This window comes from Leifsonia sp. Root4 (assembly GCF_001425085.1).
Lineage (GTDB): Bacteria > Actinomycetota > Actinomycetes > Actinomycetales > Microbacteriaceae > Microterricola.
Map to the genome: position 1 here is coordinate 281,985 of NZ_LMDN01000004.1, position 55,243 is coordinate 337,227.

A 55,243-nucleotide genomic window follows, 5' to 3' on the forward strand; every position below is an offset into this window, starting at 1 on the left:
ACCTGCTCGAGGCCGGACTGATCGAGCAGCTCGCGGATCCGCTCGGCTGGCAGCTCGTACGGCGAGGCGAACTCCACGCCGGTGAACCCGGACGCGGCAGCCGCGTCGAAGCGCTCCTCGAACGGCACCTCGGTGTACATCCACTTGAGGTTCGCCGCGAGCCGGACCGGACCGGCCGTCGTTTCGATGATCACGCGAGCACCGCGTCGTAGCCGGGGTTCACGACGAACTGGGGCCCGGCAACGCCGCTGAGAACGTCGATGACGTTGGCGGCGGCCATGAGTCCGGACGCGCCGCGCGCCTCGCGGGTCGCTCCGGCGACATGCGTCGTCGCGAGGATCCCGGGGGTGTGCAGCAGCGGGCTGTCCTGGGGCAGCGGCTCGGTTGCGAAGACGTCGAGCGCCGCCCCGCCGATCACGCCGGCGCGCACCGCGTCAACCAGCGCGTCCTCGTCGACGATGCCGCCGCGCGCCGTGTTGATCAGGACCGAGTCGCTCTTCATCGTCCGCAGGCGGTCGGCGTTGATCAGATTGCGCGTCGACTCATCGAGGAACAGGTGCAGCGTCACGAAGTCCGACTGCGCCAGGACTTCGTCGAGCTCTGCGCGCCGGATCCCGTGGGCCGCGGCGAACTCCTCGTCGAAGTAGGGGTCGTATGCGACGATCTCCATGCCGAACCCGGCGGCGATACCAGCGACGGCCTTGCCGATGGAACCGAGGCCGAGGATGCCGAGGGTCGAACCACGCAGCTCACGGCCGGTCAGCTGCTGCCAGCTGCCGCCCGCCAGGTTCTGGATGTTCTCCTGCACACGCCGAGCCGTGGCCAGCATGAGCGTGAACACGTGTTCCGCGACGGCCTGACGGTTGGCGCCGGCGGTGATGCAGACGGGGATGTTGCGGGCCGTCGCCGTGGCGACATCGACACTGTCGTAGCCGACGCCGGTGCGCACGATGATCTCGAGGCGCTCGGCGATGTTCAGCTCCTCGGAGGTGAGCGGCATGGTCCCCGCGATGATCGCGCGCGACTCGGCCAGCAGCCGGGCCCGTTCCGCCTCCGGCAGAGCAGAGAGGTCGGGCACGTGGCGGGTGGTCAGCCCGGCGGCGCGCAGCATCCGGTCGGCCTCGTCGCCGGGGTGCAGGAAGGCTGTGGTGATCAGGACATCGGTGAAATCGGCGGCGGTGCTCACCAGATCCCTCCCTCGTAGTTAGAAGCGGTGAATGCTCCGCCGTGGTATTTCGGCAGAGCGGCGGAGAAGTCGACGGTATCGCTGTGGTCGGCGGCGTCATCCTTCGGAACGAAGCCGATCGCGGCCCAGCCGGCGTCGGCGTTCCACCATCGATCGGTGTTCGCCGAGCAGCCGTAGACGACCTGGCAGCCGACGGGGCCGCTCTCGATCGCGCAACGCAGCAGCTCGACGCCGTCCGGCCAGCTCAGCCAGAGCCCGAGCTGTCGTCGGTCTTCTGGGGCGGGGCGGAACGTGCCGATGCGCAGGAGCACCGATTCGATCCCCCACTTGTCGTTGTAGAGGCTGGCGAGCGCCTCACCGAACGCCTTGGACACCCCGTAGTAGGTGTCCGGCCGCAGCGCTGCGGTCTCGTCCAGCAGCTCGCTGGACGGGTGGAAACCGACAATGTGGTTCGAGCTCGCGTAGACGACCCTGCGCACTCCAGCTCGGCGTGCCGCCTCGTAGACGTTGTATGTGCCATCGATGTTGGAGGTGCGGATCTCCTCGTACGACGCCTCATCGGCGACCCCGCCGAGGTGCACGATGACGTCGACGCCCGCGGCCGCCTCGGTGAGCCGATCCAGCTCGGCGAGGTCGCCGATGACGATCTCCTCATTGGGGTGCAGCGGCGCATCACTCGCGCTCCGCGCGTAAAGCACGACGCGGTCGTAACGCCCGGCCAGACCCTCGCGGATCACGGCGCCCATTCGCCCGGTGCCACCGGTGTACAGCACTGTTGTCATCATCGTCCTTTCGTGAGCAGCGGCGTCAGCCGATGCTGCGGTCCTGCTCGCCGCTGTCGGCGTCGGCGAAGTAGCCGATGGCCGCGTGCTGTGGGCGCACTCGTTTCACGTCGCCGTCGACGATGGCCAGTCCGACGTCGTGGCCGGGGAGGAGCACTCCGGCGGTGTCTGTGAGGAGCGAGCGCAGGCGGTCGATCGTCGCAACGCTCTGCTCGTCGTCCATGCTCGAGTCGGCGCGCAGCGACGCAAGCTCGTGGACGTTCTTGACCGAGTCACCGGCGAAGATCATGCTCTCTGCCGTGCGCTCCGTGAAGAATGCAAGGTGGTGGGGCGTGTGGCCGGGGCTCGCGATGGCGTGGATTCCCGGCAGGAACTCCTGACCGGCGGAGATCCGCTCGACGCCCTCTGTGCGCCGCAGCAACTCCTGCACGTGCAGATCGGGGATGAACTTCGTTCCGGCCGGCTGTTCGGCGGCCCAGGCGAGTTCCTTCTCCCCCACCCAGGTCGTCGCATTGGCGAACATCGTGAAGTTCGCGACGTGGTCCCAGTGCATGTGGGTGAGCAGGACGTCGGTGACATCGTCAGGTGTGAGGCCGAGCTTCGCCAGGCCCTCGTGAATGAGTGGGATGTATGCCGGCTGGCCCGCATCGACGAGGACGCGGCGTTCGCCGTCATCCAGGAGCCACATGCTGCTCCATCCGAATGCGCCGTGCGACGACGACTTTCCGGGGAAACCCTCTACGAGTGGGTGGGCGGTGTACGAGTTCATGACTGCCTCACCGCCGTCGACGCGCTCCTGTGCATCATCGCCTCCAAGTTGTTCACGGCTATACTATAGCCGCAACTGAAGAATACAGCACCCACTCGACCGAGTCGAATTCGGCTGGGCCGCTCACAGGAGCAGCCCAGAAAAGAGGTGCGGAATCTTCGCCGATCTCTGAGCTGCACGACCGATCAATGCCGAGGTGGAACCGTGAGTACCGATGTGAATGTCCGCCGTGAGCGGTCGCCCGCCGTGAGCGAGCAGGCCGGCCGATTCCGGATGTCACTCCCGCCCGAGATCGCCGCGACGGTGCTTGCCCTCTCAACGGTTGTGCTCGGAGCCGTTCTCGGTCTGCCGAGCTACGGGATCTTCCTCGGGTGGGCCGCGGCCGGGCTGAGCGGAGCGGGCAAGGCCGCCCGCCTGCCGATCCTCGGAAGCTGCCTCGTCGTCGGGGCGGCATTCGGCGCAGGGACCCTCGCGGCCCAGTCCGCGCTCGGCACCATCCTCGGGCCCGATGTGCCGCAGTGGATCTGCGCGGTCGCTGCGCTCGCCATTGCCAACCCGCTGCTGATTCTGCTCGGGCGGCTGCCCCGGTTCAGCTCGGTGCCGGGGATGTTCATCGGATTCTCGACTCTGTTCGCCGTGTTCCTCAGCGCTTCGGCTCAGGTTTCCGGCAACATCGTCATGGCGCTGCTCGTCACCGTGGCGATGAACCTGACGGGCCTCGGCTTCCACTGGCTCTACAACCGCATGACCGCGCCGCGCGAGGCCCGCGGATGACGCCGTTGACGTGCTCGATTTTCCGCTCCGCCACCGCCCACAAGCGCATCGGGGTTGAGGCTAAGCTGTGAGGATGATCGAGCAGCCAGGGACCAAACGGCCGATTGCCGATCAAATGTACGACGTCCTGCTGCAGCAGTTCATGTCCGGTGATCGCGGCGCGGGCCAGAGCCTGAACATCGGTGCGCTCTCCCGTGAACTCGATGTCAGCCAGACCCCTCTGCGCGAAGCGCTGGCCAGGCTCGAACACACCGGCCTCGTCGAGCGCGAGGCGCTGCGCGGATACCGCGTCGCCCCGATGATGACGCGGCTCGAGGTGCAGCAGCTGATGGAGGCTCGCCTGGTGCTGGAGCCGACGCTCGCCGAGCAGGCGGCACTGCGCAAGACCGACGAGTTCATCGGCAAGCTTCGCGAGACGGTCGACGAGTTCCACCAGTCCGCGACCCTCGCCGATGTCGAGGCCACGGGCTTCAATCAGTACTGGCGTTCAGACGATCGCTTCCACATGCTGATCGCCGCGCAGGCGGGCAACCCGTTCCTGGCGATGGCCTACACGGCGCTCGGCGGGCAGATCCAGCGCTTCCGCCTCTTCTCCAAGCTGGGACGGACCGGCGCGAAGTTCGCGGCGCCGGAGCACAGCTCGATCCTCGACGCGATCGAGGCCGGCGACGGGGCTGCCGCGGCGGCGGCCATGCGTGAGCACGTGATCGGCGCGACCGAGCGCCTGCTCGAGCTCGACGCTCAGTAGCGACGTGCGGCGCCGACGCGCCCACCCCTGACTACGCGCGCCGCAGCGATTGGGCACGGTTGTGCAACAGGGCCCGCTCCCGCTCATTGCCGGTGAGCGCCGCCGCGCGCTCGAACTCGGCCCTGGCCTCATCGCTGCGCCCGAGCTTCTGCAGGAGATCCGCGCGCACACTGGGCAGCAGGTGATAGCTCGCCAGCCTGCCCTCCGCGACGAGGGCGTCCACCAGCACGAGCGCGACGGCCGGTCCACGTGCCATCGAGAGCGCGACGGCCCGGTTCAGCTCGACCACCGGCGACGGCACGCGTCGGGCCAGCTGGTCGTAGAGTTCGGCGATGCGCGCCCAATCGGTGGCATTCGGGGTCACCGCCCGTGCATGGCAGGCGGCGATCGCCGCCTGCAGTTGGTAGCTGCCTGCCCCGGCGCCACGCGCCTGCTCGCAGCGCTCTGCCCTGGCCAAGGCCGCGAGGCCGCGTCGGATCAGCAGCTGGTTCCAGCGGCTACGGTCCTGCTCGAGCAACAAGATCGGCTCCCCCGTCGCGGTGGTGCGCGCGCCGAGCCGTGATGACTGGATCTCCATCAGCGCGACGAGGCCGTGCACCTCGGGCTCGCGTGGCAGCAGCTCGGCGAGCACACGCCCGAGGCGCAGCGCCTCGCGGCAGAGCTCCGGACGCATCCAGTCGTCGCCAGAGCTCGCCGAGTAGCCCTCGTTGAATACGAGGTAGATCACGGCGAGCACCGAGTCGAGCCTGGCCGCGAACTCCGCGCGCTCCGGCACCTCGAACGGCACGCCGGCCGCCGCGAGCGACTTCTTCGCGCGCACGATGCGTTGCTGCATCGTCGCCGTCGGCACGACGAAGGCCCGCGCGATCTGTTCGGCGCTCAGCCCGCCGAGCAGGCGCAGGGTCAGCGCGACGCGGGCATCCTGGCTGAGCACGGGGTGGCACGCGACGAAGATCAGCCGCAGCAGCTCGTCGTCAATCGGCTGCAGCACCGCAAGATCCGGCCGGGTCTGCACCGCGAGCGGCGCCCCGGCCATGGCACGGGAGGCTGCGGCCGACGGCGCGGTTCCGGATGCCGCCGCCGCAACGTCGGCCGCGGCATCCGCCGTGCGCAACTCCTCGGCGAGCGCGGCGGCGCGCTGCCCGAACGCGGCCTGCCGCCGCCACTGGTCGACGGCGCGGCGCTTGGCGACCGTCGTGAGCCACGCCCCGGGATTGCGTGGGACCCCGGATTCCGGCCACTGCTCGAGGGCGGCAACGAGTGCATCCTGCGCGAGCTCCTCCGCCATGCCGACGTCACCGGTGACGCGGGCCAGGGCGGCGATGAGCCGGCCGGACTCGATCCGCCACACCGCCTCGACGGCACGACGCGCGGCGCCCGCTGCATCTGTCGCAGCGGGCGCCGTCGTCATGGCCGGGTCGGTCACGCGGTGCGCGACGTTCCGGTCTCCTCGCGCCAGACCTTCTCCTTCTGCACGTACTCGTTGCTCTGGTCGAACTCCTCGAGCTCGAACACCTGGCGCACCTCGACCTGGCCTTCGGGGATCGGGATCCGCTTGGCCCACTCGATCGCCTCCTCCTTCGAGGCGACGTCGATGATCCAGAACCCGGCGAGAAGCTCCTTCGACTCGGTGAACGGGCCGTCAACGACGGTGCGGTCCTCGCCGTCGAACGTCAGGCGCACGCCCTCGGAGGTGGGGTGCAGGCCCTCGCCCGCCAGCATCGCGCCGGCCTTGATGAGCTCCTCGTTGTAGCGGCCCATCGCGTTCAGGGCTTCTTCCTCCGGTCCGTTGGTCACGGAGTTGCTCTCGTCGGACTGCAGCAGCATCATGAACTTCATGGTCGTTCCCTTTCACTTGGTGAGAGGCAGAACCGCCTCATACCCAGGCGTCGAACGAGCGGGGCCCAGATCGACACGGCATCCGAGATTTCTCAGAAATACTTTCTGAGACCTCCACCCTAGATTTCCGGATGCCGCAGCAACAGCCCCGATGCGCGTCTGCGTCTCGATTCACTCCGGCGGGGTCTCCGCAGCGGCCTTGATCCCCGCGAGACGTGCATCCCAGCCGCCGGCCAGCTGTTCCAGACTGCGCGCGGCATCGCTCACACGGGCACCGAGGGCGCGGTAACGGAGCTCGCGGCCATGCCGCTCGGCCTCGACCAACCCGGCCGCCCGCAGCACCTCGATGTGCCGTGCGACGGCCTGGCGGCTGATCGGCAACTCTCGGGTGAGCGCCGATGCCGACGCCGGCGCGGAGCCGAGCCGCACGAGGATGCTCCAGCGGGTGTCGTCACCGAGCGCCGCGAACACGGTCGGCAAGGAGGCGGCTGCCGCCACAGCGCTTTCCGCACTCACTCGGTGTCCGTGCCGCTCAGGTAGCTGCGAGCAGCGGCCAGCTCGATCTCCCAGCCCTCGGTGTTCTCGTCGACGGCAATGCGGCGCTTCTCTGCAGTGATCGCCAGCGAGGCGAATCCGCTCTCCAGCACGCGCAGAGTGACCCCGCCGTCGCGCTCGGTGATCCAGAATTCCACCAGCGTCGACGCCGTCGAGTCGTCCCGCGATGCGTCAGCGCCCGGGATGGTGAACCAGCGGAAGGCGGCGTACCGGGGTGGGTCGAGTCGGAGCGTGCGCAGCGGGAACTCGCCGTGCACGGGGTCGATCACCACGACGTAGCCGTCTTCCTGGCGGATCTCGTGGTCGATCACGGTGCCGTCGTTGATGTACCAGCCGGGCACCGAGATCAGCTGCCAGACGCGCTCGGCACTGGCATCGATGTCGATGCTGCGCTCGATGCTGTCGATCTCGTCGCGTTCAATCGTTTCGGTCATGACCTGCCCTCTCGTTCGTACTGCGCTGCCTGAGTCCTACTGCAACGCCATCGTTGCACTTCGGATGCCGACATGCAACCGTTTCGTTGCAGTTTGCATCGCTGGCAACCGAGCGCCGACCCTCGCGGCTCGGGAAAGGTGCACGGGCCCGGCATATTCCCCGGGCCCGTGCAGTGTTCGTGGGCCCCGAGGGAGCTGGGGCGGGAGCGGGCGGACGCCGGCTAGCTCCAGACGGAGGGCGCCTCCGCGCGGGTGGGCGGCAGCGCGACATCCGTGGCCCAGCTGAGCAGCCACTCCGGCACCTCGATGCCGTCCGGAACCTCACCGACGGCCGCCAACAGTTCGTCCATCGGCACGACGCCGCCGCTGCGCTTGAGGAAGCGGCCGCGGATGAAGCCCTGGGCGTAGACCTCCGGCTGGCCGTCGGCACCCGGACGCACGAAACGCTGCTCGACGTAGACGGCCTTGTCATCGAAGCCGAGAATGCGCGATTCGATCGTGAAACGCTGCCAGAGCTCGAGCGACTTGCGGAAGCTGATCGTCTCCGACACCACGACCGGGTACCAGCCGCGCTCCTTGAATGTCGCCCAGACGCCGTTGCGCACGAGCATGTCAAAGCGCGCGACGTCCATGATCGACAGGTACACGCCGTTGTTCATGTGGTTCAGGATGTCTTGGTCGGTCGGCAACACGATGAAGTTCGTGTGGGCGACGTCGTAGTGCCCGAGCCGGGGCTTGCGGCGCGAGAAGACCAGCATGTGCAGCAGCGTGCGGAAGAACATGTGCATGCGGCAACGCTAGCGCCGGGGTGCGGATGCCGTGGCATCCGTTGTGCGAATCCTCAAACAGTCACGGGCTCCCGCTGATTGAGTAGGCCGTCTACGGCCGTATCGAAATCATGGCCGTGCGAAAACTAGACCAGCATCGCTTGCGGTTCCTGAAATTGCCTTGGTTTGGGCTGCCACCTTTCGCGACGCTCCGCGTCGCGCTAGGCGGGGAGCTCCCGCTGGTCGACCCCGTTGTACACCGACAGCGGGCGGATCAGCGCGTTGGATGCGAGCTGCTCCATGACGTGCGCCGTCCAGCCGACGACGCGCGCGGCGACGAAGATCGGCGTGAACGTCTCGGTGTCGAATCCCATCAGGTGATACGTCGGTCCGGCGGGGTAGTCGAGGTTCGGCTTGATGTTCTTCCGCTCCCCCATCGCCGTCTCCAGCGCGTCGTAGAGCTCGAGCATGTCCGGGCGGTCGTAGTGCTCCACCATCGACTCGAGCGCGGTGCGCATGGTTGGCACGCGGGAGTCACCGTTCTTGTAGACGCGGTGCCCGAAGCCCATGATCTTCGCCTTACGGGCGAGCGCCTCGTCCAGCCAGGCCGCGGCCTTGTCGGCGGAGCCGATCTCGGCGAAGGTGTGCATGACGGCCTCGTTGGCCCCACCGTGCAGCGGGCCCTTGAGCGCGCCTATGGCGCCGGTCACGGCCGAGTAGATGTCGGAGAGCGTCGAGGCGATCACCCGCGCCGTGAAGGTGGACGCGTTGAAGGAGTGCTCCGCGTAGAGCACGAGCGAGGTGCGGAAGGCATCGACGACCACCGGCTCTGCCTCCTCGCCGAAGGTCATCCAGAGGAAGTTCTCGGAGTAGTCGAGGTCGTCCCGCGGTTCGATCATCGGGAGCCCATGCCTGCGTCGCTGGTCGTAGGCGACGATCGCCGGCAGCTGCGCGAAGAGTTCCTTCGACTTGCGGAGGTTCTGCTCGGGCGCGTTGTCCTCGGCATCCGGGTCATTCGCTCCGATGATGCTGACGGCGGTGCGGCAGACATCCATGGGGTGGGTCGTCAGGGGCAGATCGTCGATGGCCCGTAGTACATTCGGCGCGATCGCCCGCGATGCCCGCTCGAGCGCCGTGAACTCGTCGAGCTGCTCGCGGGTGGGCAGCTCGCCGTACCAGAGCAACCAGGCGACCTCTTCGTAGCTGCACAGCGCGGCCAGCTCCTGCACGGGGTACCCGCGATAGAGCAGCGAATTGGTCTCCGGGTTCACCTTGGAGATCGCGGTGTAGTCCACCGGCACCCCGGCGAGGCCCTTGTAGATCTCTGGAACTGCACTTTCGGGCTTGGCGTCAGTCATCGTCGTCTGCTTCCTGTGCGCTGGTGGTTCGGATACCGCGGGCTAACGCTGCACGGTGAAGTTGAACACTCCGGAATCGAAGTGGTTGTAGCCCTCGTAGTCGATGAGCTCGTAGAGGTCGGCCCGGTGCTGCATCTCGCCGAGCAGAGGCTCGAGCGTGCCGGCATCCGTCAGCGAGTCCAGCCCGCGGGCGGTCGCCCCCATCGCCAGGCGTAGCATCGACACCGGCCAGATGACCATGTTCATGCCGATGTCGGCGAGCTGCTGTGTGGTGAACAGCTCGCTCTTGCCGAACTCGGTCATGTTGGCCAGCAGTGGGACGTCGACGGCCGCGCGCATCGCCTCAAACTCCGCGAGCGAGCGCATCGCCTCGGGGAAGATGGCGTCGGCCCCGGCGTCGACCAGCCTCTTGGCCCGGTCGAGTGCCGCGTTCAGGCCGTCGACGGCGGCGATGTCGGTGCGCGCCATCACCAGGAAGTTGGGGTCGCGGCGGGCGTCGACGGCGGCCCGGATGCGCTTCAGCGCAGTCGACTCGTCAACGACCTGCTTGCCGTCGAGGTGGCCGCAGCGCTTCGGGTTGATCTGGTCTTCGATGTGCATGCCGGCGAGGCCGGCATCCTCCATCTCCTGCACGGTGCGGGCCACGTTCATCGGCTCGCCGAAGCCGGTGTCGGCATCGACGATCGCGGGCAGCTCGGTCATCCGGGCGATCTGCTTGGCGCGGCCGGCGACCTCCGTGAGCGTCGTCAGGCCGATGTCGGGCAGGCCGAGGTCGGCGCTGAGCACGGCGCCGGAGATGTAGACGCCGTCGAAGCCCTTCCGTTCGATCAGCCGCGCGGAGAGCGGATTGAACGCGCCGGGGAAGCGCAGCAGCTCGCCGCTGGCGAGGCCGGCGCGGAAGGCGACGCGCTTCTCGGCGGGGGTAGCCCGGGAGTACAGCATCAGAAGATCCCCTCGGGGTTCGCCACGGATGCCAGCACGCCCGGTGCCGCATGGATCGTGAGCCCGCCGAGCTCCTCAGCGGTCAGCTCCGGCAGGCGCTCGGCGAGGGCGATGAAGCGGTCGATCTCGGCCTCATCGAGCACGTGCTCCGCCAGCATCCGGAACTTCGCGATGTAGTCCGCGCGTTCGAACGGCTTGGCGCCCAGCGGGTGGGCGTCGGCGACGGCGATCTCGTCGGAGATGACGCTCCCGTCCTTCATCGTGATGACGACACGGCCACCGAAGGCCTTCTCGGCCACATCGAGCGAGTGGTAGCGACGCGTCCACTCCGGGTCCTCGACCGTGGTGACCTTGTTCCACAGTTCGACGGTGTCCGGGCGCTGGGCGCGCTCGGGCTTGTACGAGTCGACGTGGTGCCAGGCGCCGTCCTGCAGGGCGACCGTGAAGATGTAGGGAACCGAGTGGTCAAGCGTCTCGCGGCTGGCCGTCGGGTCGTACTTCTGCGGGTCGTTCGCCCCGGAGCCGATGACGTAGTGCGTGTGGTGCGAGGTGTGCAGCACGACGCTCTCGATACCGTCGACGTCGTCGAAGATCAGCGGGTACTCGTTGTGCAGGCGGCGGGCGAGGTCGATGATCGCCTGCGCCTGATACTCGGCGGAGTGCTCCTTGGTGTAGCTGTCGAGGATGGCGCGCTTGGCCTCGCCCGGCTCGGGCAGCGACACCTCGTATACGGCATCCGGCCCGTCGAGGAGCCAGGCGATGACGCCGTCCTCGCCCTCGTAGATCGGGGTGGGGCTGGTCTCCCCGCGCATGGCGCGGTCGACGGCCTCGACGGCCATCTTGCCCGCGAAGGCCGGGGCGTGTGCCTTCCAGCTGGAGATCTCGCCCTTCCGCGACTGCCGCGTGGCGGTGGTGGTGTGCAGCGCCTGGCCGATGGCCTGGAAGATGGTGTCGGCGTCGAGTCCGAGCAGCGTTCCGATACCGGCGGCGGCGCTCGGGCCGAGGTGGGCGACGTGGTCGATCTTGTGCTTGTGCAGGCTGATCGCCTTGGCGAGGTCGACCTGGATCTCGTAACCGGTGGCGATGGCGCGCACGACGTCGCGCCCGGTGAGCTCCCGCTTCTCGGCGAGGTGCTGCGCGACCGCGATGATCGGCGGGATGTTGTCGGCCGGGTGCGAGTACTCGGCGGCCAGGAAGGTGTCGTGGTAGTCGAGCTCGCGCACGGCGACCCCGTTGGCCCATGCCGCCCACTCCGGGCTGGTGCGACGGGCCTGGTCGAGGCCGAACACGGTGGCGCCGACGCCGTGCACCGAGACGGGGTGCGAGGTGGCCTGCGAGCGCGCGGAGACGACGGGGGCCCTGGTGAGGGACGCCGCGGCGACGGCCGCGTTGTCGATGACGCGGTTGATCACCATCTCGGTGACCTCCTCGCTCACCTCAACCGGGTCGGCGGCGAGGACGGCAAGCTTGTAGGCGAGCTGGTCTTCGCGGGCGAGGTTCTCGTCGCTACGGTGCACTCGGAGGTGATGCTGCTGCACGGGGTTCCTTTCGTCGTGCTGCGGGCTCAGGCGATGCCTGCGCTGCTCGTTGCTTCACTCTCCGCGCTGGAGAGTGCATTGGTCAAGCTTTTGTGCAGGTGCACATGGGTGGCGTGGCTGGCCAGCGACGCATCGCCGGCGACGATGGCCTCGATGATGAGCAGGTGCTCGGATGCCGCCTGGCGCAGCCGCTCATGGTCGTGACTGGCGAGCCGGCGGATCCTGCTCGAGTGCAGACGCACATTCTGCAGGGCCGCGACGAGGTATTCGTTGTCGACGGCGTCGTCGATGGCGAGGTCGATGTCGTCGACGATGCTGAAGTACTCGTGCAACCCTTCGTCGCCCTGTTCGAGCAGGGCGGGGGCCTTGGCGAGGCGATCGCGCAGCCGGCGGAATGGCACGTCGTCGCGGCGGCGGGCGGCGAGCATGGCCGCCTGGCCTTCGAGGGCCTGGCGCAGCTCGTACAGGCCGACGATGTTCTCGCCGGAGATCTCGCTCACGACGAGGCCGCGGCCGGAGAGCGAGGTGACGAGGCGGTCGGCGGTCAGCCGGGCGAGGGCCTCACGCAGAGGTGTGCGGGAGACGCCGAGACGGTTGGCCTGCTCGACCTCGGCCAGCACGGTGCCGGGGCGGAGGACGCCGTCGAGGATCTCGCCGCGCAGGGTCTCATAGGCTTTTTCACCGGCCCGCATGCTTCCCCCTCACTGCGACAGCGCGTGTTGTACGTCGCTATGTATACATAGTAGGCGGCAATCGGGGTCGGATGCCACTTCGATGCCGACAATGGGGGTCAAATGTATACACCACTCGAGATTCTGAGAACCGCTAGCCTTTTGATCAGGCCAAAGCGGTCAGCCCTGAGAGATTGAGTAACATGCCAGATTTTGCGTCGATGTCACCGTGGAAGCGATTCTGGGAGAAGGGCGGATGGTGGAAGGCCGTCATCCTCGCCGCCGTCTACTACGGGCTCTACCAGCTCCTCGGGTTCATCGTTGTGCCGCTTTTCCCGCCGGTGGAGGCGAACAGCGCCGCATACATTCTCATCTTCTACGCGCTCCCCATCTTCCTGGGCGGAGTCCTGCTCGTAATCTTCGGCTTCTCGCTGGGATGGCTGCGCGAGCTCTTCGGCCGCCAGCCGATCCGGGGCTCGTGGTGGATGTGGATCGCCGTCGCGGTGGTGCTCCTTTTCAATATTCTGCATTTCGCGACGATCGACTATGGCGCGGCAGGCTTCGACGTGGTTGCGGCGTGGCTGCTCGCGGGCCTGTTCATCGGCTTCGCCGAGGAGGTGCTGACCCGCGGCTATGTTGTGAACCTCATGCGCAAGGCCGGGCACTCCGAGATCGCCGTCGCGACTGTCTCAGCCGCGGTTTTCGCGGGTCTGCACGCCGGCAACCTCTTCGGCGGCCAGCCGCTCTTAGCCACGGCGATCCAGTTGCTCTACACCTTCGGGTTCGGCATCTGCATGTATCTCGCGCTGCGGGTCACCGGCAACATCATCTGGCCGATCCTCCTGCACGCCACCACCGACCCGAGCATCTTCCTGCATACCGCCTACCCGACTGAGGGAGCACTCGCGAGCTTGGCGGGTCTCGGCAACCCCGTCGTGATCCTGACGGGTCTCGTGCTCCTCATCTTCATCAGGGGGCGCGTTGCCGCCCGCGAAAGCGACCCCGCGCTGGTCGCTCAGGCACCGCTCGCGTAGCGGACACCACCCACTCGCGCAGCGGGGCCCTGCCGAATGGCAGGGCCCCGCTCGCTGTTTAACGCACCCCCCACCCCCACCCCGCTGATTGAGCTTGTCGAAATCAAGCCACGTGGTTTCGACAAGCTCAACCAGCGGAGTCGGGCTCACCCAGCACGGGTTTCGACAAGCTCAACCAACGTGGTTTCGACAAGCTCAACCAGCGGGAGCGTCTCACTCCCAGAGCGGCTCCGCCGGCCGGTGCGCGAGCGCGCGCTCCGCGGTGCCGGCCGGCACCTCGGCGAGGCTCGCCGGGTTCCAGCGCGGCCGGCGGTCCTTGTCGATCACCTGCGCGCGGATCCCCTCTGCAAGGTCGGGCTGCTCGATCATCCAGGCACACACCGCGTACTCCTGCTCGAGCACCGCGCGGAGACCGGGCGCCGTGGACGCCGCCCGCACCGAGGCGAGCGTGACCGTGAGCCCGAGCGGCGAGAGCGTCTCCAGCTCCTCGGCAGCCGCGTGCGCCGCCGCCTCCGGCCGCGCCCGCAGTCGCTCGATGATCTCGGGCACCGTGTCGGCCGAGTAACAGGCGTCGATCCAGGCGCGGTGCTCGATGAGGGGCGCCGGGGCGTCCTCTGCCGGTTCCGGCGTCTCATCGAAGAGCATCACGATCTCCGCGGGCGATCCGGGGTCCGCACGCTCGGCGAGCGCCTGCAGCAGGTGCGGCAGCGTGGCGCTCTCGACGTAGAAGTCGGCGAAGCCGGTGTCGATGGCGTCGGCCGCGCCCATGCTGGCCGAGTTGAGGGCGAGGTAGGTGCCGAGCTCGCCGGGCGCGCGGGAGAGCAGCCAGGTTCCTCCGACGTCCGGGCAGAAGCCGATGCGGGTCTCCGGCATGGCCAGCCGCGAGCGCTCTGTGACGATGCGAATGCCGGCGTGCCCGGCCAGCCCGATGCCGCCGCCCATCGTGACGCCGTCCATGACCGCGACGAACGGTTTCGGGTACTCGGCGATGAGGGCGTTGAGCCGGTACTCCGCGCGGAAGAAACCGCGAGAGAGCTCATGCCTGCCTGCGACGGTGTGCTCGTAGAGTTCGCGGATGTCGCCGCCGGCGCAGAGCCCCCGCTCGCCGGCGCCGTCGAGCAGCACCACCGAGACCTCGCTGTCGTGCTGCCAGGCCAGCAGCGTCTCGGTCAGCACGGTGATCATCGCCGCGTTCAAGGCGTTGAGGGCGCGTGGCCGGTTGAGCGTGAGCCTCCCGACCCCGTCGGCGACGCTGACAAGTACCTGCGGTTCTTCGCTCATGCCCTCACGCTATCGCCCGGCATCCGCACGCCCGCTCCACACGGCGCGGGACCGACGTCCACACGCGATCTCGCTGGCCTCCGACGCTCGGCCGGGAGTAGCATTCCCAGATGGTTCCCTGGCCCAACCTCCTCGGCTTCGCGCTCGCCTCGATCGCGCTCATCGCCCTGCCAGGGCCGAGCGTGCTGTTCGTGATCGGCCGCACCCTCACACTCGGACGCACGGGCGGCCTGCTGAGCGTCCTCGGCAACTCGCTCGGTGCATTGCCCGCACTGCTGCTGGTCTCACTCGGCGTCGGAACGATCGTGGCCCAATCGGCGACGCTGTTCACCGTGATCAAGTTCGCCGGGGCCGGCTACCTTGTGTACCTCGGCATCCAGGCGATCCGACACCGCAAGGATGCCGGGGCACCGGCGACGGCCGCGAGCGCCCCAACAGGTAACACCCCGGCCGAGACGCCGCAGAACCGCTTCTCGAAGCTGACGCGCCCGTTCTCGCATCCGACCACCCGTATTCTCGGCGAGGCGTTCCTCGTCGGGCTGACCAACCCCAAGACGATCGTGTTCTTCGTCGCGGTGCTGCCGCAGTTCGTCGATTACAGCGCGGGCGCCATCCCGTTGCAACTGGCCGAACTCGGCATCGTCTTCATCCTGCTCGCCCTGATCGGCGACAGCCTCTGGGCGTTCACGGCCGGCGCCGCACGCACCTGGTTCGCCAAGTCGCCCAAGCGCATCGAGCACCTGGCCGGAGCCGGCGGCGCGATGATGGTCGGCCTCGGCGGCGTTCTCGCCTTCACCGGTTCCAAGAGCTGAGCCACGAGGCTGTCGACGGGGGCTAGTTCCGGCGGCAGGTTTCGACAAGCTCAACCAGCGGAAAGGGCTCAACCAGCGGTAGGGGCTCAACCAGCGCGGTCGGGGCTCGACCGGCGGCAGGTTTCGACAAGCTCAACCAGCGGTCGGGGCTCAACCAGCGGTGGGGGCTCAACCAGCGGTGGGGGCTCAACCGGGCCAGCGTCCGTTCAGCCGGGCGCGCGTAAACTTGGCCGGTGGCCACAGCCAAAATCCTTCTCTTCTACGCATTCACGCCGCTCGCCGACCCCGAGGCCGTGCGCCTCTGGCAGCGCGATCTCGCCGAGTCACTCGGCCTGCGCGGGCGCATCCTGCTCTCGGAGCACGGCATCAACGGCACCCTCGGCGGCGAACTCGCCGCGATGAAGCGCTACGTGCGCAAGACGAAACAGTACGCGGCATTCAAGGGCATCGACTTCAAGTGGAGCGAGGGCACCGGGCTCGACGAGAGCGGAGCCAGCCTCGACTTCCCTCGGCTCAGCGTCAAGGTGCGCGACGAGATCGTCTCCTTCGGCGCCCCTGGCGAGCTGAGCGTCGACGGCGATGGCGTCATCGGCGGCGGAACGAAGCTGGCGCCGCGCGAGCTGAACGCCCTCGTCGCCGAGCGCGCGGCATCCGGCACCGAGGTCGTCTTCTTCGATGGCCGCAATGCCTTCGAGGCCGAGATCGGGCGATTCAAGAACGCGATCGTTCCGGATGTCGCAACCACCCGCGATTTCGTGAGCGAGCTCGACAGCGGCAAGTACGACCACCTCAAGGGCACGCCGATCGTCACGTACTGCACCGGCGGGATCCGCTGCGAGGTGCTCTCCGGACTGATGAAGAGCCGCGGATTCGACGAGGTCTACCAGCTCGATGGCGGCATCGTGCGCTACGGCGAGGCTTTCGGCGACGACGGCCTCTGGGACGGCTCGCTGTACGTCTTCGACAAGCGCGGGTCGATCGACTTCAGCGACCACACCGCCGTCATCGGCGGATGCGTGCGTTGCGGCGACGCCACCAAGCGCATGCAGAACTGCACCGACCTGTCGTGTCGCGAGCAGCTCGTCGTCTGCGAGGGCTGCGCGAGCGCTGCGCCGACGTTCTGCGGCGAGCACGCGTTGGCTGGCTAAGAGCCGAGCCTGCCACTGTCGCTGATTGAGCCTGGCCCGCCCTGCTCTACCAACGCCGCTTTCGCCTCATTCCGCCGGGCGTATGACCGCGCCGACCGGCTGGAGAGCGCCAGCAGGATCAGGATGTCGAGCGCGAGGCTCAGCAGAGTTGTGCGCAACGAGATGTCGAGGCCGGAGCGCCACCAGTCGATGAACGGCACCAGGATGCTGATCGTCGCCAGCGACATGGCGGCGATGCGCGCCCAGTTCACGCCGCGCACCACCAGCCAGGCGAGCACGAGGTAGAAGGCGAGCCAGACGCCGTAGCCGAGCGCACCGACGCGGACGACGCCCTCGGCGAAGAGTTGCTCGTCGGGCGTCAGCGTCTCGCCGCTCAGCATCTCGGTGCGCACGAAGCCGGGAACATCGCCCAGGGCGAAGGCGATGAGGGTGAAGCCGGAGAGCACCCGCCCGACCATCAGGATCGCGCCGACGGTGATGGGGACCGGCCGCTTCACGAGATGCCCCGTACTTCGACGGTCGCCGGCTCGGTGCCGTCCTCCGGGCTGCCGGGGGCGAGCGCGGAGTCGCGAACGGCGCCGGGAACAACCCTGCGCAGATCGATCACCGGCATGTCGCCGTCGGTCTGGATCGAGTCACCGCCGCCGTTGCGGGAGTGGTAGCCGGTGGAGAAGTCTCGGATGACGAGCAGGCGCGCGGCCGGCTCCGCCCCGCGCACGGTGGCGATGATGTGGTCCCGCTCGACGTCGGTGTTCGCGTCGATCTTGTGCGTGATCTGCAGCGTGAACAGCGAGAAGCCGACGGCGCGGTCGAAGGTTCCGGCGGCGAGCCACTCCACCCGGTGGCCGCCCGGCAGCATCCATCCCTCCGGGCAACGCCAGAACCGCACGTGATGGCGCTTGGCCGGGTTGCCGGCCACCTCCTGCTGGTAGGCGAAGTCCTGTTGGCGCTCGAACAGGAACAGCGGGCTGACCGGCGCCTCGTCGTAGCTGCGGCGCGAGAGCGTCGACGTGACGATGCGCCAGCTCGAGGCCAGCGTCAGCTCGTCGGCGCGGGTCCAACCGGCCGCCTCCATGGTCTGCTCCAGCTGCTGCGCGCTGCCGAGAAGTGCGAGGTTGACCGGATCGCCCAGCAGACCGTCGCTCGTGCGGGTGCGCCCGATGAAGTAGTTGGGGACGTAGAGCTGCGTGAGGATCCGGTGCAGCCGCGGCAGCACGAGGTATGCCAGCAGCAGCCAGAAGGCGAGCAGGAACAGCAGGCCGGCCCAGCCCCATTCCAGGCTCTCGGTCGCGAGCAACACGGCCAACCAGACCGCGGCGAGGCCGGCGAAGACGAAGAAGAAGTTGTCGAGCGCCGCAGTGAATGAGCGGCGCCTGACGCGCGCGGGCGCTGGGCGCTTCTCGACCTCCGGAGCCGCAGGTGCTGGCATGACGTCATCGTATCCGCTCGGCTCCGACATCGCGCGGGCCGCGGCACCCCGCGAGCGACGGTGATGTCCGATTCCGGCGAACGCAGCGACGGCGGGCATCGCTATCGTGATCCACATGATGAACACGGATGCCACCACCACCAGTGCCCCGACCGCCGACCGCGCCACCGAGTTGCTGCGCCTGCACGAAGCGCCGGAGCTGCTGCAGCTCGTCAACGTCTGGGACGTGGTCAGCGCCAGGGCCGTCGCCGCGCTGCCGGAGACGCGGGCGCTGGCCACCGCCAGCCACTCCATCGCCGCGAGCTTCGGCTACCCGGACGGCGAGGCGATCCCTCGGGACCTCATGCTCGACATGGTCGGCCGCATCGCCGCCGCGACGGAGCTGCCGGTGACGGCCGACCTCGAGGCGGGATACGGCGACGCGGGAGAGACCATGCGCCGCGCGATCGCCGTCGGCGTCGTCGGTGCGAACATCGAGGACGAGCTGAGGCCGCTGCACGAGTCGGCCGCTCTCATGGCGGCCGTCACCGCGGCCGGGGAGGCCGAGGGCGTTCCCGTCGTCCTGAACGCCCGCACCGACGCCTTCCTGCGGGGCGGTGACCGACCGATCGATGTGATCGTCGCCGATGCGATCGAGCGCGGTCTCGCCTACCTCGATGCCGGCGCCGCCTGCGTCTTCGTTCCCGGCAACTTCGGAGAGGACGTCGTCACCCAACTCGTCGACGCCTTCGGCGAGCGCCGCCTCAGCGTGATCGGGCTGCCCGCGCTGCCCTCCCCCGCGCGCCTGGCCGAGCTCGGCGTCGCGCGCGTCTCGTACGGACCGTACGTGCAGCGCGTCGCACTCACCGCGCTGCAGGATGTGGCATCCACGCTCTACGCCGGCGGCGTGATTCCGGAGGGAACCCGCGCCCTCAACTGACGCCTCGGAGGCCGGCGCCGCCGTGTATCACTGCACGGCGGCGCCCGTGCGCTCGCTAGAATCGGGAGGCTCAGTACCCGCTGAATCAGGGGCGCTGAGAACACGGCGACGAGCGCAGGCGAGGGAACAATGACCGCAGTACACGAACTCCGGGCGGTCGACATCGTCGCACCGCTCACGCTCGATGAGAAGCTCCAGCTACTCTCGGGCACGAGCATGTGGCTGGCGGCCGGCGTCGGCGATGTGCCGCCGGTGTTGCTCGCGAACGGGCCGAACGGTGTCGCCAAGCAGGCGGCGGACGGCGACCATGTCGGCGGCGGCGAGATGCTGCCGGCCACGTGCTTCCCCTCGTCATCCGTTCTCGCCAGCAGCTGGGACGTTCCCCTGCTTGAGGAGGTCGGTGCCGCGCTCGGTCGTGAGGCCCGCGCCAAGGAGGTCGGCGTGCTGCTCGGCCCCGGCCTCAACATCAAGCGCCATCCGGGCGGCGGCCGGGTCTTCGAGTACTTCTCCGAAGATCCGTTGCTGGCCGGCAAGGTCGCCGCGGCGCTCGTGCGCGGCGTGCAATCGGAGGGCGTCGGTTCCTCGATCAAGCACTTCGCCGCCAACAACCAAGAGACGTACCGGATGCGGCTCGACTCGGTCATCGACGAGCGCACCCTGCGTGAGATCTACCTCAGCGGCTTCGAGATCGCCGTGCGCGAGTCGGAGCCGTGGACCGTCATGACGTCATACAACCTGCTGAACGGTGAGCACACCGGCGAATCCCGGCGGCTGATCGCCGAGATCCTGCGGGAGGAGTGGGGCTTCGCCGGCCTCGTGATGAGTGACTGGTTCGCCGTCGCCGATCGCCCGACCGCCGTGCGCGCCGGCCTCGACCTCGAGATGCCCGGCAACGGTGGCGCATGGGCCGAGCGCGTCAAGAAGGCCATCGCCGACGGCAGCCTCAGCATGGCCGACGTCGACCGTGCGGCCGAGCGCGTCGCCGCCCTCGCCCTGCGCGCCCGCGCCGAAGCCACCGGTCGCCCGACCGAGATCGACCTCGAGGCCCACCACGAGCTTGCCCGCCGTGCCGCCGCGGCCGGCGCCGTGCTGCTCGCCAACGACGGAATCCTGCCGCTCCGCGCAGAGGGCAGCATCGCCGTCATCGGGCCGGCGGCCGAGACGCCGCGCTTCCAGGGTGTCGGCAGCTCGCTGGTCAACGCGCGCAGGGTCGAGAACATGCTCGACAGCCTCCGCGCGCGCCTCGGCGATGCCGCCACCCTCGGCTTCACCCCCGGCTACGACCTCACCGACGGCTCCGCCTCTGCCGCGCAGTTGCAGGATGCCGCAGAGCTCGCCGCGGCATCCGACACCGTCATCCTCATGCTCGCCATCCCGGCCGGCAAGGAGGCGGAGGGCATCGACCGCGAGAACATCACCTTCCCGCAGGGCATGAATGAGCTCGTGCGCCGGGTCACCGCCGCGAACCCCCGCACCGTCGTCGTGCTGGTCAACGGCGCCCCGCTCGAGCTGCCGTGGGCCGACGACGCCGCCGCCCTGCTCGAGACCTACCTCGGCGGCGAGGCGGGCGGCCCGGCGATCGTCGATGTGCTCTTCGGCGACGCGGAGCCCGGTGGCCGACTCGGCGAGAGCTTCCCCGTCGCGGTGGCCGACCTGCCCGCCAGCGCGAACTTCCCGACCACCCTGACCCAGGTGCAGTACCGCGAGAACCTCTATGTCGGTTATCGCTTCCACGACAGCTTCGGCATCGCCCCGCGCTTCGCCTTCGGGCACGGCCTCGGCTACACCACGATCGAGTTCGGACCGGTCACGGTCAGCGGAGCCGCACCGGATCTCACGGTGAGCCTCGAGCTGAAGAACACCGGCCCGCGCGCCGGTTCCGAGGTCGTGCAGCTCTACGTGCACGCGAGCGACTCGGCCGTGCACCGGCCGGAGCAGGAGCTCAAGGCCTTCACGAAGGTGCACCTCGCCGCCGGCGAGACGCAGACGGTGAGCCTCACGCTCGATGCGCGCTCCTTCGCCGTGTACGACGTCGCGGCATCCGACTGGGCCAGCGAACCCGGCAGCTACGAGCTCCGCGTCGGCGCGTCCTCGCGTGACATCCGCGTCACTCACACCGTGGAGCTGGAGAGGGGAACCCGCCCGACGCCCGTCGCCCGGCCCGCCGCGGCCGTCGCAACCGAGACGGAGTTCGGCCGTCTGCTCGGCCGCCCGGTGCCCCGGGCCCGCGGCCTGCTGCCGTACACGACCGACTCGGCCATCAACGATCTGACGAGCACCTGGCTGGGGCGCCGCCTGCACGGCGCGCTCCTCGGGGTGATCTCGAAGCAGCTGCCGGACACCGCCGACAGCGATGCGAAGGCGATGATGGAGGCCGTGGTCGGCGGGATGCCGTTGCGCGCGCTCGTCGCCAACTCCGGCGGCAAGGTCTCCTTCGACACGATCGAGCGCATCATCGCCGTGCTCAATGCTCTGTCACCCGCGGCAGGGCGCGCACGCCGCGCCGCCGCGTCTGCCTCCACTTCCTCTGCGGCGCGCGGTTAAGGGGCGCGGCTCATGCTCAGAACGATGCTCAGCGGCAAGATCCACCGTGCGACCGTCACCCACGCCGATCTCGACTACGTCGGCTCGATCACGATCGACCACGACCTCCTCGACGCGGCCGGCATCCTGCCCGGCGAGCTGGTCGCCGTCGTCGACGTCACGAATGGCGCGCGGCTTGAGACGTACACGATCTCCGGCGAGCGCGGCAGCGGCGTCGTCGGCATCAACGGCGCTGCCGCCCACCTCGTGCATCCAGGCGACATCGTGATCATCATCGCCTACGGCCAGATGTCGACCGAGGAGGCGCTCGTCTTCGAGCCGCACGTCGTGCACGTCGACGCCTCGAATCGGATCATCGCCGTCGGCACGGATGCCGCGGAATCCCTCGTGGCCGGGCTGCACCGCCCGCCGCACGCCTAGGCGCATCCGCCGCGCGGCTAGGCGCAGTATCCCCCGCGCGAGGGATGCCGGGGGCTGGGCGCACTCAATAGGCTGAGAGTGGCGGGGCATCCCGTCGAAAAGCATGGCGAGGTGCATCTCGCCGAGCAGCGGTGGCGGTTTTGCAGGTTCCTTGGTGGGGGCTGCCGCCTTTCGCGGCGCTGGCGCGCCGCGCGCACGCGTTTGAGAGGAATCCATGCCCATCGGAGTGCCCATCGAGTTCGCCGGGGTGACCAAGCGTTTCGGCGCCGTCAATGCCGTCAACGATCTCTCATTCACCGTCGAGCCCGGCCGGGTCACCGGCTTCCTCGGACCCAATGGAGCAGGCAAGACGACGAGCCTGCGCATGCTGCTCGGCCTCGTGAAGCCGACGAGCGGAACGGCCACCTTCGGCGGTGTGCCGTATCGCAAGCTGCCGAGCCCGCTGACGACCGTCGGCGCCGCGCTCGAGGCCGCGAGCTTCCACCCCGGTCGCACGGCCCGCAACCACCTCGGCGTCTACGCGAAGGCGGCCGGCCTCGACACCGCGCGCGTTGACGTCGTGCTCGAGAAGGTCGGACTGGCCGAGTACGGCAACCGTCGGGTCGGCGGTTACTCGCTCGGCATGCGGCAGCGCCTCGGCCTCGCCGGCACCCTGCTCGGCGACCCTGGCGTGCTGGTGCTCGACGAACCCATCAATGGCCTCGATCCGGAGGGCATCAAGTGGATCCGCATGTTCCTGCGGGAACTCGCGGCGGAGGGTCGCACCGTGCTGGTGAGCTCTCACCTGCTCAGCGAGGTGCAGCAGAGCGTCGACGAGGTCGTGATCATCGCGCGCGGGCAGCTCGTGCACCGCGGCCCGCTCTCCAGTCTCGACTCCGAGAAGGCCCCGCACGTCATCGCCGACTCGCCGAACCGCGAGGCCCTAGCTGCCGCGCTCGGCGCCGCAGGACTTGAGTACTCGATGGGCCGCGGCGGGCTGCTCGTCGCGGCAGCCGACCCCGCCCAGGTCGGCAGCATCGCCTTCGCGGCCGGCGTCGAGATCAGCGCGCTGCACCGCCAGAAGGCCGGCCTGGAGGATTCCTTCCTCGCCCTGGTCTCCAACGGCCATGTCTCCTCTGGAGCAGAAGGGGACGCACGATGACCTTTATGAATGCACTGTCTGCCGAGTTCGCGAAGCTCTTCACCACCCGGCTGTGGTGGATCCTGGCTCTCACCCTCTTCCTCTACGTCGGTGCCATGGCCGGCGGGCTCGGCGCCCTGTTCGGCTGGGCGGCATCCAATGCGGATGCCGGGGCATCGGCTGGCGTCTCGCCGCTGCCGGAGGGTCTCAACCTGCACGCCGTGATCTACAGCATGGCGACAACGATCGGCTACGTCTTCCCCGTGCTGCTCGGCGCCTTCGCGGTGACCGGCGAGTTCCGGCACCAGACGCTCACTCCGACGTTCCTGGCCACGCCCCGCCGCGGCATCGTGCTCTCGGCGAAGGTGCTCTCGATGCTGCTCGTCGGTGCCGGGCTTGGTGTCGTCGCCTGGGTCGCGACGGTCGGTCTGGGCGCAGCGGCGCTCGGCGCATTCGACCTCGAGACCGGGCTCGGTGCGGAGGACAGCTGGACGATGATCGCCCGCGGCGTCCTGGCCATGGCGCTCTGGGCTGCCGTCGGTGTCGGCCTCGGCACCCTGGTGCCCAGCCAGGTTGCCGCGCTCATCATCGTGATCGCCTTCACCCAGTTCGTCGAGCCGACGCTGCGCCTCGCCGCATCGTTCAACGAGGTCACGGCGAGCATCGCCCGCTTCCTGCCCGGCGCCGCCAGCGACGCGCTCGTCGGCGCGAGCTTCTACTCGATCGCCATGCCCGGTGGCGGTCCCGATGCGCTGCTCTGGTGGCAGGGTGGCATCATCCTGCTCGCGATCGCGATCGCCGCAACCATCGGCGGCTACTTCACCAGCTGGCGCCGCGACGTCACGTGATCCCGGGGCCCCCGGCCCGACGGAGTCCGCTCTGATTAGGCTGGGGGGATGAGCAGCCAGTTTCGGGCGATTGTGGTCGATGAGTACTCGGGCGAGGACGGGGCAGCGGATGCCGCAGGCCCCCGCCGTCGCGGAATGCTGCGCACACTCGACGAGGACTTCTTCAGCGCCGACGGCGACGACGCCCGCCCCCTACCGAGACCGGCAACGGGTGTCAGCATCGAGGTCGGCTACTCCAGCATCAACTACAAGGACGGCCTCGCGGTCGCCGGTCGGCCCGGCATCGTGCGGCGCCTGCCCCTGATCGCGGGCATCGACGTCGTCGGAACGGTGAGCGCCAGCGGCGACCCGCGCTGGGCACCAGGCGACACCGTCGTGCTCAACGGGGCTGGGCTCGGCGAGAGCCGACATGGTGGGCTCAGCGAGCACACCGTCGTCGACGGCACGTCGCTGCTGCGCCTGCCGAGCGCGATCAGCCAGCGCAGGGCCGCCGCGCTCGGTACGGCCGGCTTCACGGCCATGCTCGCGATGATGGCGCTCGAACGGCAGGGCATCGGCCCACGCTCCGGAGAGATCCTCGTCACGGGTGCAGCCGGCGGCGTCGGATCGGTTGCGGTGATGCTGCTCGCCCGTGCCGGCTACAGCGTGACGGCGGCATCCGGTCGGGCCGCAACGGAGGGCGACTACCTGCGCGCCCTGGGGGCGACCACGGTGATCGACCGCGCAGAGCTTCTCGAGCCGGGCAAGCCGCTGCAGAGCACCCGGTGGGCGGGAGCCGTCGACTCTCTCGGCGGCACGAGCCTGGCCACGGTGCTCGCCCAGATCAGTTACGGCGGCTCCGTGGCGAGTTGCGGCCTCGCGGCGGGTGCCGAACTGCCATCGACCGTGCTGCCGTTCATCCTGCGTGGTGTCAATCTGCTCGGCGTGAACTCCGTCGACGCGCCCGTCGCGCTGCGCGAGGCGGCGTGGCTGCGTCTGGCGGCCGAGGCGCAGCTCGCCCTGCTCGACGAGCTCAGCACCGAGATCGGGCTCTCGGCGGTGCCGGAGACCGCCGAGGCGATCCTCGCCGGCACCGTGAGAGGTCGCACGATCGTGAACGTCCGCGCCTGAGCACCGGTCCCATGACGCCGCAGCTCACCCGCACGGAGGCGATCGCCAGACGCATGCACGACCATGCACTGTGGAGTCCCCGCGCCGACGGCCCCGGCGAGATCGTGGCACACTTCACCGCCATGCAGGCGCAGGAGTATGGCTACGCGCTCTGGGCGACGGCCCAGCGCATGACGGTCCGGCCGGATAACGCGAGACTCGCCGCTGCCGTGGACGCCGGCGACATTCTGCGCACACACGTGCTGCGCCCGACCTGGCACTTCGTCGCCCCGGCTGATGCGCGCTGGCTGCTGCATCTGACCGCACCCCGCGTGCAACGCATCAACGCGCCGTACCTGCGGCGCAACGACCTCGACGCCGCAACGCTGAACCGTGCCTTCGCGATCATCGAGGCCGAGCTCGCCGGCGCGCGCCATCGCAGCCGGGCGCAGCTGCAGCAGCGGCTCGCGCTGGCGGGGCTCGAGTTCGGCGGCATGGCCATGGGCCTCGTGATGATGGAGGCCGAGCTGACGCGGCTGGTGATCAGCGGCGAGACACTCGGCAAGGCGCGGAGCTACGCACTCTTCGACGAGCGGGTGCCGCCCGCCGAGGCCGCCTTCGACCGGGAACGGGCGCTCTCCGAGCTGGTGGCGCGTTTCATTGCAACGCGCGGCCCCGTCACGCTGAAGGACTTCGCGGTGTGGAGCGGGCTGACCGTGCGCGATGCGGCCACGGGGCTCGCCATTGCCCACGACAGGGAGCCCGCGCGCTTCAGCGCGGTGACGGTCGAGGACTTCGACTGCTGGTGGGAGGATCCCGGCAGCCTGGCCGCCGCTCCAATCGCCCCGCGCGTGGATCTGGTGCAGGGCTACGACGAATACGTGATGTCGTACTTCCCGAGCAAGAAGCTCATGCAGTTGCCGGAATATACACCGACGGCCGAGTTCGGCCTCCTGCTACACACGGTGCTCATCGACGGTGTGATGGCCGGCCAGTGGAAGCACGTGCTCCGCTCCGGCGACGCGACCGTGCGGATTGCGCCGCTTCGCTCCTTCACCGGCGCCGAGCGGGAGGCCACCGAGCAGGCGGGCCGTGATTATGGGCGCTTCCTCGGCCTGCCCGCATCCGTCGAATGGCTGGGTGACTCCGACGCGTAACTGCCTTGCCTGGTTACGCCGGATCGGCGGCGGGCGGCGTCTGTGCCTTGCGCGGCTTCTTCACCGTGGGTGCCGCGGTCTTCGATCCAGCGGCGATCGCTTCCGCGGCAATCGGTTCGGCGGCCGGAGCGACGGCGTCCGCGAGCTTCGGGGTGACGACCGGCTTGCGCCTGGGCTTGGCCGCGGGCTTGGCCGTGGGCTTGACGCCGGCCTTGGTGCCGCCGGCGGCCCGGGGCTTCGCCTCGGCGTCGGCCGCCTCGGCCGCTTCCCCACCGACGTTGAGCGTGTCGACGAGATCGACCGCGTGATTGGTGCTCACGATGATGCGGGCATATTCCTCGTCGGCAATATCAATGATCACCGCTTGGCGCTTGTTCTTGATGATGAGGAAATCCTTGCCGCCGTGGAACTTCCAGGTGCCGATGGCGAGCACGAGCGGGATGAGCGCGCCCGGTGCGCGGATGCCGCGGATCCAGATCCACGGGTCATCGGTGATCGTGACGGAACGGATGGCCGCGCGCGGAACGGAGATCTCGTCGCGACGCAGGGCCAGCGCCTTTTCGGCAGCACTGAGTTGGATCTCAAGCCGGTCGGGGTGCACGCGCAGGGAGGCCATGCACCCAGTCTGCCAAGAGCCGCCGACATTCGCCCTATCGGAAACCTCACAATGCGGTGACGATGCTCTGTTGGGTGGGTCTCAGACGAAGAAACTCGTGGCATCGGTGGCGGTTCCTGAGTTTGCCGTGGTGATGGCTGCCGCCTTTCGCGACGCTGCGCGTCGCGCCGTGTCAGTCGACGAGCACCGGCTGCGCTGCGGCAGCCGCGCGGGCAGCATCCGGCAGCGCGTCGAGGATCCGCGTGATCGCACGCTCGTCGTGCGCAGCGGTCACGAACCAGGCCTCGAAGACCGACGGCGGCAGCGAGACTCCGTTGGCGAGCATCGACTGGAAGAAGGCCGGGTACCGGTAGGACTCCTGCGTGAGCACCTCGTCGTAGTTGCGGGCACCACCGGAGAGGTGCTCACCGAAGACGAAGCTGAACAGGTTGCCCGCCCGCTGCACGTGGTGCGCGACACCCTCGGCGGCCAGCGCGGCCGAGACCGCCTCGGAGATGAGCAGTGCGCTCGCATTGAGCTGGGCGTAGACGGCGTCATCGGCCAGGCGCAGCGTCTCGAGTCCGGCAGCCACCGCGACCGGGTTCCCGGAGAGGGTGCCGGCCTGGTAGACCGGGCCGAGCGGCGCGAGGTAGTCCATGACCTCGGCCCTGCCACCGAGGGCGGCGACGGGCAGCCCTCCACCGATGACCTTGCCGAAGGTGAACAGGTCGGGTGCGTAGCTCTCGGTGATGGGGTTCTCGAGGCCCCAGTAACCCGCGCTGCCGACGCGGAAGCCGGTGAGCACCTCGTCCATGATGAGAAGGGAGCCGTTCGCGTGCACGATCTCGGCGAGGCCGGCGTTGAAGCCGGGGTCGGGGGCGACAACACCCATATTCGCTGCGGCCGCCTCGGTGATCACGGCGGCGATGTTGGGCCCGTGCGTTGCGAACGCGGCGCGGACGGCCTCGAGGTCGTTGTAGGGCAGCACGAGGGTCTGAGCGGCCGTGGCCGCCGTCACACCCGCAGAGCCGGGCAGCGCGAGGGTGGCGAGCCCGGAGCCGGCAGCGGCCAGCAACCCGTCGGAGTGTCCGTGGTAGTGCCCGGCGAACTTCACGAGGAGCTCGCGCCCGGTGTAGCCGCGCGCCAGCCGGATCGCCGTCATCGTGGCCTCTGTGCCGGTCGAGACGAGACGCACCTTCTGAACGGGGGCGACCCGCTCCTCGATCAGTTCGGCCAGCTCGGTCTCGGCCGGGGTGCTCGCGCCGAAGGAGAGGCCGCGGGCCGCGGCATCCTGAACGACTTTGACGACGCGGGGGTGCGCGTGGCCGAGAATCGCGGGGCCCCAGCTCGCGACGAGGTCGACGTACTCGCGCCCCGCCGAGTCGGTGACGTATGCGCCCGACGCTTCGACGAGAAACAACGGCGTGCCGCCGACGGAGCGGAATGCACGAACCGGGGAGTTCACGCCGCCGGGGATTGCGGCCTGCGCGCGCTCGAAAAGGCTCTCATTGCTCGTCATGCGACATCTCCAGTGTTCAGCCATCCGGCCAGTTCGGTTGCCCAGTATGTGAGCACAACATCGGCGCCGGCACGGCGGATGCCGAGCACCGATTCGTGTACGGCGCGCTTGCGGTCGATCCAGCCGTGCATCGCGGCGGCCTCGATCATCGCGTACTCGCCGGAGACCTGATATGCCCAAACGGGAATATCACTGGCTGCTGCGACATCGGCGAGCACGTCGAGGTAGCTGCCGGCCGGCTTCACCATGACGATGTCTGCGCCCTCGTCGATGTCGAGCAGTGCCTCGCGTAACCCCTCACGGCGGTTACCGGGATCCAGCTGGTAGCTGCGGCGATCTCCGTCGAGGGTCGACTCCACGGCGTCGCGGAACGGGCCGTAGAAGGCTGAGGCGTACTTGGCCGAGTAGGCGAGAACGGCGGTGTCGACGAATCCGGCGCCGTCGAGTGCCTCGCGCACCGCGGCGACCTGGCCGTCCATCATGCCGGAGAGGCCGAGCAGCTCCGAGCCGGATGCCGCCTGCACGAGCGCCATCTCGCGGTAGCGCTCGAGCGTCGCGTCGTTGTCGATGCGACCGCGCACGTCGAGAACGCCGCAGTGTCCGTGGTCGGTGAATTCGTCGAGGCAGAGGTCTGTCTGCACGACGAGGGCGTCGCCGACCTCATCGGCGACAACGCGTGTCGCGAGGTTCAGAATGCCCTGCGGGTCGGTGGCCCCCGTGCCCGTCGCGTCGCGGTGCTCCGGCACGCCGAACAGCATCACACCGCCGACGCCGGCGGCCGCGGCCTCCGCGACGGCGCCCTTCACGCTCTCCAGCGTGTGCTGCACGACGCCGGGCATCGAGGAGATCGGGACGGGCCCTCCGCCTTCGCGGACGAAGATGGGGAGCACGAGCTGGCCGGGGTGAAGCCGGGTCTCGGAGGCGATGCGCCTGATCGCGGGGGTGGTGCGCAGGCGGCGTGGACGAATACGGGGAGTAACAGTCACCCAATCAGCCTACGTGCATCCGGCGCAGTCGGTATCAGCCGCCGAGCGCCGTCACGATCAGGAGCATCGTGGCGAGGAAGCCGACGAGGTAATTGACCCAGAGGAAATGGCGCCAGCCGCCGTTCGCAGAACCGGAGTCGGCGTCGCTGACCGAGCGATACGGCCAGGCCAACACGAGATACGGGATGACGAGGAGTGCCGAGAGCGCGCCGGGCCACCCGATGAAGCAGAGCACGAGGCCCGCCGCGATCCAGCAGGCCATCGCGAGGCGAACCGTCGCGGCGGCCCCGAATGCCGTCGCGACGGAGCCGATCCCGCCCTCGCGGTCAGGCACGACGTCCTGAACGGCACCGAAGGCGTGGCTCGCGACCCCCCACAGGAAGAATGCACCGAGGATGGCGAGGATCTCGGGGCTGATCGTGGCTCCGGCCAACACGAGACCGTACACCGCTGGCGAGACGAAGTGCGTGCTCGAGGTGAGCGAATCCAGCACGGGGATCTCTTTGAAGCGCAGCCCGGGGACGGAGTACGCGGCAACGGCGAACAGGCTCACCGCCAGTACCAGCCAGGAGGCCGGGGAGCCCATCACGCAGAGCGCCAGGACGAACGGTGCGCAGAGCGCAACGGCGGCAATGAGCGTCGTGCGGTGCATGCCGGTGTCGAGCAATGCCCCCTCGACACCACCCTTGCGGGGGTTGGCCACGTCGGAGGCGTAGTCGAAGACGTCATTGATGCCGTACATGGCGAGGTTGTACGGGATCAGGAAGAAGATCGTGCCGACGATGAGCGCGGCATCGATCTCGCCCGTGCTCAGGTAGTACGCGGCGGCGAACGGAAACGCCGTGTTGATCCAACTGAGTGGCCGCGAGGCGGTCACCAGCTGCCGCACGGCGCTCGGGTGCTCTCTGGCGTCAGTGCGCATGATCGGCCCCCGCGGTGCGTCGGTATCGCGGCCGCGGCGCAGCGAGCAGCCAGAGCGCAGGCAGCAGGATCACGGCGGCGATCGGGTAGGCGAAGTCCTCGATCGGCGCGAGGCCGATGAACCAGCCGATCAGGTGCTCCGCGGTGTACTCCATCAGCCCTGCGGCGATCATCAGGCTGTCGAAGACCGCCGTGAGCACGACGAGCACAATGGCGGTCACCGCGGCGGCGGCGATGGCCGACCCCAGGCGGGCGGGACGTTTGATGAGCAGAGCGGATACCGCGACCGCGACCGCGATCCCGAGCGCAATCGCGCTGAGCAGGAGGTAACTCATCGCGCCCCCCGTCCGACACGTGCAGCATCGCCGACGGGTACCCGACGGTCAAGCAGAAGCCTGGTCCCGTTGAAGACCACCATCGTCAGGTAGCAGAGGAAGACGAGGAAGACGAGCTCTTCCACCGGGAATTCGGGGCCGAGCATGATGCCGGTCGAGATGTCATTCTGCCCGCGCAGGAAGATCCCGAGCGCGATTCCGGCGACGTCCCAGAGCACGAAGAAGAGCACGCCGAGACCGAGCACCAGGGACGCCCGCCGCGCATCCCGCCAGAAGAACAGCGCGAAACGACGGTCGAGCATCATCATGCACGCGATCGTGCTCAGCAGGATGAGCAGGTAGAGCGCCGTCACAGCGGTGCCTTCAGCGGTGCTCCGCTGCGTTCACCGCGCAGCTTCTTGACCACGAGTTCCGCGCTGATCAGGCACATCGGCAGGCCGATGCCCGGGATCGTGCTGCCACCGGCGTAGAACAGCCCGTCGATGCGCGACGACGCGTTCTTGCCTCGGAAGAACGCGCTCTGCCGCAGGGTGTGTGCCGGCCCGAGGGCTCCACCACGCCAGGAATTGAGGTCGGTGGCGAAATCGGCCGGCCCAACGGTGCGGCGCAGCACGATCCGCTGCGCCAGATCGGGGATACCGGCCCACGACGAGATCTGGTGGATGGCGGCATCCGCAGCCCGCTCAACTTCATCCGCACCACCGCGGCCCAGGCCGCCACCGCCGATGCCGGGGTCCGCGGGAACGGGGACGAGCACGAAGAGGTTCTCGTGGTCGACCGGTGCGGCCGAGCCGTCGGTGGCGCTCGGGCGGCAGACGTAGATGGATGCCGGTTCCGGAATGAAGCTCGGCGTGCCATAGATCGCCGAGAAGTTGTCTGCCCAATTCTCGGTGAAGAACAGATTGTGGTGGCTGAGCTCGGGCAACGATCCGCGCACGCCCAGCATGACCAGCACCGCTCCCGGGCCTGGATTGCGCTCGTCCCACCACTCCTCCGGGTAGCTCCGCAACTCAGCCGGCACGAGCTGCGTCTCGGTGAAGTGCAGATCGGCGGCCGAGACGACGATGTCGCTCTCGATGGCATGCACGGCGCCATCCGCGTCGACGTAGCGAACCCCGGTTGCCCTGGCCCCCGGTGCCCGGCGTGCAACGCCGCGCACCCGCCGGCTGGGCGTCGCTACGGTCGTGATCTCCGTCACCCGCGCGCCGGTTCGCACCTCGACGCCCTCGGCGACGGCGAGAGCGGCGATGCGCTCGATCACGGTGCCGAAGCCGCCCTGGGGGTAGTACACCCCGTCGGCCAGGTCGAGGTGACTCATCAGGTGGTACAGACTCGGCACGTCGAACGGCGAGGAGCCGAGGAAGACGGCCGGGTAGCCGAGCACCTGCTGGAGTCGTGGGTCACTCACATGCTTCTCGATGAGGCCGCTGAGCGAGCGCGTTCCGAGCCGGGCGATGGCCGGGCCGCGGCGCAGCACATCCGCCCCGACCAGGCTGCGCGGGTCGTCAAAGGTGTTGTAGAGGAATCGGCCGAGCGCGAGCTCGTAGGCATCGGATGCCGAGGCGACATAGCGCCGCAGCGCGTCGCCGGAGCCGGCCTCGATGGACTCGAACAGATCGACGTTGCCCTCGAAGTCGGCCACGATGTCGATCGGGCTCTCACTCCCCTCGGCGAACACGCGATAGCCGGGGTCCAGGCGTTGCAGATCGAGCTGCTCCGCCGAGGAGGTGCCGAGCAGGCGGAAGAAGTGATCAAAGACCTCCGGCATCAGGTACCACGACGGCCCCGTGTCGAAGCGGTAGCCGTCTGCCTCCCAGACCCCTGCCCGCCCTCCGAGCACCCCGTTGGCCTCGAGCAGCGTGACGGCGTAGCCCTCCCGGCCGAGAAGCGCCGCCGTCGCGAGCCCGGCGATGCCACCGCCGATGACCGTCGCCGTCGCCCGCCCGCCTCCGCTGTGGCCGGCCGGGGAGCGCGTCGCCGCTGCCTCGTTCACGGTGCTGCTCATCTGGCCACCAGCGCCATTGCCAGTATGCGCAGCTTCCGCGGTGCGGGCACCCGCACCCGTTGTTCGGCGAGCGTGGCGGCCGGGGTGGCGTCGATGCGCGCGGTGAGTTCACCGAAGAGGGCGGATGCCGCCCGGATGGCACGGCGGCATCCGCTCGGCAGACGCGGGATCACGGCATTGGCCGTGTCCAGATCGGAGCGGATGTCGGCCACGATCTCCGCCTTCTGCTCCTCGGTGATGGCGAGCGGATCGACACCAGGGAAGTAGCGCCGCCCGAGCGCGTCGTAGTCGGCCGCGATGTCGCGCAGGAAGTTGATCTTCTGGAACGCGGCGCCGAGCTTGCGAGCGCCGTGCTCGAGCCGCCGGCGCTCGTTGTCGTTGACGTATTCGTCGACGAGGAAGACGCGCAGGCACATCAGGCCGATGACCTCCGCCGAGCCGTAGATGTACTCCCGTAGTTCTTCAGCGGTGAATGGCGACGTGTCGAGATCGCGGCGCATCGAGGCGAAGAACGGCGCGAGCAGCTCGGGGCCGATGCCCACGCGGCGGGCACTGCGGGCGAAGGCGTGGATGATCAGATCGCTGCTGTAGCCGCACCGCACCGCCCGCAGCGTCTCCGCTTCCATCGCGTCCAGGCACTCCGCCTGCTGCGCGACGCTGAGGCCGGCCGCAGCCGCCGCCCCGTCGACGATCTCGTCGGCAACACGCACGAGCGCGTAGATGTTCTCGACATCAGGTCGGATCGTCGATGAGAGAAGACGGCTCGCCAGGCCGAACGATGTCGAGTACTCACGGATGACGACCGCGGCGCCCCGGTGCGCCGCGCGTTCGTAGAGCGCCAGATCGGCGTTCGCCACAGCCCCCACCCTGCCGCGCTCCAGCGGCCGGCTCATGCGACACGCTCCGTGGCCTGGTGGCTGAGCCGGGCCAACTCGGCGCGCAATGCCTCCGGCAGGATGGCGTCGTCGAGCATGGCGAGACTCTCCGCGACGGCGTGCGAGATGAGCCCCTCGACGTAATCGAGTGCTCCGCACTCGACGAGCAGCACGCGTAGCCGCGCGACGTCGCCGTCGGCCGCGTCACGGCCGAGCAGTCCGCGCAGTTCCGCCCAGCTCGGTGTCTCACGCGCGTAGGCGATCATCGCCGTCACCTTCCCCTCGCGGATGTCGCCGATCGTGCTCTTGCCGGTGACGGCCTCGTCTCCGAAGACCCCCAGTACGTCGTCCCTCAGCTGGAACGCCCGGCCAACGAGCCCGCCGAAACGGGCGAGGACGGCCACGGTCTGCGCGGGTGCGCCGGCCAGCACCGCTCCGGCGCGCAACGGGGCCGAGAACGAGTATGGCGCCGTCTTCCATGTCGTCATCTCGAGCACCGTGTGCAGGCCAGGCCTCGCCGTTCCCGCACTCAGCGCGACGTCGGCGAGTTCGCCAGCCGCCGATGCGAACACGGCGTCGTCGAGGAGGTCGAGCAGTGACAGGCGCAGCGGCTCCGGAACCGCCAGACGCGCGATGACTGCCTGCGCGTCATGGATGAGCAGGTCGCCGGCGAGAATCGCGGATGCCTGGGCCCACCGTTCGGCGTCGGCACCGTTGATCCCGGCCGCGAGCGCCTGATCGACGCGTTCTCCGAGCATGTTGCGGCGCCCGCGTCGAACCAGGTCTCCGTCGATGACGTCATCGTGCAGAAGGAAGCCTGTGTGCAACAGCTCGAAGGCGACCGCGACCTCGACCGCGGCATCGCCGTGGTCGCCGCCCAGCTGCTCATGCAGGCCGAGCACGAGGGCGGGGCGAAGGAGCTTGCCGCCGGTGGCCGATCGCGCGATCGCCGACCACAACGCCGCATAGTCGTCGCCGAAGTCCGCTGCGGCGGTGACACGGCGCTCCCAATGGCCGGCGAGCCTGGACTCGACGGCTGCGGCATCCTGCTCCGAGATGAAACGCGTGAGTACTGCGGTCATGTCGCCACCTCCACATCAAGATTCTTCTGCACAGAGATCTGTTCCAGCACGGCGAGCTCCTTGAGCTGGAGCACCAGCCAGGGGCTGAAGGCCCAGGGGGTGAGCGCGACCGATCGTGCGAGGTCTTCCGGTCGCACCCAGGCCGTCTCGACAACCTCAGCCGGATTCGGCCGGGGTGCATCGTCGGTCACGGCGCGATAGACGGGGCAGATCTCGTTCTCGACGATTCCGGATGCGTCGACGGCGCGATAGCGGAAGTCAGGCAGTTCGAGCACGAGCTCGTTCTCGACGGGGTCGATGCGCAGCCCGAGCTCGCGCGCGGCGTGCCGCCCGATTGCGTCGGTGATCAGCTCCCCCGGTGCCGGATGCCCGCAGAAGGAATTCGTCCACACACCCGGCCAACTCCGCTTCCCGAGCGCGCGCCGCGTCACGAGCAATTCCCCTGCGCGATTGGACAGGTGGCACGAGAACGCGAGGTGGAGCGGCGTGCGCTCTCCGTGCACACGCTCCTTGTCGGCGCTGCCGTTCGCAACCCCGTCCTCGGTGAGCAGGACGACCCTGTCGCCAGATGCGTGCAATCCAGACACTCTGCGCTCCCTGCGAATTATCTAGCTAAGTTATCTTCTTACTAAGCATGACACACTTCCGCCAGTACACTGAGGCCATGACGAAAGCGCAGCCGGGCACGTGGGATCCCTCCGCGTCGATGGTTGATCCGCGCATCATCGATCCGGCAGGCAGCTACGTTCACCACAGCGACCTCAAGCCGGAAGAGCTCGACCAGGTCGTGGCGGTGCTGCGTGCCATCAAGGCCTGGCGAGAGTCGGAAGAGCGCATCAGCCTGGAGTCACGCAGCTACATGCGGTTGAACGAGACCGACATGAAGGCGCTGCGCTTCATCATCGCGGCAAAGAATGCCGGCGTCATCGTCACGGCGGGCATGCTCGCTGATCACCTGAGCATCTCGACGGCGTCGATCACGAAGATGCTCGACCGCCTCGAGAAGGCGAAACACATCACGCGCGCCCAGCACCCGAGCGACCGCAGAGCGGTGGCCATCGGCATCACGGACGCGACTCACGCCGATGCGCGTGACACGATCGGGCGGCGGCACGCCAGGCGCTTCGACGTCGCTGCCGAGCTGAGCCCGGACGAGCGCGAGGTCGTCATCCGCTTCCTGACCAACCTCGCCGCGCTCGAGAACGAGGTCGCCAAGGAGCTCGACGGGCACTAGTCCGAGTTGCCCGAGCTTCGCGAGCTCAGTGGCTCAGTTGGCGCTGCGTGCCTGAGCCGAGCGCACGAGCACCTCGATCAGCGACTCGGCTGTGCGCTCGTCGGCGACCGCGTCAACGCGCAAGCCGATCGCCCGCGCATCCTTCGCCGTCTGCGGGCCGATGCACACGACGAGGGTGCCGTCGGGGATAGGGCCAAGCTGCTTCTGCACCTGCTCTGCCACGCTGCCGGAGGTGACGAGGACGGCCTGGACGCGGCCCTCTGCGACATCCGCGACGACCTTCTCCTCGACGGGGACGCCGACCGTGCGGTAGGCGACGACCGCCTCGACGTGGTGCCCGATCCGGGCGAGGCCGACGCTCAGCAACGGCTTGGCGATCGCGGAGCGAAGGGCGAGCACGCGCAGCGGAATGGCGCCGTCCGTCGCGGCGGTCCACTCCTCGAGCAGTCCGCGCGCGGAATTGTCCTCTGCCGGCACGAGTGCGACCGGGTATCCGGCGGCTGTGAGCGCTGCCGCGGTCGTCTCGCCGACGGCCGCGATCTTCGTCGTGGTCGGCACGACGGCCTGATGCGAGGAGAGCACGTCCACGGTCGTGGCGCTCGTGACGGTGACCCAGTCGAAGCCGCCGGCCGCCAGCTTGGCGAGAGCGGCTTCGAGCGCAGCCGCGTCGTCGGTCGGAGCGAAGTTGATCATCGGTGCGACCTTCGGCGATGCGCCCTGGGCGCGCAGGCTCGCCGCGACCCTGTCGCCCCACGGGCCACCGCGGGGCACGAGAACGCGCCAGCCGGTCAGCGGCTTCTGCGCCTTGTCGGCGTTCTGGGCCTTGTCGGAGGCGCCTTCGTCGAAGGCGGCAGAACTCGTGGTCACGGCGTTCCCTTCACGGCGGCAAGGTCCGCTGCGCCGTTGCCGAGAAGTTCGGCCACGACGCGTTCGGCGATGTCGTGGGCCGCCTCGGCCAGGTGGGCGGCGGAGTGGCTCTCCGGCGATGCCGCGTGCGAGCTCGTGATCGAGCGCATGCCGTCGTGGCTATATACAGTCGCCGTCAGGAAGAACAGCTCGTTGTCGATGCTGGCTGTCGCCCCCACCGGTGCGGAACAGCCTGCCTCGAGGCCGGCGAGCACGAGACGCTCTGCGAGGGTTGTGGCGGCCGTCGCGCCGTGGTTCACGGCGTCCAGAGCGCCGGCGAGAACCCGGTCGAGTGTTCCGGCGCGCACCTCGATGGCGAGCGAACCCTGACCCGGCGCGGTCGGCCATTCGTAGAGGTCGAGGTACTCGGTGACGTGCTCGAGCTTGCCGAGGCGGCCGAGACCGGCGGCGGCGAGCAGCACGGCATCGAGGCGTTGCGGGTCGTCGGCGGCGAGCTCGTCGCTCACCCGCGCGAGCCGCGAGTCGATGTTGCCCCGGATATCGACGATGTCGAGGTCGGGTCGGCGGGCGCGCAGCTGGGCGATGCGACGCGGCGAGCCTGTGCCGACGCGGGCACCCTCCGGCAACGTCTCCAGCGTGTGACCGTCGCGGGCGCAGAGCGTGTCGCGCGCGTCAGCCCGCTTGGGCGTCGCGGCGAGGCGGAGTCCGGCGTATTCGCCGGTCGGCAGGTCTTTGAGCGAGTGCACGATCAGATCGCACTCATCGGCGAGCAGCGATTCGCGCAGTGCCGAGGCGAACACCCCGGTGCCGCCGATGCTGGCGAGCGATTCGCGCGAGGTGTCACCGTGGGTTGTCACCGGTACGATCTCGATCTCGGCCTTCGCAGCGCTGCCGATGCGGGTGGCGATGGCGGTCGTCTGCGCCATCGCGAGTGCGCTTCCGCGGGTTCCGACCCGGATCACGGCGTTCATGCAACACCCCCGGTGCTGCCGGCATCCGCAGTGCCCACCCGCTCGTGATCGGCCCACGGACCCAGCTCCGTCAGGTGCGGGCGCTCATCGACCGGGACGTCATTCACGCGCTCCAGCACGAGGTCGATCAGCCCGGAGACGAAACTCGGGTGCACGCCGGGGGTCGGCACACGCACGGCGAGCAGGCCGTGGCCCTGTGCGGTCGTGACGGCCTCGTTGTCCAGATCCCACAGGACCTCCATGTGATCACTGACGAAGCCGAACGGCACGATCACGACGGCCTTGACGAGGCCGGCAACGGCGAGTTCGTCGATGGCATCGTTGATGTCCGGCTCGAGCCAGGGGGTCCGGGGGTCACCTGAGCGCGACTGGTAGACGAGCGACCAGGCGGCGGCGGGTGCGGTCTCGCCGTGGATGTAGGAGGCGACGGCCAGGTGCTGGGCGACGTACGCTCCGCCTGGACCGAACTCCGGACCAGATTCCTCGGCCGCCGTGTTCGGGATCGAATGAGTCACGTAGAGCACGTGGATGGCCTCGTCAGCGATGCCCTGTGCACGCAGCTGGTGCACGGCCGAGGAGACGCCCTCGACGAAGGGCATGACGAAGCCGGGGTGGTCGAAGAACTCGCGCACGCGGTCGATCGAGACCTGCTCGCCGAGGCCGGTGTCAGCCAGCGCCTTCTGGAAGTCTTCACGGTACTGACCGACGCCCGAGTACGAGGTGTACGCGCTCGTGACCAGTCCGAGCAGGCGGTCGTCTCCGGCTGCGTGCGCCTCGCGCACGGTGTCCGCGAAGAACGGGGCGGAGTTGCGGTTGCCCCAGTAGACGGGCAGCTCGATGCCGCGCGCGGCGAGCTCCGCCTCGAGCGCCGCCTTCAGCGCACGGTTCTGGGCGTTGATCGGGCTCACTCCGCCGAAGTGACGGTAGTGGTGGGCAACCTCTTCGAGTCGCTCATCGGGGATCCCGCGACCGGCCGTGACATTGCGCAGGAACGGGATGACCTCGTCCTGCCCCTCCGGTCCACCGAAGCTGGAAAGCAGGATGGCGTCGTACTGGGCCACTACTGCAGCACCTCCACAAGTTCAGCGGTTTCAATGCGTCGCCCCGTGTAGAACGGCAGTTCGTCGCGCACGTGCATGCGGGCGTCGGTCGCGCGCAGCTCGCGCATCAGGTCGACGAGTTCGACGAGCTCATCGCTCTCGATCGGCAGCAGCCACTCGTAGTCGCCGAGCGCGAACGCCGACACGGTGTTGGCGATGGCCCCGCGGAACGCGGCGCCCTTCCGACCGTGGTCGGCGAGCATGCGCTTGCGCTCCTCGTCCGGCAGCAGGTACCACTCGTAGCTGCGCACGAACGGGTAGACCGTGAGCCACCCCTTGGGGTCGACGCCGCGCAGGAAGCCGGGGACGTGGCTCTTGTTGAACTCGGCGTCGCGGTGCACGCCCATGGCGTTCCACGTCGGGAGCAGGCTCTTCAGCATGCGGGCACGGCGCATCTCACGGAGCGCCCACTGCAGGCCCTCGGCATCCGGACCGTGCAGCCAGAGCATGACGTCGGCGTCGGCGCGCAGACCGGAGACGTCGTAGATGCCGCGCAGGGTCACACCCTGCGCCTGGACCAGGGCGATCGTGTCATCGAGTTCGTGCACGAAGTGCGGAACGTCGTGACCATCGAAGTCGTCTGGGTTGCTCGGATCGCGGCGAAGGACGGCGAACAGGGTGAAACCCTGCGGCGATGCCTCGGATTCGAACACGTCGGATGGGGCCTGACGATCAATCGGGTCAGTCATGCCCCTAGTCTGCTCCGCTTTGCGCCGCGGGGCAAAAGCAGTCCTAGTCGCGGAGCGCGCGAATGATGGCCCACACGCCGAGGCCGACGGCGGTGGCAGCCGCCAGAGCGACGGCGCCGAGGGCGATCGGGTTCTCTGCCGCCATGCGGCGCACGCGTGCTCCGGTGCGATCGGCGGCCAGGCCGATCTGCTTCGGCACGTTGAGTTTGTCTTCGATGGCGTCGAGGGTTGCGGCGAGTTCCGCTCGAGCGCGGACGGCATCGGCCTGCAACTCGGCACGGCTGCGGCGCGGCGCGGACGCGGCCTGCTGTGCCACGGCGGTCGACGCTGCGTTCAACGCGGCTGCACTGTTCTCAGGCGTGGCGGTCATATGATCCCTCTCCCTTGAAGACATCCATGTCGCGCTTCAGATCGACGTCGAACTCGCTCTTGGCGAGTCCGGCCTGGATTCGACCCCGACCGATGAAGATCAGAAGAATGGCGAGCAGGAACAGGATGCCGGCCACGATGAGCGCGGCCAGCCAGGCCGGCACGATGAGCGCGAAAGCGAGCACCGCACAGGCGACGAGCACAGCGAGGCCGAAGAAGGCGAATCCGACGGCGACGACCATGAGCGCAACGCCCACACCGATGCGCTGGCCCTTCTCGCTGAGCTCGGCCTTGAACTGCTCGATCTCGGCGCGGACCAGTCCGATGAGCAACCCGGGAAGGTCGCCGATCAACTCAAAGAGGGACCGCCTGTTCGCCGCGTTCAGTGGGTTTCCGTCATGTTCACTCATCACGCACGCACCTTTCCTGGCGATCGGATGCGATCAGCCGTCGGCTTTCGGAGTGGCATCGGCCGGCGACGTCGCGCCGCCCGTCGTCGCGCCGCCCGGCTTCACGCCAGTCGGCTTCGTGGCAGGCGGAACCGGCGTTCCGGCCGTCGTGACGACCGTCGTGATCGTGGTCTCACCCTTGCTCTGCTTGGTGGCCGCATTCACGAGCTTCTTCGCATTGTCGAAGAAGGCATCGGAGACGGTGCCGACCCTGGCGAGGGCGAAACCCTTGACCTGATCGACGCCCTGCTGCACGAGCGGTGTGTTCCACACGCTCTGCGCGGCGCCCTTGATCTGTTCATATCGCTTGCGGCCGGCGCGCGTGCCGAGCACGTAGCCCACCGCAGCACCGGAAACGAAGAGAAGCTTGCCCTTCATGACACCCCGATCTTTTTCACTGTTCTGCACAGCGTCGCCCTGCCTAGAGTAGCCCCGTTCCCGGCATCCTGAAACGACGAGTCTGAAATATTCCATTTTGGATATGCACCGGGGCACGTCGGCAGCGGCGACGAATCGGAGGCTTGGCACCCCCACGGCCGCCTAGAGGTGCACGAAGTGGCGGCGGATGCCGGACGCGGCTGCCGTGGCATCCGGAATCACCGAGGCGAGTCCCGTGCCGCCAAGCCAGGATCCCGTCGCGGCGAGCGTCGTCTCCTCCTCGAGCCTGGCGCGCAACGCCGTGACCCGTTCCCGCTGGCCGATGGCCGCGTGCGAGAGGGCGTCGCGCCACGGGGTGCGAGCCGAGTCGACGAGCTGGGCCGCTGTGAGTGGAACGCCGAGGATGGCGCTCGCATCGCGCAGGGCGAGAGCGGTGAGCTCGGCGTCATCGAGCGCCGAGCTCGGGCTGTCCTGCCCCAGCCGGCCGTACGACAGCCGCACGACGTGACGCCCGGGGCCCGCGGCCTCGGCCAGCCAGGCCCACTTGGCGGTGGAGTGCGTGAGCGCCTTCGCGGTGGTGCCAGGGGTGTCGGAGGCCACGAGCACGCCTGTGCCGCGCGGCGCGGCATCCAGTGCGGGGGCGTCGAGCACGAGCGTGACGATCTCGACGGCTGAGCCGGAGGCCCACGCGGAATCACTCGCCTCGCTCCATTCGGGCCGTGCCAGGGAGAGCAGGCCGAGCGAGACTGTCGCGGGCGCGGCCAGGATCACGGTGCGGGCGGTGACGGTGCGCTCGATCGGCTCTGACCGAGGCGAGTCTGGCTCGGTCGCGCCTGGCTCTGTCGCCGGCGTCGGCCGCTCGGTCGCGGTGAGCGCCCAGGAGCCGTCGGCATTCTCACGCAGGCCGGTCACGCGAGTGCCGAGGCGCAGCTCCGCGTCGAAGTGGGCGTTCTCGGCGAGCAGCGCATCGACGAGGCGGTGCATGCCGCCGCGGATGCCGCGCACGCCGGCCCCTGGCTTGGCATCGCTCTTCAGCAGAGCAACGGCCCCCGAGAGCGACCCCGCTCTGGTCAGCGCGGCATTCAGCCCCGGTGCGACGACGTCGACCTCGAGGTCATGCGCATCGGCGGAGTAGACACCGGAGGAGATCGGCGAGACGAGGCGGTCCAGCACGGCCTTGCCCATCCGCTGCTCGACGAGCTTGCCGAAGTTCTTCTCGGTGCCGATCGTGAGCACAGGGCGCAGGCGGTCGGAGTATGCCCGGATGGAGTTCTTCCAGCCGATCGCGGCGCGCACGTCGTCGGCGAGGGGCGACGAGGGGATGCCGAGCAGCGAAAGCTTCGGCATCGGCACCGTGATGGCGTCCGTCCCGGTCAGCGGCGGCAGACGCAACCAGGCTCCGGCCGGGTTCGGATCCACGATGTCGTCGCCGAGTCCGAGTTCCCCGAGCAGCTCGGCGACCGAGTCGTTACGGGTCGCGAAACCCTCGGCGCCGGTGTCGAGGCTGAGGCCCGCGAGCTCGGTGCGGCCGACGCAGCCGCCTGCGACGTCCGCGGCCTCGAGGATCAGCACCGAGAGGCCGAGCCTGGCGCAGGCGCGCGCGGCGACGAGGCCGGCGATGCCGGCCCCGACAACGGCGACGTCAACGATGCCAGCCGAGTTCTGCTGTGCTCTCATCGGCCGTGCACCAGTTCGACGATGCGGCTGAGCACGGCGGGGTCGGTCTCCGGCGGCACCCCGTGGCCGAGGTTGAGCACGTGGGCCGGCGCGGCCTCGCCGCGGCGCAGCACATCGCGCACGTGCGCCTCGAGCACCGGCCACGGTGCGCCGAGCAGTGCCGGGTCGACGTTGCCCTGCACGGGGACGCCGCCGCCGAGGCGGCGGATGCCCTCGTCGATGGCCAGGCGGTAGTCGACCCCGACGACGTCGGCTCCGACGCGGTGCATCGCGCCGAGCAGCTCACTCGTTCCGACGCCGAAGTGCACGATCGGAACGCGGTGCCAGACCCGCTCGGGATCGGCGGCCCCGTCGGTGCCGCGCTCGTAGTAGCCGAGGTCGCTGACGAAACTCAGGGCGTGGGCGGATGCCGGGGCGACATGCTCCTCGTAGTCCTCGAGCGAGAGCGCGCCGGCCCAGGAGTCGAAGAGCTGAGCGGCACTGGCGCCGGCGAGGATCTGCGCGCGCAGGAAGCGCCCGGTGACCTCGGCGGTCCAGCGCATCAGCGCGGCCCAAGCCTCCGGCTCGGAGTGCATCAGTGCGCGGGCGGCGAGGTGGTCCTTCGACGGTCCGCCCTCGACGAGGTAGGCCGCCAGCGTGAACGGGGCGCCGGCGAAACCGATCAAGGGGGTTACGGAGGACGGCTCGCCATCGACGCGGTGCGACGGCGCGATCTCGGCGAGTGCGGCGACCGTGCGCGCAACGGCCTCGGAGATCGGAGCGAGCGAGGAATCGAGAACGGCGGGGTCGAGCGCGGTGAGCTCGGCCACGTCGGCGGCGGTGCGCACGGCCTTGCCCATCACGGGTCCACGGCCGGCGACGATCTCCACCTCGACGCCAACGAGCCTGAGCGGCACGACGATGTCGCTGAAGAAGATTCCGGCATCCACCCCGTGCCTGCGCACCGGCTGCAGAGTGATCTCGCTGGCCAGGGCCGGGTCGAGGCAGGCGTCGAGCATCTTCGTGCCGACCCGCAGCTCGCGGTACTCCGGCAGCGAGCGGCCAGCCTGGCGCATGAACCAGACCGGGGTCACCTCTGGGCGGTCGCCGCGGTACGCGCGGATCAGGCGCGAGCGGCTGGTGAGGCCGGTGGCGAGGGGATGCTGAGGCGGCAGGGTCTGGCGAGCGTCGTGGTTCACCTGGCCATTGTCTCGCACCCGGCTGCGCGCCGTCTCGGAGCCAACGCAGCGGCGGCACAGCGGCGGCATCGCAGCGGCATCCGCTCTGGCATGCACTGCGCGAGGGAGGCCTTCAGCGCGAACGGAGGCCACCGCCCTGAGATGCGGCCTCCCCTGCCCACTTTCACCTCCCGGCACGTTGTGCCAACTGCGGTCAGGCTGCTGCCAGCAAGTTGCTTCGACGAGCTGTAGAATTCTCAAGTGCTCATCTGTCTCTCTGCGAGTCACAAGAACTCCCACTTCGATCTGCTCGAACAGCTCTCTGTCGACGCGGCAGCCATGGGCGAGCGCATTGTGAGCGAACATCGCGCGCTCCCGGGCGCCCACACCCTGCAGGGCGCCGTCGTCGTGGCCACCTGCAACCGCTTCGAGACCTACCTCGATCTCGATGCCCCCTTCGGCCACTCCCCCCTGCCCACCGTGTTCGCCGCCATCGACGCGGTCAGCGCGAGCACCGGCGTGAGCAGCGAGATTCTGCGCGACAGCCTGCAGCTCGTGCACGGCAATGGTGTGGCGGAGCACCTCTTCGCCGTGTCGGCCGGCCTTGAGTCCGTCGTGGTCGGCGAGGGCGAGATCGCCGGCCAGGTTCGCCGCTCGCTGGAGCAGGCACGCACCGTCGGAACGACCAGCCCCGAGCTGGAGCGCCTCTTCCAGCGCGCATCGCAGACCTCACGCGGCGTCAAGAACCGCACCGGCATCGGCTCGGCCGGCCGCTCCCTCGTGCGACTCTCGCTCGAACTCGCCGAGAGCCGCGTCAGCGACTGGGCGGAGACGAGCGTGCTGCTCGTCGGCACGGGGCGCTACGCCGGTGCCTCGCTGGCCGCCCTGCGCGACCGTGGAGCCGAGAATGTGCGGGTCTACTCGCCGTCCGGCAGGGCCGCGCGCTTCGCGGCCAACCACGGCATCCTGCCCGTCGCGCACGCCGACTTCGCGAGCGTCGCGGCATCCGTCGACCTCATCGTGACCTGCACCACCGCCGAGACCCACGTCGTCGACGCAGCCCTGCTCACCGCCGGTCGCACGAGCGCGTCGAGCCCGAGCGAGCGCCAGCTGCTGATCGACCTCGGCCTGCCGCGCAACATCGACCCTGATGTGGCCGATTTGGCCGGCGTTGAACTGCTCGACCTCGAGACGATCAGCATCCACGCTCCGCTCGAGGAGCTGAACGCCACGCAGGAGGCCCGCGCCATGGTCGGCAAGGCCGCCCGCACCTTCACCGAGGTGGCCGAGGAGCAGTCGCTCGCCCCCGCCGTGGTCGCACTGCGCACCCACGTCTTCGACCTGCTCGACGCCGAGATCGCGCGTGCGCAGAGCAAGGGCGATCCCGACGGACGCATCGAGCAGTCGCTGCGTCACCTCGCCGGAGTGCTGCTGCACACGCCGATGGTGCGCTCCCGCGAACTCGCCCGCGACGGCGAGCAGCAGGCCTGGCTCGACGGCATCGATGCCCTCTTCGGTCTGAAGGTCGAGACGCCGGATGCCGCGCGCGCCAGTGCCGACATCCCCAGCATCGCCGGCGGCACTGCGGGCAGCTGCCCGGTGGGTGGCGACCGGATGCGCGCGGCGGCGAACGACTGAGCGCGATCGGACTGCGATGAGCTCGGCACCGGACTTTACGCCTGACCTCGCGGCACCGTCGTCCGTCGGGCCCGATTCCGCGGAGACCCCGACTCCCCCGCCCGGCTACTTCCACGGCTTCCCCTTCGACAGCGGCCCGCTCGCACTCGCGCCCATCCAGACCGAACGGTTGATCCTGCGACCTCTCATTGCCGGCGATGCGGCAGACGTCTGGGAGTACCAGCGGCTCGACGAGGTGCTGCGCTACATCCCGTGGCCCCGTCGCACCATCGAGGAGGGCGCAGCGCACACCCTGCGCCGCGCCGCATTGCGCACGCTCGATGCCACCGCCGACAGCGCCATCTTCCTGGCCTGCGAGCTGGCAGCAGACGACGAGCGGCTGGTCGGCAGCGCCGGTCGCGTGATCGGTGACGTCATGCTCCGCCTCAGCAGCGTCGAGACCGCCGAACTCGAGATCGGCTGGGTCTTCCACCCCGACTTCGCCGGCAAGGGCTACGCCACCGAGGCGGCGGAAGCCATGCTGCGTCTGGCGTTCGACGGCATCGGCGCCCACCGCGTCATCGCCCACCTCGATCCGCGCAATGACGCATCCGCCCGACTGTGTGTGCGGCTCGGGCTGCTGCATGAGGCGACCCTGCGCGAGTCGTACTGGGACAAGGGCGAGTGGAGCGACACCGGCATCTACGGCATGATCGCGCACGAGTGGCGCGCCCGCGAAGACACCCCGGCCCCGCACACGCCCTGAGCGCGTCAGCCCCCGTCTACGCACCGCACTCGGCTTCGGGGGCGGCCTCGGTCCTCGGCTGCTCCCTCGAGCCAGCGTGAGTTTCTGCGGCTCCGCTGCACGCTGGCACGCGAAGCCCTGAGCGAATCCGTGCAGAGTGCGCTCAGCGCAACCCTTTCGGCAACAGTGCTCGCATACGCAACAACCCCGAGACCGCGTCGCGTTCCCGGGGTTGCGGTCTCCGCCTTTCGCCTGACGGAGTAGTGATCCCCCGGATCACTACTCTTGGCCGGCGGCGGGAGCCCCCAGCGTTGACGAGATTTCCTGAGTGAGGGCTGCCGCCTTTCGCGTGAACATGATTGATCCACTGGATCAATTCATGTTTACGCGCCCTTGAGGCGGGCTGCCAGGTACAGGTACAGCTCAGCGAGCGGCACGCGCTCCTGCTGCATGGTGTCGCGGTCGCGCACGGTCACGGCCTGGTCGTCGAGCGAGTCGAAGTCGACCGTGATGCAGAACGGGGTGCCGATCTCGTCCTGGCGGCGGTAGCGACGGCCAATGGCGCCGGCGTCGTCGAAGTCGATGTTCCAGCTCTGGCGCAGCTCGGCGGCGAGCTCACGCGCCATCGGCGAGAGGCGCTCGTTGCGCGACAGCGGCAGGATGGCGGCCTTGATCGGTGCCAGGCGCGGGTCGAGCTTGAGCACGGTGCGGGTGTCGACGCCGCCCTTCGCGTTCGGCACCTCCTCCTCGTGGTACGCGTCGACGAGGAACGCCATCAGCGAGCGGGTGAGGCCGGCTGCCGGCTCGATCACGTAGGGGGTCCAGCGCTCGTTCTTGGTCTGGTCGAAGAAGGAGAGGTCCTTGCCCGAGGCCTCGGAGTGCGTCTTCAGGTCGAAGTCGGTGCGGTTCGCGATGCCCTCGAGCTCGCCGAACTCGCTGCCGGTGAAGCCGAAGCGGTACTCGATGTCGACGGTCCGCTTGGAGTAGTGCGAGAGCTTCTCCTTCGGGTGCTCGAAGAAGCGCAGGTTGTCCGGGCTGATGCCGAGGCCGGTGTACCAGCTCATGCGCTGTTCCATCCAGTACTCCTGCCACGTCTCGTCGGTGCCGGGCTCGACGAAGAATTCCATCTCCATCTGCTCGAACTCACGGGTGCGGAAGATGAAGTTTCCGGGTGTGATCTCGTTGCGGAAGCTCTTGCCGATCTGGCCGATGCCGAACGGCGGCTTCAGGCGCGAGGCCTGCAGCACATTGGCGAAGTTCACGAAGATGCCCTGCGCCGTCTCCGGACGGAGGTAGTGCATGCCCGACTCGTCGTCGACCGGGCCGAGGTAGGTCTTCAGCAGACCGGAGAACGCACGCGGTTCCGTCCAGGTGTGGCGGTTGCCGCAGTTGGGGCAGGCGATGTCGTCGAGGCCGTTCTCGGGCGCGCGTCCCTTCTTCTCCTCGAACTCCTCCTCCAGGTGGTCGGCGCGGAAGCGCTTGTGGCAGCTCTGGCACTCGACCAGCGGGTCACTGAAGACCTCGACGTGGCCGGATGCCTCCCACACCTGCTTGGGCAGGATCACGCTGGAGTCGAGGCCCACGACGTCGTCGCGGCTCTGCACCATGAAGCGCCACCACTGGCGCTTGATGTTCTCCTTGAGCTCGGTGCCGAGAGGCCCGTAGTCCCACGCGGAGCGCGAACCGCCGTAGATCTCACCGGCCTGGAAAACGAACCCGCGGTGGCGGGCGAGGGCGATGACGGCGTCGAGACGGCTGGGTGCGGCCATGGTGGCTCCAATGGGGCGTGATCAGGGCGGAAGGGCCCGGCGAACAGTCTTCCTAGTTTACGGTGGGGTTCAATGGAACGATGACCTCAGCCGAATCCCCGCCGTTGCCCGGCGCCACCCTCCCCGACATCGCCGTCGCCGCCGTCGCGCTCATCCGTGATCGCCGCGTGCTCATGGTCACCGCCCGTGGGCGCGACGTGCTGTTCATGCCCGGAGGCAAGATCGACACAGGCGAGTCCATTGCGGATGCCGCGGTGCGCGAGGCCAGCGAGGAGGTGTCGATCGAGCTCAGGCCGAGCGATCTCCACGAGCTCTTCACCGTGGCGGTGCAGGCACACGGCGAGCCCGTCGGCCGGCTCGTGCGCATGCACGTCTTCGGGGTGGACTCCACCGCCGCGGCATCCGTCACCCCCGCGCCATCGGCCGAGGTGAGCGAGCTGCACTGGGTGGGCTTTGACGCGCTCGACCGCTGCCCGCCCGCCGGCGCCGAGGTGTTGCAGCGCCTGGCCTCCGCAGGCCTGATCGACTGACTGCAGGAGCGTATCGAGTGCCGCGCGTGGCGCAGTCGACGTGCGCTCTCACGTCGCAGGGCTCGGTCACCGTCGATATGCACGCTGGCTTCGCCCATGTGCACGACGGCGAGAGGGAGCAGCCGAGGAACGAGGCCGCCCCCGAGGAACGAGGCCGCCCCCGAAGCCCCGAGCGCCTGACCAGATCGGCTCGCCCCGGATGTCGCGGCTGCAGAGTCCGCGGATCCGCTCGGGGCTTCGCGTGCGTCGCTGCTCCTTCGTCGCGGCGCCACTCGCTCGAGCCAACGTGCAGAGAGCGCATCGTGCATGTGCACGCTGGCTAGAGGGAGCAGCCGAGGAACGAGGCCGCCCCCGAAGCCCCGAGCGTCTGACCGGATCGGCTCGCCCGGGTCTCGATACGGCCGCGAGCGGCCTACTCGACCACCGGGAAATGGTCGGTTTCGACGGGCTCAGCCGCCGGGGCGTCAGTGCACGTATTCCAGCAGGTCGAGGCCGACCTGGCGCATGCCGTCGAGCACCTCGAGCCTGGCCGCCAGGGTGGTGTCTGCGAAGCTCAGCGACACCACGTACGTGACACCGGCGCGCGGGCCGCGCAGCACGCCGACCTCGCTGCGCACGCCCGGCTCCGTTCCGGTCAGATTCACGAGCAGCAGGCCGTGATCGGCATCGCGGTGCGCGAGCGGAACCAGGCCGAACGCGCTGGCCACCATCGAAAGGTCGGCGTTCAGCGAGAGCCAGCCGAGCACGCGCTGCGAGACGGTGGGCGACACGACCTCGCCGCGGGCCATGGCGGTGAAGAGCCAGCAGAGTTCCTGTGCGGAGCCGACCGAGAGCTGTGGGGCGTCATCCGGGCCGCGCAGATCACGCACGACATCGAGCAGCGCCGTCTTGGAGAGTCCGAGCGACTCCGCGCGCCTGCGCACGGCCTCGAGCCCGACGACGCGCAGCAGGACGTTGCTGGCGAGGTTGTCGTTGCTCGCTCCGACGAGTGCGGCGAGATCGGCCACGGGCAGCGACGGCGCCTGCAGGTGCTGCCAGATTCCGGCTGATCCCGCGGCGTCGCCTGCGCCCCGATCGAGGATCACGAGTTCGCCGAGTCCGTCATCGGCGCGATCGGGGTCGCCCAGCTGGGCTGCCACCTCGATCAGGAGCAGCACCTTGCCGATGTCGGCGGTCGGCATCGAGACGTGGTCATCGACGGAGAACAGCACGCGCCCCGTCGCCAGATCGCTGGCGCGCGCCGAGACCTGGACACCGTCGAGGGCGAGTTGGCCGAGCGCCGCGAAGCCGCGCCCGAAGTTCTCGTTCGTCTCGCCGCCCTGGTGCCTGCCCCGCTCGAGCGCCGCCTGCCGCACACGGCGTTCCGACTGCGGCGCGGGGCTTGTCACACGGGTTCCTTCGAGGCTCGATGCTGTGGATCGCGCGGCTCACCCCTCCGCGCAGAATTCACCCGCGAGAGAATCGGCTGCGGGTCACGATGAGTGTAACCCCGACAGCTGACAGCGTGGGACGCCCGGGCGCCCACACTCACCAGATCGTGACGCGCTCCTCCGGTGCAAGCCAGGCGGCATCCGTCGGCTGCACGTCGAAGGCACCGTAGAAGTCGTCGATGTTGCGCACGATCTGGTTGCAGCGGAACTCGTTCGGCGAGTGCGGGTCGATCGCGAGCAGGCGGATGACCTCCTCGTCGCGGCCCTTCATCTGCCAGGCCTGCGCCCAACTGAGGAAGAAGCGCTGCGCGCCCGTCAGGCCGTCGAGCACGGGCGGCTCCGACCCGTCCAGCGAGATCAGGTAGGCCTTCCACGCGATGGCGAGGCCGCCGAGGTCTCCGATGTTCTCGCCGATGGTGAGGGCGCCGTTCACGTGGTGGTCCGGCACCTGGGCGGGGGCGAGGGCGTCGAACTGGGCGATCAGGGATGCCGTGCGCTCTTCGAACGCGGCTCGGTCCGCCTCGGTCCACCAGTCGGTGAGGCGGCCGTCTCCGTCGTACTTGGAGCCCTGGTCGTCGAAGCCGTGGCCGATCTCGTGGCCGATGACGGCGCCGATCGCGCCGTAGTTGGCCGCGGCATCCCGCGCATCCGAGAAGAACGGCGGCTGCAGGATCGCCGCCGGGAACACGATCTCGTTGAAACCGGGGTTGTAGTAGGCGTTGATCGTCTGCGGCGTCATGAACCACTCGTCGCGGTCGATCGGCTTGCCGATCTTGCCGAGCTCGCGATTGAACTCGAACTCGCTCGTCGCCCGCACATTGCCGATGAGGTCGGTCGCGTCGATGCTGAGCGCCGAGTAGTCGCGCCACTTCGACGGGTAGCCGATCTTGGGAGTGAACTTGTCGAGCTTGTCGAGGGCGCGCTCCCGCGTCTCGGCACTCATCCACTCGAGGGTGGTGATCGACTGGCGGTACGCTTCGACGAGATTCGCGACGAGAACGTCCATCGCCGCCTTCGCGGTCTCCGGGAAGTGCTTCTCGACGTAGATGTGGCCGACGGCCTCACCGAGCGCTCCCTCCACCAGCGAGACGCCGCGCTTCCAGCGGTCACGCATCTCCGGGGTCCCGGTGAGCGTGCGGCCGTAGAAGTCGAAGTTCGCCTCGACGATGTCGCTCGTCAGGTAGGCGGCGCTGCCGCGCACGACCTGCCAGCTCAGCCAGTCGCGCCAGGCGTCGAGCTGCTCCGGCACGAGCAGGGCGCCGACGCCGCTGGTGAAGCTCGGCTGACGCAGCACGAGTTCGTTGAAGACACCGGTCGGCGCGCCCATGGCGTCGCGCCACACGGCGAGGTCGGCCGGGACGAGGATGGCGGCATCCGCCCAGCTCATCAGGTTGTAGGTCTTCTCGCTGTCGCGCGATGCGACGTTGTCCCAGTGCACGGCGGCGATCGCGCTCTCGAGGTCGAACACGCGCGCCGCCCGCTCGGCGGGGTCGCTCAGGCCGGCGAGAGCGAACATGCGCTCGAGGTGAGCCCGGTAGGCCTCGCGCACGTCGGCGAACTTCTCCTCGCGAAAGTAGCTCTCGTCCGGCAGGCCGATCCCACCCTGCTCGGCGAAGACGAGATAGCGCTCGGGGTCACCGGGGTCGTTGTCGACGAAGAGCTGGTAGAAACCGCTCACCCCGGCACGCTCGAGCTCGCCGAGAGTGGCGAGGAACTCCGGGATCGATGAGACGGATGCCGCGGCGGCCAGCTGGCCGGCGATGGGCGTCACGCCGAGGCTCTCGATGCGCTCCTCGTCGAGGAAGCTGGCGTAGAGGTCGCCGACCTTGCGCGCCTCCGTGTCCGGCTCAGCGTCCTGCGACTCCATGATGATGTCGCGAACGGCCTTCTCTGCCTCTTCGTGCAGAACGTAGAACGAGCCGTAGCGCGCCTTGTCGGCCGGGATCTCGGTGCGCGCGATCCACTTGCCGTTGACGTGGCGGAACAGATCGTCCTGCGGGCGCACCGTCGGGTCGAGTTCGTCGAGCACAATTCCAGAAGCAGTCGTCGCAGCGGTCATTTCCACAGCCTATTGGGAACGCACGACGCCGCAGCTGGGATTCCGCCGAGCGCGAAGTGCGGTTTCCCCGAGTCGATGTGCACCGGCGGCTGGGAACTGCTTCACTGAGAGCACTATGAAGACGCTGCTCAACATCATCTGGCTCGTGCTCAGTGGCTTCTGGCTGTTCCTCGGGTACATGGCGGCCGGCATCATCTGCTGCATCCTGATCGTGACGATCCCGTGGGGCATCGCCTCATTCCGCATCGGGCTGTACGCGCTCTGGCCGTTCGGCAAGACCGTCGTCAACAAGCCAACCTCCGGCGTCTGGTCGTTCCTCGGCAACGTCGTGTGGGTCATCGTCGCCGGTATCTGGCTGGCCATCGGCCACATCCTCTCTGGCATCGCGCTCTGCATCACGATCATCGGCATCCCGTTCGGCATCGCCAACTTCAAGATGGTTCCCGTCTCGCTCGCTCCCCTCGGTAAGGAGATCGTCGACATCTGAGTCGACATCGGAGTCGGCGGCAGTCCCGGGCGCGAGTTCAGGGCAAGCCCCGACGACTGCGCCGTCGGAGCCTCATAACGTTTCTTCTCGTTGCGTCGGCCTGTTGCCACGCATCGCATCGGTTGAGGGCTCTCCCGCCCCGCCTCCCGCATACCTGCGACGAGGGCCGCAGCACTTCGGTCGCGCCGCATCCCGAGAAGAAAGTCGCCATGACCATCGCAGAATCTTCCCCAGTCGCCGCGCCGCTTGCCCCTGAGGCCTTCGCCGCCCTCGCCGCGCGCATCGACGGCACCATCACCACGCCGATCGACGCCGAGTGGGACACCGCCAGGCAGGCCTGGAACCTCAGCGCCGACCAGCGTCCAGACGCCGTCGTCGCGCCGAGCAGCGCAGCCGATGTGCGCGCAACGCTGCTCTTCGCCAACGAGCACGGGCTCCGCGCCGTCGCCCAGGGCACCGGGCACCTCGCCGGCCCGCTCGGCGATCTGGCCGACAGCATCCTCGTGCGCACGACCGCGCTCTCCAGCATCGAGGTCGACGCCACGGCGCTCACCGTCCGCGTCGGCTCCGGCGTGCTCTGGGGCGACGTCACCGCCGCTCTCGCCGAGCACGGGCTGATCGCCCTGGCCGGATCGGCCCCGGATGTCGGAGTCGCCGGCTACCTGCTCGGGGGCGGTGTCAGCTGGTTCGGGCGGAGCCTCGGCCTGGCGACCTCGCACGTGACGACGATCGAGGTCGTCTCGGGCGGCGGGCGCATGCTGCGCGCGTCGGCCACGGAGGAGAGCGAGCTGTTCTACGCACTCCGCGGTGGCGGCGGCAACTACGGCATCGTCACGGCGATCACCTTCCGCGTCTTCGCCGTGCGCGATGTCTACGCCGGCATGCTGATGTTCCCGCTGGAGCGCGCAGAGGAGGTGTTCAGCGCCTGGGAGCTGTGGACCCGGGATCTCGACGACAGCGCCACGAGCTGCTTCCGGCTGCTGCGCCTGCCGCCGCTGCCCGAGCTGCCGGAGTTCTTGCGTGGCCAGAGCTTCGCCGTGATCGACGGCGCGATCGCGATCGAACAGGGCGACGGATCTGGGCCTGAGCGCTCCGCCGAGGCCGCAGCGTTGCTCGCCCCGCTGCGCGCGCTCGGCGCCGCGATCGACACCTTCGGCGTCATGCCGGCGAGTCGCCTCGGCGAGATCCACATGGACCCTCCCGGCCCCGTGCCCGGCGTCGGCGACGGCATCACCCTCGACGAGCTGCCCCGTGCGGCCATCGATGCGGTGCTCGAGTTGGCCGGCCCTGATGCCGCGACACCCCTGTTGGCCATCGACATCCGTCACGTCGGCGGGCAGCTCGCCGTTCCGGCGGCGGACGGCGGCGCGGTCAACTCCCTGCCGGGGCGCTACCTGCTCTACGCCGTCGGCATCACGCCGACTGCGGAGGCGGCTGTGGCCGTGCGCTCGGCGACGCAGGCGGTGCTCGAGGCCGTCGCGCCGTGGCGGAGCGCCACCGACTACATCAACTTCCGGGAGGTGAGCGCCGCGCCGGAGCGGCTCTACCGCACCGACACGCTGGCCCGCCTGCGTGCGGCGAAGCGCAGCTACGACCCGAACAACACGATCCGCTCTGCCCACCCGCTCGACTGAGCGCACCCCGCTTTCTCGGCCGTACCCGAAGCGGCGGAGAAGAGCCGATGGGGAGGATGGAATCGCAGATTCCCTCCTCCCATCGCGCTGTCCCCGAACGGACGCCCGCCGCGGACGCCCAGCCACCCACGTCGGCTGAGGGAGCGCCAGCGGCCGAAGCCCTGAGCACCCCGATCACGAGAGGGCTCGGGGCTTCGATCGCTCCTCCCTCGGCCGCCGTGAGATGGAGCACACGCGGGTGGCGCTTCAGCCGCCGAGCGCGAGATCCCGACGCCGCACGAGCACAGCGGCGAGCGCCGACAGCACGAGCGCGAACCCGAGCATGACCCAGGCCGCGCTCCAGTCGACAGTTGCCGCGGTCGCTGCCGTGACGATGGGCGTGTGTGCGAACGGTGACGCGTCGCGCACGGCATCCGGCAGGCCGAGCAGCCCACCGAACTGCCCGATCGCGATCGCCAGCAGCAGCACGACCCAGGCGAGCCAGATCGTGGTGCGCGGCAACACCGCGAACACCAACGCAACGATGGCCAGCAGGAGCAGCACGGCCGGCAGCTGGGCCAGCCCGGCGAGCGCGACAGAGGCCGCGCGATCGCCGAGACCGGCAGAGCGGGTGAGGCCGAGCACCGCACCGAGCACGGCCGCGCCGAGCACGAGCAGCGCCGTGAACACCCCGACCGCCAGGTAGCCGCCGAACCAGCGCAGCCGAGTGACGGGAGCGGCGAGCACGATCTCCGCGGTTCCGGATGCCTCGACCTGCCTGGCCCGCACCATCGCCTGAACGGTGCCGACGGCGGCGATGATGCCGACGAGGCTGAACATGGCGGCCGTGAACAGATCGATGAATGAGCCCTCGGCGCCCGGCCCGGCCAGGGTGGAGAGCGTGTTGCCGAGCGTCTCGGTCACGCCCTCCGCCCCGCTGTCACCTGCCTGAACGAGCTTCAGCATCGTCTCGCCCAGCGCGCCGATCAGCAGGCCGAAGATGCCTCCGGCCACCATCCAACCGATCACGGCGTTGCGCTGCAGGCCCCAGCTCAGCCCGAGCGGTCCGCTGAGCGAGCGCGGGGCGGTCAGCCGGCCCGCCCGCTCGGGAATCACGCTCGAGTCGACGTCGCGGTGCGCCTGCATCCAGAGCGAGGCCAGCACGAGCACCGCGCCGAGTGCCAGCCCGGGGGCGAGTGGCCAGAGCAGTTGCCCGGTCTGCGGCGAGAATGGGGCGACGGCCTGACCCCAGCCGATCGGGCTCAGCCAGCTGAGCCACCCGGCGGTCATGCTCACACCGTCGGCCTGCACGGTTCCGGTGGCATCCCCCAGCCCGCGCAGCACATAGGAGAGCGTCACGACGGCCGCGGCCAGCCCGTTCGCCCCGCGCGAGGTGCGCATGAGTTGTGCGGAGAACAGCCCGACTCCGAGGAAGGCGATTCCGGTGACGGCGAGCGCCCCGCCTGCGAGCCAGCTCCCCTCCGGGTCGGCACCGCCCAGGAGGTAGCCGAGCGCCGAGATGACGCCGATTGTGGCGCAGAGCACGGTGCCCTCGATCACCGTCGCGACGAGCGGCGTGCTGCGCCCGGCCGGAGTCGCCCCGATGAGCTCGGCGCGACC

At 69.1% G+C, this 55,243-nt stretch carries 57 protein-coding genes (2 of these 57 only partly in view); 18 read left to right on the forward strand and 39 right to left on the reverse strand.

Annotated elements, in window-relative coordinates; genetic code table 11:
* The 4 genes in view from ASC66_RS14600 to ASC66_RS14615 are tightly spaced (at most 25 nt apart) and all read right to left on the reverse strand, a layout consistent with a single transcriptional unit that may run on beyond the window.
* On the reverse strand, positions 1-194 hold the 5' end (the start) of the coding sequence (locus tag ASC66_RS14600; protein ID WP_082492361.1) for a hydroxypyruvate isomerase family protein. The gene continues 613 nt to the left of window position 1, outside the view; only the first 194 of its 807 coding nucleotides appear in the window; the start codon lies at positions 192-194; the stop codon falls past the left edge of the window.
* Positions 191-1,186 carry a phosphoglycerate dehydrogenase gene (locus ASC66_RS14605; RefSeq protein ID WP_055841069.1) on the reverse strand — a complete coding sequence of 332 codons (996 nt, stop codon included), beginning with the start codon at positions 1,184-1,186 and terminating at the stop codon, positions 191-193. Before ASC66_RS14605 ends, ASC66_RS14600 begins: the two co-directional genes overlap by 4 nt.
* Positions 1,183-1,968 carry an NAD-dependent epimerase/dehydratase family protein gene (locus ASC66_RS14610; protein WP_055841729.1) on the reverse strand — a complete coding sequence of 262 codons (786 nt, stop codon included), beginning with the start codon at positions 1,966-1,968 and terminating at the stop codon, positions 1,183-1,185. The genes ASC66_RS14605 and ASC66_RS14610 overlap by 4 nt, the downstream gene beginning before the upstream one ends.
* A 25-nt stretch (positions 1,969-1,993) precedes the next feature.
* Positions 1,994-2,737 (reverse strand): MBL fold metallo-hydrolase, encoded by a 744-nt coding sequence (locus tag ASC66_RS14615; protein WP_055841072.1) that lies wholly within the window; start codon positions 2,735-2,737, stop codon positions 1,994-1,996.
* A gap of 204 nt (positions 2,738-2,941) precedes the next feature.
* On the opposite strand from ASC66_RS14615, the gene ASC66_RS14620 reads away from it, so the two are divergent.
* Both ASC66_RS14620 and ASC66_RS14625 read left to right on the forward strand, forming a co-directional pair.
* Positions 2,942-3,511 (forward strand): DUF1097 domain-containing protein, encoded by a 570-nt coding sequence (locus ASC66_RS14620; RefSeq protein WP_157509817.1) that lies wholly within the window; start codon positions 2,942-2,944, stop codon positions 3,509-3,511.
* Positions 3,512-3,584: 73 nt separating this feature from the next.
* Positions 3,585-4,259 carry a GntR family transcriptional regulator gene (locus ASC66_RS14625; protein WP_055841077.1) on the forward strand — a complete coding sequence of 225 codons (675 nt, stop codon included), beginning with the start codon at positions 3,585-3,587 and terminating at the stop codon, positions 4,257-4,259.
* A gap of 31 nt (positions 4,260-4,290) precedes the next feature.
* On the opposite strand, the gene ASC66_RS14630 is transcribed toward ASC66_RS14625, so the two are convergent.
* The 9 genes from ASC66_RS14630 to ASC66_RS14670 form a co-directional block, all read right to left on the reverse strand.
* The gene (locus ASC66_RS14630; RefSeq protein WP_055841732.1) at positions 4,291-5,670 is read right to left on the reverse strand and encodes an RNA polymerase sigma factor; all 1,380 of its coding nucleotides are present in this window, start codon (positions 5,668-5,670) and stop codon (positions 4,291-4,293) included.
* Positions 5,671-5,681: 11 nt separating this feature from the next.
* A complete protein-coding gene (locus ASC66_RS14635; protein WP_055841080.1) occupies positions 5,682-6,098 on the reverse strand; it encodes a YciI family protein in 417 nt (138 codons plus the stop codon).
* A gap of 171 nt (positions 6,099-6,269) precedes the next feature.
* Positions 6,270-6,596 carry an ArsR/SmtB family transcription factor gene (locus ASC66_RS14640; protein ID WP_235496939.1) on the reverse strand — a complete coding sequence of 109 codons (327 nt, stop codon included), beginning with the start codon at positions 6,594-6,596 and terminating at the stop codon, positions 6,270-6,272.
* A gap of 14 nt (positions 6,597-6,610) precedes the next feature.
* Positions 6,611-7,087 (reverse strand): SRPBCC domain-containing protein, encoded by a 477-nt coding sequence (locus ASC66_RS14645; protein WP_055841083.1) that lies wholly within the window; start codon positions 7,085-7,087, stop codon positions 6,611-6,613.
* Positions 7,088-7,308: 221 nt separating this feature from the next.
* The gene (locus ASC66_RS14650) at positions 7,309-7,875 is read right to left on the reverse strand and encodes a thioesterase family protein (protein ID WP_055841086.1); all 567 of its coding nucleotides are present in this window, start codon (positions 7,873-7,875) and stop codon (positions 7,309-7,311) included.
* Positions 7,876-8,075: 200 nt separating this feature from the next.
* Entirely contained in the window at positions 8,076-9,212 is a 1,137-nt protein-coding gene (locus ASC66_RS14655; protein ID WP_055841089.1) for a bifunctional 2-methylcitrate synthase/citrate synthase, read from the reverse strand.
* Positions 9,213-9,254: 42 nt separating this feature from the next.
* Positions 9,255-10,154 carry a methylisocitrate lyase gene (gene prpB, locus ASC66_RS14660; protein ID WP_055841091.1) on the reverse strand — a complete coding sequence of 300 codons (900 nt, stop codon included), beginning with the start codon at positions 10,152-10,154 and terminating at the stop codon, positions 9,255-9,257.
* Entirely contained in the window at positions 10,154-11,692 is a 1,539-nt protein-coding gene (locus ASC66_RS14665; protein ID WP_055841095.1) for an MmgE/PrpD family protein, read from the reverse strand. Before ASC66_RS14665 ends, prpB begins: the two co-directional genes overlap by 1 nt.
* 26 nt (positions 11,693-11,718) lie before the next feature.
* Entirely contained in the window at positions 11,719-12,384 is a 666-nt protein-coding gene (locus tag ASC66_RS14670; protein ID WP_055841098.1) for a GntR family transcriptional regulator, read from the reverse strand.
* A gap of 182 nt (positions 12,385-12,566) precedes the next feature.
* On the opposite strand from ASC66_RS14670, the gene ASC66_RS14675 reads away from it, so the two are divergent.
* On the forward strand, positions 12,567-13,397 hold the full coding sequence (locus tag ASC66_RS14675; RefSeq protein WP_055841100.1) for a CPBP family intramembrane glutamic endopeptidase: 831 nt from the start codon (positions 12,567-12,569) through the stop codon (positions 13,395-13,397).
* A 213-nt stretch (positions 13,398-13,610) separates the two neighbouring features.
* Here the strand turns inward: ASC66_RS14675 and ASC66_RS14680 are convergent, their stop codons facing one another.
* Positions 13,611-14,678 carry an enoyl-CoA hydratase/isomerase family protein gene (locus tag ASC66_RS14680; protein WP_055841103.1) on the reverse strand — a complete coding sequence of 356 codons (1,068 nt, stop codon included), beginning with the start codon at positions 14,676-14,678 and terminating at the stop codon, positions 13,611-13,613.
* A 110-nt stretch (positions 14,679-14,788) separates the two neighbouring features.
* Between ASC66_RS14680 and ASC66_RS14685 the strand changes: the two genes are divergently transcribed.
* Together ASC66_RS14685 and trhO are read left to right on the forward strand one after the other, a co-directional pair.
* Complete coding sequence (locus tag ASC66_RS14685) at positions 14,789-15,490, forward strand: LysE family translocator (protein WP_055841106.1); 702 nt, start codon at positions 14,789-14,791, stop codon at positions 15,488-15,490.
* 233 nt (positions 15,491-15,723) lie between these two features.
* Entirely contained in the window at positions 15,724-16,638 is a 915-nt protein-coding gene (trhO, locus tag ASC66_RS14690) for an oxygen-dependent tRNA uridine(34) hydroxylase TrhO (protein WP_055841108.1), read from the forward strand.
* Here trhO and ASC66_RS14695 read toward each other — a convergent pair.
* Entirely contained in the window at positions 16,635-17,135 is a 501-nt protein-coding gene (locus tag ASC66_RS14695; protein ID WP_055841110.1) for a hypothetical protein, read from the reverse strand. The two genes, trhO and ASC66_RS14695, sit on opposite strands and share 4 nt — an antisense overlap.
* Complete coding sequence (locus tag ASC66_RS14700; RefSeq protein ID WP_055841739.1) at positions 17,132-18,067, reverse strand: LssY C-terminal domain-containing protein; 936 nt, start codon at positions 18,065-18,067, stop codon at positions 17,132-17,134. Before ASC66_RS14700 ends, ASC66_RS14695 begins: the two co-directional genes overlap by 4 nt.
* A 115-nt stretch (positions 18,068-18,182) precedes the next feature.
* Here ASC66_RS14700 and ASC66_RS14705 point away from each other — a divergent pair, with 115 nt between their 5' ends.
* From ASC66_RS14705 to ASC66_RS14735, 7 genes are all read left to right on the forward strand, one after another.
* Positions 18,183-18,986, forward strand: a complete 804-nt coding sequence (locus ASC66_RS14705; protein WP_235496941.1) for an isocitrate lyase/PEP mutase family protein — start codon at positions 18,183-18,185, stop codon at positions 18,984-18,986.
* A gap of 129 nt (positions 18,987-19,115) precedes the next feature.
* On the forward strand, positions 19,116-21,530 hold the full coding sequence (locus ASC66_RS14710; RefSeq protein WP_082492363.1) for a glycoside hydrolase family 3 C-terminal domain-containing protein: 2,415 nt from the start codon (positions 19,116-19,118) through the stop codon (positions 21,528-21,530).
* A 12-nt stretch (positions 21,531-21,542) separates the two neighbouring features.
* Entirely contained in the window at positions 21,543-21,950 is a 408-nt protein-coding gene (gene panD, locus ASC66_RS14715; protein ID WP_055841113.1) for an aspartate 1-decarboxylase, read from the forward strand.
* Positions 21,951-22,164: 214 nt separating this feature from the next.
* Positions 22,165-23,091: an ABC transporter ATP-binding protein gene (locus ASC66_RS14720; RefSeq protein WP_055841116.1), complete on the forward strand. Its 927-nt coding sequence runs from the start codon at positions 22,165-22,167 to the stop codon at positions 23,089-23,091.
* A gap of 5 nt (positions 23,092-23,096) precedes the next feature.
* A complete protein-coding gene (locus tag ASC66_RS14725; RefSeq protein ID WP_235496942.1) occupies positions 23,097-23,918 on the forward strand; it encodes an ABC transporter permease in 822 nt (273 codons plus the stop codon).
* A 48-nt stretch (positions 23,919-23,966) separates the two neighbouring features.
* Complete coding sequence (locus tag ASC66_RS14730; protein WP_235496944.1) at positions 23,967-25,028, forward strand: MDR family oxidoreductase; 1,062 nt, start codon at positions 23,967-23,969, stop codon at positions 25,026-25,028.
* A gap of 11 nt (positions 25,029-25,039) precedes the next feature.
* Entirely contained in the window at positions 25,040-26,164 is a 1,125-nt protein-coding gene (locus tag ASC66_RS14735; protein WP_055841120.1) for a winged helix DNA-binding domain-containing protein, read from the forward strand.
* Between the two features lie 13 nt (positions 26,165-26,177).
* Here ASC66_RS14735 and ASC66_RS18350 read toward each other — a convergent pair whose 3' ends face one another.
* The 10 genes from ASC66_RS18350 to idi all read right to left on the reverse strand — a co-directional run bounded on the left by ASC66_RS18350 (position 26,178) and on the right by idi (position 35,060).
* Positions 26,178-26,780, reverse strand: a complete 603-nt coding sequence (locus ASC66_RS18350; protein ID WP_200944833.1) for a hypothetical protein — start codon at positions 26,778-26,780, stop codon at positions 26,178-26,180.
* A gap of 172 nt (positions 26,781-26,952) precedes the next feature.
* Complete coding sequence (hemL, locus tag ASC66_RS14745; RefSeq protein ID WP_055841123.1) at positions 26,953-28,278, reverse strand: glutamate-1-semialdehyde 2,1-aminomutase; 1,326 nt, start codon at positions 28,276-28,278, stop codon at positions 26,953-26,955.
* Positions 28,275-29,264 carry a porphobilinogen synthase gene (gene hemB, locus ASC66_RS14750; RefSeq protein WP_082492364.1) on the reverse strand — a complete coding sequence of 330 codons (990 nt, stop codon included), beginning with the start codon at positions 29,262-29,264 and terminating at the stop codon, positions 28,275-28,277. Before hemB ends, hemL begins: the two co-directional genes overlap by 4 nt.
* A 34-nt stretch (positions 29,265-29,298) precedes the next feature.
* A complete protein-coding gene (locus tag ASC66_RS14755) occupies positions 29,299-30,186 on the reverse strand; it encodes a prenyltransferase (RefSeq protein ID WP_055841126.1) in 888 nt (295 codons plus the stop codon).
* On the reverse strand, positions 30,176-30,520 hold the full coding sequence (locus tag ASC66_RS14760) for a lycopene cyclase domain-containing protein (RefSeq protein WP_055841130.1): 345 nt from the start codon (positions 30,518-30,520) through the stop codon (positions 30,176-30,178). Before ASC66_RS14760 ends, ASC66_RS14755 begins: the two co-directional genes overlap by 11 nt.
* A complete protein-coding gene (locus ASC66_RS14765; RefSeq protein WP_055841133.1) occupies positions 30,517-30,873 on the reverse strand; it encodes a lycopene cyclase domain-containing protein in 357 nt (118 codons plus the stop codon). The genes ASC66_RS14760 and ASC66_RS14765 overlap by 4 nt, the downstream gene beginning before the upstream one ends.
* Positions 30,870-32,525, reverse strand: a complete 1,656-nt coding sequence (gene crtI, locus ASC66_RS14770; protein WP_082492365.1) for a phytoene desaturase family protein — start codon at positions 32,523-32,525, stop codon at positions 30,870-30,872. Before crtI ends, ASC66_RS14765 begins: the two co-directional genes overlap by 4 nt.
* The gene (locus ASC66_RS14775) at positions 32,522-33,418 is read right to left on the reverse strand and encodes a phytoene/squalene synthase family protein (RefSeq protein WP_055841136.1); all 897 of its coding nucleotides are present in this window, start codon (positions 33,416-33,418) and stop codon (positions 32,522-32,524) included. The genes crtI and ASC66_RS14775 overlap by 4 nt, the downstream gene beginning before the upstream one ends.
* On the reverse strand, positions 33,415-34,482 hold the full coding sequence (locus tag ASC66_RS14780) for a polyprenyl synthetase family protein (protein ID WP_055841139.1): 1,068 nt from the start codon (positions 34,480-34,482) through the stop codon (positions 33,415-33,417). The genes ASC66_RS14775 and ASC66_RS14780 overlap by 4 nt, the downstream gene beginning before the upstream one ends.
* A complete protein-coding gene (gene idi / locus ASC66_RS14785) occupies positions 34,479-35,060 on the reverse strand; it encodes an isopentenyl-diphosphate Delta-isomerase (RefSeq protein WP_055841142.1) in 582 nt (193 codons plus the stop codon). Before idi ends, ASC66_RS14780 begins: the two co-directional genes overlap by 4 nt.
* An 86-nt stretch (positions 35,061-35,146) precedes the next feature.
* Here idi and ASC66_RS14790 point away from each other — a divergent pair, with 86 nt between their 5' ends.
* The gene (locus tag ASC66_RS14790) at positions 35,147-35,716 is read left to right on the forward strand and encodes a MarR family transcriptional regulator (protein WP_235496945.1); all 570 of its coding nucleotides are present in this window, start codon (positions 35,147-35,149) and stop codon (positions 35,714-35,716) included.
* A 33-nt stretch (positions 35,717-35,749) separates the two neighbouring features.
* Here ASC66_RS14790 and ASC66_RS14795 read toward each other — a convergent pair whose 3' ends face one another.
* From ASC66_RS14795 to hemE, 9 genes are all read right to left on the reverse strand, one after another.
* Complete coding sequence (locus ASC66_RS14795; protein ID WP_055841757.1) at positions 35,750-36,508, reverse strand: uroporphyrinogen-III synthase; 759 nt, start codon at positions 36,506-36,508, stop codon at positions 35,750-35,752.
* Positions 36,509-36,579: 71 nt separating this feature from the next.
* Entirely contained in the window at positions 36,580-37,554 is a 975-nt protein-coding gene (hemC, locus tag ASC66_RS14800) for a hydroxymethylbilane synthase (protein ID WP_055841145.1), read from the reverse strand.
* On the reverse strand, positions 37,551-38,615 hold the full coding sequence (locus ASC66_RS14805) for a ferrochelatase (RefSeq protein WP_055841148.1): 1,065 nt from the start codon (positions 38,613-38,615) through the stop codon (positions 37,551-37,553). The genes hemC and ASC66_RS14805 overlap by 4 nt, the downstream gene beginning before the upstream one ends.
* Positions 38,615-39,343 carry a hydrogen peroxide-dependent heme synthase gene (hemQ, locus tag ASC66_RS14810; protein ID WP_055841152.1) on the reverse strand — a complete coding sequence of 243 codons (729 nt, stop codon included), beginning with the start codon at positions 39,341-39,343 and terminating at the stop codon, positions 38,615-38,617. Before hemQ ends, ASC66_RS14805 begins: the two co-directional genes overlap by 1 nt.
* Before the next feature lie 43 nt (positions 39,344-39,386).
* Complete coding sequence (locus ASC66_RS14815) at positions 39,387-39,713, reverse strand: DUF3618 domain-containing protein (RefSeq protein WP_082492367.1); 327 nt, start codon at positions 39,711-39,713, stop codon at positions 39,387-39,389.
* On the reverse strand, positions 39,697-40,122 hold the full coding sequence (locus ASC66_RS14820; protein WP_055841156.1) for a phage holin family protein: 426 nt from the start codon (positions 40,120-40,122) through the stop codon (positions 39,697-39,699). Before ASC66_RS14820 ends, ASC66_RS14815 begins: the two co-directional genes overlap by 17 nt.
* 33 nt (positions 40,123-40,155) lie before the next feature.
* A complete protein-coding gene (locus tag ASC66_RS18495) occupies positions 40,156-40,539 on the reverse strand; it encodes a YtxH domain-containing protein (protein ID WP_235496946.1) in 384 nt (127 codons plus the stop codon).
* A 162-nt stretch (positions 40,540-40,701) separates the two neighbouring features.
* Positions 40,702-42,216 (reverse strand): protoporphyrinogen/coproporphyrinogen oxidase, encoded by a 1,515-nt coding sequence (locus tag ASC66_RS14830; RefSeq protein ID WP_055841159.1) that lies wholly within the window; start codon positions 42,214-42,216, stop codon positions 40,702-40,704.
* Complete coding sequence (hemE, locus tag ASC66_RS14835) at positions 42,213-43,394, reverse strand: uroporphyrinogen decarboxylase (protein ID WP_055841763.1); 1,182 nt, start codon at positions 43,392-43,394, stop codon at positions 42,213-42,215. Before hemE ends, ASC66_RS14830 begins: the two co-directional genes overlap by 4 nt.
* A 240-nt stretch (positions 43,395-43,634) precedes the next feature.
* Between hemE and ASC66_RS14840 the strand changes: the two genes are divergently transcribed.
* Positions 43,635-45,011 carry a glutamyl-tRNA reductase gene (locus ASC66_RS14840; RefSeq protein WP_055841161.1) on the forward strand — a complete coding sequence of 459 codons (1,377 nt, stop codon included), beginning with the start codon at positions 43,635-43,637 and terminating at the stop codon, positions 45,009-45,011.
* A gap of 16 nt (positions 45,012-45,027) precedes the next feature.
* A complete protein-coding gene (locus tag ASC66_RS14845) occupies positions 45,028-45,756 on the forward strand; it encodes a GNAT family N-acetyltransferase (RefSeq protein ID WP_162243517.1) in 729 nt (242 codons plus the stop codon).
* A gap of 362 nt (positions 45,757-46,118) precedes the next feature.
* Here the strand turns inward: ASC66_RS14845 and ASC66_RS14850 are convergent, their stop codons facing one another.
* A complete protein-coding gene (locus ASC66_RS14850) occupies positions 46,119-47,504 on the reverse strand; it encodes a glycine--tRNA ligase (RefSeq protein WP_055841164.1) in 1,386 nt (461 codons plus the stop codon).
* A gap of 80 nt (positions 47,505-47,584) precedes the next feature.
* Between ASC66_RS14850 and ASC66_RS14855 the strand changes: the two genes are divergently transcribed.
* Complete coding sequence (locus ASC66_RS14855) at positions 47,585-48,034, forward strand: NUDIX hydrolase (protein ID WP_055841168.1); 450 nt, start codon at positions 47,585-47,587, stop codon at positions 48,032-48,034.
* Between the two features lie 464 nt (positions 48,035-48,498).
* On the opposite strand, the gene ASC66_RS14860 is transcribed toward ASC66_RS14855, so the two are convergent.
* Positions 48,499-49,422 (reverse strand): serine hydrolase, encoded by a 924-nt coding sequence (locus ASC66_RS14860; protein ID WP_055841171.1) that lies wholly within the window; start codon positions 49,420-49,422, stop codon positions 48,499-48,501.
* A 139-nt stretch (positions 49,423-49,561) separates the two neighbouring features.
* Positions 49,562-51,523 carry a M13 family metallopeptidase gene (locus ASC66_RS14865; protein WP_055841173.1) on the reverse strand — a complete coding sequence of 654 codons (1,962 nt, stop codon included), beginning with the start codon at positions 51,521-51,523 and terminating at the stop codon, positions 49,562-49,564.
* Between the two features lie 115 nt (positions 51,524-51,638).
* On the opposite strand from ASC66_RS14865, the gene ASC66_RS14870 reads away from it, so the two are divergent.
* Positions 51,639-52,010 carry a YccF domain-containing protein gene (locus ASC66_RS14870; RefSeq protein WP_055841176.1) on the forward strand — a complete coding sequence of 124 codons (372 nt, stop codon included), beginning with the start codon at positions 51,639-51,641 and terminating at the stop codon, positions 52,008-52,010.
* 209 nt (positions 52,011-52,219) lie between these two features.
* Complete coding sequence (locus ASC66_RS14875; protein WP_055841179.1) at positions 52,220-53,644, forward strand: FAD-binding oxidoreductase; 1,425 nt, start codon at positions 52,220-52,222, stop codon at positions 53,642-53,644.
* A gap of 246 nt (positions 53,645-53,890) precedes the next feature.
* Here the strand turns inward: ASC66_RS14875 and ASC66_RS14880 are convergent, their stop codons facing one another.
* A protein-coding gene (locus ASC66_RS14880) for an ABC transporter permease (RefSeq protein ID WP_055841181.1) crosses the window boundary here: on the reverse strand, positions 53,891-55,243 show its 3' portion. It continues 372 nt past the right edge of the window; 1,353 of the gene's 1,725 nt are visible here — the last part of the coding sequence; its start codon lies beyond the right edge, outside the window — the gene reads right to left on this strand; it ends in the stop codon at positions 53,891-53,893.

What these genes read in the sequence shown, in the direction of transcription:
- ASC66_RS14610 (WP_055841729.1), bottom strand. Translation starts at nt 1,968, where the DNA reads ATGACAACAGTGCTGTACACCGGTGGCACCGGGCGAATGGGCGCCGTG.
- ASC66_RS14615 (WP_055841072.1), bottom strand. Translation starts at nt 2,737, where the DNA reads ATGAACTCGTACACCGCCCACCCACTCGTAGAGGGTTTCCCCGGAAAG.
- ASC66_RS14625 (WP_055841077.1), top strand. Translation starts at nt 3,585, where the DNA reads ATGATCGAGCAGCCAGGGACCAAACGGCCGATTGCCGATCAAATGTAC.
- ASC66_RS14630 (WP_055841732.1), bottom strand. Translation starts at nt 5,670, where the DNA reads ATGACGACGGCGCCCGCTGCGACAGATGCAGCGGGCGCCGCGCGTCGT.
- ASC66_RS14635 (WP_055841080.1), bottom strand. Translation starts at nt 6,098, where the DNA reads ATGAAGTTCATGATGCTGCTGCAGTCCGACGAGAGCAACTCCGTGACC.
- ASC66_RS14645 (WP_055841083.1), bottom strand. Translation starts at nt 7,087, where the DNA reads ATGACCGAAACGATTGAACGCGACGAGATCGACAGCATCGAGCGCAGC.
- ASC66_RS14650 (WP_055841086.1), bottom strand. Translation starts at nt 7,875, where the DNA reads ATGCACATGTTCTTCCGCACGCTGCTGCACATGCTGGTCTTCTCGCGC.
- ASC66_RS14655 (WP_055841089.1), bottom strand. Translation starts at nt 9,212, where the DNA reads ATGACTGACGCCAAGCCCGAAAGTGCAGTTCCAGAGATCTACAAGGGC.
- prpB (WP_055841091.1), bottom strand. Translation starts at nt 10,154, where the DNA reads ATGCTGTACTCCCGGGCTACCCCCGCCGAGAAGCGCGTCGCCTTCCGC.
- ASC66_RS14670 (WP_055841098.1), bottom strand. Translation starts at nt 12,384, where the DNA reads ATGCGGGCCGGTGAAAAAGCCTATGAGACCCTGCGCGGCGAGATCCTC.
- ASC66_RS14675 (WP_055841100.1), top strand. Translation starts at nt 12,567, where the DNA reads ATGCCAGATTTTGCGTCGATGTCACCGTGGAAGCGATTCTGGGAGAAG.
- ASC66_RS14680 (WP_055841103.1), bottom strand. Translation starts at nt 14,678, where the DNA reads ATGAGCGAAGAACCGCAGGTACTTGTCAGCGTCGCCGACGGGGTCGGG.
- ASC66_RS14685 (WP_055841106.1), top strand. Translation starts at nt 14,789, where the DNA reads ATGGTTCCCTGGCCCAACCTCCTCGGCTTCGCGCTCGCCTCGATCGCG.
- ASC66_RS14700 (WP_055841739.1), bottom strand. Translation starts at nt 18,067, where the DNA reads ATGCCAGCACCTGCGGCTCCGGAGGTCGAGAAGCGCCCAGCGCCCGCG.
- ASC66_RS14705 (WP_235496941.1), top strand. Translation starts at nt 18,183, where the DNA reads ATGATGAACACGGATGCCACCACCACCAGTGCCCCGACCGCCGACCGC.
- ASC66_RS14710 (WP_082492363.1), top strand. Translation starts at nt 19,116, where the DNA reads ATGACCGCAGTACACGAACTCCGGGCGGTCGACATCGTCGCACCGCTC.
- panD (WP_055841113.1), top strand. Translation starts at nt 21,543, where the DNA reads ATGCTCAGAACGATGCTCAGCGGCAAGATCCACCGTGCGACCGTCACC.
- ASC66_RS14720 (WP_055841116.1), top strand. Translation starts at nt 22,165, where the DNA reads ATGCCCATCGGAGTGCCCATCGAGTTCGCCGGGGTGACCAAGCGTTTC.
- ASC66_RS14725 (WP_235496942.1), top strand. Translation starts at nt 23,097, where the DNA reads ATGAATGCACTGTCTGCCGAGTTCGCGAAGCTCTTCACCACCCGGCTG.
- ASC66_RS14730 (WP_235496944.1), top strand. Translation starts at nt 23,967, where the DNA reads ATGAGCAGCCAGTTTCGGGCGATTGTGGTCGATGAGTACTCGGGCGAG.
- ASC66_RS14735 (WP_055841120.1), top strand. Translation starts at nt 25,040, where the DNA reads ATGACGCCGCAGCTCACCCGCACGGAGGCGATCGCCAGACGCATGCAC.
- ASC66_RS18350 (WP_200944833.1), bottom strand. Translation starts at nt 26,780, where the DNA reads ATGGCCTCCCTGCGCGTGCACCCCGACCGGCTTGAGATCCAACTCAGT.
- hemL (WP_055841123.1), bottom strand. Translation starts at nt 28,278, where the DNA reads ATGACGAGCAATGAGAGCCTTTTCGAGCGCGCGCAGGCCGCAATCCCC.
- ASC66_RS14755 (WP_055841126.1), bottom strand. Translation starts at nt 30,186, where the DNA reads ATGCGCACTGACGCCAGAGAGCACCCGAGCGCCGTGCGGCAGCTGGTG.
- ASC66_RS14760 (WP_055841130.1), bottom strand. Translation starts at nt 30,520, where the DNA reads ATGAGTTACCTCCTGCTCAGCGCGATTGCGCTCGGGATCGCGGTCGCG.
- crtI (WP_082492365.1), bottom strand. Translation starts at nt 32,525, where the DNA reads ATGAGCAGCACCGTGAACGAGGCAGCGGCGACGCGCTCCCCGGCCGGC.
- ASC66_RS14775 (WP_055841136.1), bottom strand. Translation starts at nt 33,418, where the DNA reads ATGAGCCGGCCGCTGGAGCGCGGCAGGGTGGGGGCTGTGGCGAACGCC.
- ASC66_RS14780 (WP_055841139.1), bottom strand. Translation starts at nt 34,482, where the DNA reads ATGACCGCAGTACTCACGCGTTTCATCTCGGAGCAGGATGCCGCAGCC.
- ASC66_RS14790 (WP_235496945.1), top strand. Translation starts at nt 35,147, where the DNA reads ATGACGAAAGCGCAGCCGGGCACGTGGGATCCCTCCGCGTCGATGGTT.
- hemC (WP_055841145.1), bottom strand. Translation starts at nt 37,554, where the DNA reads ATGAACGCCGTGATCCGGGTCGGAACCCGCGGAAGCGCACTCGCGATG.
- hemQ (WP_055841152.1), bottom strand. Translation starts at nt 39,343, where the DNA reads ATGACTGACCCGATTGATCGTCAGGCCCCATCCGACGTGTTCGAATCC.
- ASC66_RS14815 (WP_082492367.1), bottom strand. Translation starts at nt 39,713, where the DNA reads ATGACCGCCACGCCTGAGAACAGTGCAGCCGCGTTGAACGCAGCGTCG.
- ASC66_RS14820 (WP_055841156.1), bottom strand. Translation starts at nt 40,122, where the DNA reads ATGAGTGAACATGACGGAAACCCACTGAACGCGGCGAACAGGCGGTCC.
- ASC66_RS18495 (WP_235496946.1), bottom strand. Translation starts at nt 40,539, where the DNA reads ATGAAGGGCAAGCTTCTCTTCGTTTCCGGTGCTGCGGTGGGCTACGTG.
- ASC66_RS14830 (WP_055841159.1), bottom strand. Translation starts at nt 42,216, where the DNA reads ATGAGAGCACAGCAGAACTCGGCTGGCATCGTTGACGTCGCCGTTGTC.
- ASC66_RS14845 (WP_162243517.1), top strand. Translation starts at nt 45,028, where the DNA reads ATGAGCTCGGCACCGGACTTTACGCCTGACCTCGCGGCACCGTCGTCC.
- ASC66_RS14850 (WP_055841164.1), bottom strand. Translation starts at nt 47,504, where the DNA reads ATGGCCGCACCCAGCCGTCTCGACGCCGTCATCGCCCTCGCCCGCCAC.
- ASC66_RS14855 (WP_055841168.1), top strand. Translation starts at nt 47,585, where the DNA reads ATGACCTCAGCCGAATCCCCGCCGTTGCCCGGCGCCACCCTCCCCGAC.
- ASC66_RS14865 (WP_055841173.1), bottom strand. Translation starts at nt 51,523, where the DNA reads ATGACCGCTGCGACGACTGCTTCTGGAATTGTGCTCGACGAACTCGAC.
- ASC66_RS14870 (WP_055841176.1), top strand. Translation starts at nt 51,639, where the DNA reads ATGAAGACGCTGCTCAACATCATCTGGCTCGTGCTCAGTGGCTTCTGG.
- ASC66_RS14875 (WP_055841179.1), top strand. Translation starts at nt 52,220, where the DNA reads ATGACCATCGCAGAATCTTCCCCAGTCGCCGCGCCGCTTGCCCCTGAG.